This is a genomic window from Halococcus thailandensis JCM 13552 (assembly GCF_000336715.1).
GTDB lineage: Archaea > Halobacteriota > Halobacteria > Halobacteriales > Halococcaceae > Halococcus > Halococcus thailandensis.
In genome coordinates, this window is sequence record NZ_AOMF01000157.1 from 1 (window position 1) to 55566 (window position 55566).

Genomic DNA, 55566 nt, shown 5'->3' on the forward strand with positions numbered 1-55566 from the left:
AGCCCGATCCGACGAGCGACACCGATCGGGTGGTGCTCGAAGGCGACGTGCCGAGCCCGATCGATCCGCCCTCCGGCTGTCGGTTCCACACGCGCTGTCCGGCGGTCATCCCGCCCGACGAGCTCGATGTTCCTCAGGAAGCCTACCGCGAGGTGATGGACTACCGCCAGCGCGTCGAGAGCGAATCGATCTCGGTGGCGGACGTGCGCGCAGACACCGGTGCCGAGCGGGCGGAGACGGTCGCGGCGGACGGTGGGACGGACGTGCCGACGCGGGCGTTCTGGGAGCAGTTCTTCGAGCACGGCGACGAACTCGACGAGCGATCGCGCTCGGTCATCGAGGACTCCTTCGAGCGGGTCGTCGCTGGCGACTGGGAGGGTGCGGCCGACCGGCTCCGCGAGCGCTTCGAGAGCGTCTGCGAGCGCGACCGGCCGGTCCTGCAGGACGAGGCTCACCCCGCCGCGTGCCATCTCTACAGATAAGCAAGGCGAGTGCCTCGGGGCTTGACCCCGAGGGTGAAGCCGACACTTAGACGTGTTCTGTTCGTTCGATATACCGTTCAATCGTCTCGCTGGATACCTGATCTGCCGTTCCGATGTAGTACGACTGTCCCCAGAATCCACCGCCCCACAGATACTCCTCCAAACACGCTTCGTGTTGTTCCCACATCTCCCGTGCCGTGATGCTCTTGACCGTCCGCACGATTTGGCTCGGCGCATATTTCGGTGGGCAGAGAGGAACAGATGTGCGTGATCGGGCGAGATGTGCAATGACAGTATCTCGTAATCGTACTCGGCGCACACGTCGCGGAAACTCGCTTCCAGCGATTCCCCGATTGGTTCGAGTATCGCGTGACGGTATTTCGGACACCACACGAAGTGGTAGTTGACGTTGCACATCGTGTAGTTTGAACGATTCTCGCCCATACAGACAGTACGTGGACAAGAATTAAGCATTTCAGTATCTAAGTAAGGATGTGAGATGACAAAACGACTGTCCGTGGACTTTGAGGACGACGTGTACAAGGAGTTCTCGAAGAAATGCATCGAGGTTGATGAAACCAAGTCCGACGTAGTGAGAAGACTCGTCAACGACTGGCTCAACGAATCTGAAGAATGACCAACGAACAGGCTCTCGTTAAGACGCTGGACTTCCAACTCGACATCCAGAGTAACAATGAGAGTCCGTTGTACGATGCCACGCTTGAAGCCCGTCGGGTGTACAATGAAACCATTCGACTCGCCAAAGACGGCGTGGACTGGGGCGCGATTCCCGACCGCGTGGCCGACGACGCTGACCTCGTGAAAAACACGACACAGCGCATCGTTGCGAAGGCTCTCGGTGCGATGGAGAACTACTACGAGTACGACGACTTCGGCCTTCCGAGTCACACCAAGGACAGGGCGTACCCACTTCGTGCGAACTACGAGGAAGGGTACAACCTGTCGCTCACCGACGACGGCGATGTGACCTTCCGCATCAGCGCGAAGCCGTACAACCACGTCAAGGGCGTCCTCAAAGGGAGTGACGCCCACCTCGACATTCTCAAAACCGCACTCGAAAGCGATGGGTGGAACATTGGGACAGCAGAATCCCTATTCCACAACGAGAACCCCGAGTTGCACGTCAACGTCTCCAACACCGGGCAGATAGTCCGAGACAAGCAGGACTCACGGACGGTCGTCGGTGTGGACGTGAACGAAGATAACGTGGCTCTCACCGCTTTGTCCGAAGATGGCGTCGAAGACACGTTGGTTATCGACTTCCCCGAAATCAAGTTCGAGCGCCACCGCTACTTCACGATGCGGAAGCGCATCCAGAACGCGGGGAAGGACAGCATACACGACACACTCGAAGGACGGGAAGAACGGTTCGTCCGCGACCGACTCCACAAGGTGAGTCGGCACATCGTGGAGTGGAGCCGTCAGTTTGAGAAGCCGTGCATCGTCTTTGAAGACCTCAAAGAGATGCGTGACAGTATCGACTACGGCACACGGATGAACCGACGCTTGCACCACCTCCCGTTCCGTACCCTTCAGTTCTATACGTCGTACAAGGCGTCGTTTGAGGGTATTCCGACCGCGTGGATTAATCCCGAGTACACCAGCCAGCGGTGTCCGATGTGCGGACACACAGAGCGTGCGAACCGCAACAAAAAGCGGTTCAAATGTCGGTCGTGTTCTCATCAAGACCACAGTGACCGTGGTGCAAGCGTCAACATCGCCGTGAAAGGCGTGAAGAAACTCGATTGGAATGTGCCTGCTCTCAACAGTCTTCCTGTTGTTCGGAAGGTGCGACGGCAGGCATCGGGGGCCGTGGACGCCCCGACCGTGACCCATCCGACCGTTCGAGGTTATCAGGCCGATGGTCGAGTGGGAGTGTCCGACTAACCCGCGGGAAGCCTCGGGGCTTGACCCCGAGGCGGTTCACGAGCAGCCAACCGACCGCCCGCACTGACGTCTGACGCAATTTTTTCCGGTACTCTTATTAATCCACTCTCGTCAGTAGCCACCATGTCATTCGATAGCGACACGAGTAGGCGGTCGTTCCTCACGGCGGCCGGCGGTGCGGCGGCCGCGGCGATGGCCGGCTGTCTCGACAGCGGTGGCTCGGGCGGCAACGGATCGGGCGCCAACGGCTCCGGTGGGAACGGCTCCGGCGGGGGCGGCAACGGCGGCGGTGGCGGCCAGAGCGGCGGCACGCTCACCTACGCCCGCGGTGACTACCCCTCCAACTACGACCCCCATCAGTCGACCAGCGGCGAGGTGGCGAAGATCACCGACCAGGTGTATAGCCATCTCATCGCGTTCGTCCCCGGCAGCGGCGGGAAGCTCACGGCCGGACTGGCGAAGGATTACGAGCTGAACGGCACGACGGTGACGCTCAAGCTCCGACAGGGCGTGAAGTTCCACAACGGCGAGGAGTTCACCGCGGACGACTTCAAGGCGACCTACCGCCGGTTCGTCGACGATAGCTACCAGTACTACCTCGGCAATGACGCGGTCTCGGGCGAGCCCTCCGGCTACGCGTCGGTCACGTACAGCGACTGGATCAAGTCGGTCACCGTGAACGGCGATTACGACCTCGAAATCGAGCTCAAACAGAAGTACGCGCCGATCCTGCGCAACCTCGGGATGTTCCCCTCGGCGGTGCTCTCGAAGAAACAGATCGAGGATCTCGGCAAGAAACAGAACCAGCTCGGCAAGAACCCCGTCGGCACCGGGCCGTTCACCTTCGAGGAGCTCGACGACGGCAACCAGCGCGTGCTGCTCGGCAAGAACGGCGACTACTGGAACGACGGGCCGTATCTCGATCGCGTCATCTTCACGACCATCGGCCAGAACTCCACGCGCGCACAGGCCGTGATCAACGGCGACGCCCAGATCATCGACGGCATCGGCGCACAGGCCTCGAAACAGCTCCAGAACTCCGACAGCGCCTCGCTGCTCCAGAAGGACGGCATCAACATCGGCTATATGGCGATGAACATGGAGCGCTACGAGCCGTTCCGGAAGAAGAAGGTGCGCCAGGCGGTGAGCCACGCGGTCAACACGAAGGCCATCGTCGACGACATCTACGAGGGGTTCGCCTCTCAGGCCGATCAGCCGCTCCCGCCGAACGTCACCGGTTACAACGACTCGATCGATCCGTATTCGAACGACAAGGAGAAGGCGAAGAAACTGCTGGAGGAGGCCGGCGAGTCGGAGCTCTCCTTCGAGCTGGCGACGTTCTCGAACCCGCGGGGCTACAACCCCTCACCCGTCCAGACCGCCCAGCAGGTCAAATCCGATCTCTCGGATATCGGTATCTCGGTGAAGATCAACCAGTTCTCCACCTTCTCGTCCTATCTCGAATACACGTACGCGGGCAAACACGACGCCTGTTTCCTGGGCTGGTACACCGACAACGCCGACCCGGACAACTTCGATTACGTGCTGCTCCATCCGGGCGTCGACAAATCCGAGGTCCCCGAGGGCCAGGACTGGGTGAGCTTCGACACCGAGGGCTACAACACGAACAACGCCTCGGCGTGGGCCAACCGGAAGTTCATGGATCTCACCGAGAAGGGACAGAAGACCTACGGCGAGTCCAAGCGCAAATCGATCTATCAGGAGGCCAGTAAGGTCGCCCACGAGGAGGCACCCTGGGTGTTCGTCGACTACGCCAAGACGCTGCGTGGCGTCAATCAGGCCGTCGATCAGTCGACGTTCACCGTCACCTCGATCAACAACCCGTATCTCGAATCGGTAAAGCTCAAACAGTAGTCACCCACAGGAACGATCTATATGGTCTCGAAGCGGTTCATCGCGAAACGTCTCCTCCTGTTGGTGCCGGTGCTGTTCGGCGTGGCGACGGTCGTCTTCGCCATTCTCCATCTCGCACCGGGCGATCCGGCGCGGGTGATCCTCGGCCAGCGCGCGCCGACCCAGCAGGTCGTCCAGCTACGGCGTGAGCTCGGGCTGAACGACCCGATCTGGGTCCAGTACGGCCGCTTTCTCGCCGACACCGCTCAGCTCGACTTTGGACAGTCCTACCAGATCGCCAAGGGCAGCCCCGTCTGGAACGTGCTCGCCGACCGTCTGCCGGTGACGATCGAGCTCGCGATCTACGGCCAGATCACCGCCATCCTGCTGGGGATCCCCCTCGGCGTGCTCTCGGCGGTCAAACAGGACTCGCTGACCGATCACGTCACCCGCATCGGCGCGCTGACCGGCATCTCGGTCCCGATCTTCTGGAGCGGCCCATTGGTCCTGCTCGTCTTCGCGACCTTCCTCGGCTGGCTGCCGACGAGCGGGCGCATCGGTAGCACCTTCTTCCTCGAAGATCACTGGGTGCTGTTCGGCACGCAGCTTCCGCTGACGGGGATGGTGTCGATCGATACGTTCATCCTCGATACGGGCGCGTTCGTCCAGTCGATCCTCTACGGCGAGGGGCTCGGCGCGTTCGCGTCGCTGACCGAATACTACGCTTCGTTCATCTCGGCGGTCCAACACCTGTTCCTGCCGGTGTTGACGCTCGGCATCTACTCGATGGCGCTGCTGTCGCGGATGATGCGCTCGTCGATGCTCGAAGTGATCCGGCAGGACTACATCCGCACTGCGCGCGCGAAAGGGCAGGGTGAGCGGATCACCATACTGAAACACGGGCTGCGGAACGCGCTCATCCCCGTGATCACCGTGATCGGCATCCAGTTCGGCACGCTGCTCGGCGGTGCGGTGCTCACCGAGACGGTCTTCGGCATCGGCGGCATCGGCCAGCTGCTCGTCGCGGCGATCGGCGCGACCGACTACCCGCTCGTCCAGGGTACGGTGCTGGTGTTCGCGCTGCTCTTTACGCTCGTGAATCTCGGCGTCGACGTCACTTACAGCTATCTCGACCCACGGATCCAACAATGAGAGGTATCCATCGATAATGGCGACCGAAACGTCCACTACGACCGACAGCCGGGGCATCGTCGAGCGACTGCGCGCCTCGCCGTTCCTCTCGGAACTGCTCTCGAACCGGCTCGCGATCATCGGGTTGAGCCTCATTCTCGGGATGGTGCTCCTCGGCGTCTACGCCCGGCTGTTCATCGATCTCGGCGCGATCTCACAGTCACAGCTCGCGGCGCATCCGAACAAGGCCCCGCCCGGCTGGCTCGGCTCCGCGGCGCTCGATCAGTTCCTCTTCGGCACCGACGCCGCCGCGCGCGATATCTTCAAGCGCGTGCTGTACGGCGCGTGGCTGGCGCTCAAGTTCGGCGTGCTGGTCGTCGGTGCCTCCACGGTGCTTGGCATCTCGCTAGGCATCATCGCGGCGTACTACGGCGATGTCGTCGACAACGTCGTGATGCGGACGATGGACGTCTTCCTCGCCTTTCCGTCGCTACTGCTGGCGCTCGCGCTGGTCGCCATCTTCGGCGCGGGGCTGTCGAAGGTCGTCATCGCGCTCACGCTCGTCTACACGCCCCGCTTCGCGCGTGTCGTTCGCGGTGCAGCGCTCAAAGTGCTGGAGGACGAGTATATCGACGCCACGGTGGCGCTCGGCGCGCGCGATCCGCGCGTGCTCGTCCGCCACGTGCTGCCGAACTGTCTCGCACCGATCACCGTCCAGAGCACGCTGAACTTCGGGCTCGCCATCATCGATCTCGCGGCGCTGTCCTTCCTCGGCTTCGGCGCGCAGGCCGGCACGCCGTCGTGGGGGCTGATGTTGAAAAACGGCGTCAGCAACGGACTGCTGACGGGCGACTGGTGGTTGTCCTTCTTCCCGGGACTGTTCCTGGCGATCACGGTGCTCGGCTTCAACCTGCTGGGCGACGGGATGCGCGACGCGCTCGACCCGCGGATGCGCGAGACCGTCGAGTGAGTCGATGGCCCGATACGGACCGCTGTTCGCGTGGCTCCGTCGGCGACTCCGTCTCGTCACCACCGCGGGCGCGGTCGGAGTTGTTCTAGGAGGGATCGCCGCCGTCGTGATCGCCGTTCTCGACGATCCGACGACCGCCAGTACGCAGACGTTCGCGGTCGGGACGCTCGCGTTCGGGTTCGGGATCCTCGGCTGGTCGGGCTCGGCGCTCGCCGGCCGCAGCATCGAGGGGCTCCAGCGCCGTCTCGACACGAACACCGACTGGACCGAACGCGACTCACGGCGGGCGATGACCCGTCTCTCGGGGTTCGGTGCGGGCGTGATGGCGGGCGTCGTGATCGTGACGCCGCTACTCCCCTGAGCGGACGTTTTCGCCGCGTGCGTCGCCGAACTCCTCGTTCCCGTCGTTCCGATAGACCGTCTCGCCGCGCACCATCGTCCACTCCGGGAAGATCCCGTCCCAGCCCTCGAACGGCGTCCAGCCGGCCTTCGAGTGGAGCTCTTCGCCCCTGATCTCGTGCGTCGCATCGGGATCGAACAGGGCGAGATCGGCGTCCTTGCCCCCCTCGACCCGTCCCTTTCGCGGGAGATCGAACACGGCTGCGGGGGTCGCCGCCGTGAGATCGCGCACCCGTTCGTAGCTCAGTCGTCCCTCGCGGGCCTCGGCCAGAAGGAGTGGGAGGGCGGTCTCGACACCCGGCACGCCGCTCGGTGCGTCCCAGATCCCGGCGTCCTTCTCCACGCGAGTGTGGGGTGCGTGATCGGTCGCGACGATGTCGACCGTCCCGTCGGTGACGCGCTCGAAGACTTCTTCTCGCCGCTGTTCGCTTCGTAGCGGCGGGTTCATCCGTCCGAACGTCCCCAGTTCGGGGAGGTCGTCGCGCGAGAGCAGGAGGTGGTGGGGCGTCACCTCGCAGGTCATACCCGATTCGGCCGCACGATCGATGCCGCCCGGGGTGCTCGTGTGGGCGATGTGGAGCTGTGAACCCAGTTCCTCGCCGACTTGGCAGGCACGCTCGACGGCGGCGTGTTCGGCTTCGGGCGTTCGGAAGGCGCTCCAGGCGTCGGCGTCCGTGCGCTCGTTCGCTCCCTGGCGCTGCCCGTCCCCGGCATCCTCGCCTGACGGCCGCACGCTCTCGTCGAACTCGTCGGCGTCCTCGGCGTGGACGGTCACGGCGACACCCCGATCGGTGGCCGCCGCGACCGCGTCCGCGAACAGGTCGGCGTCGATGCCCATCTCGCCCGTCGAATCGGCGAGAAAGACCTCGCCGAGCGCGAACAGCGGTTCGGCGAGCAGCTCGTCGGGGTTCCAGTCGGGTGTGACGCCGCCGCTGATGCCGAAGTCGACGAGCGAGTCGGCGGCCAGTGCCGTCTTTTCGACGAAACTCTCCCTGTCGATCGTCGGTGGCTCCGTGTTCGGCTGATCGACGACGGTGGTGACGCCGCCGGCGGCTGCCGCCCGACTGCCGCTCGCCCACGTCTCCTTGGCGGGAAAGCCGGGTTCGCGGAAGTGGACGTGCGCGTCGATCATCCCCGGCAGGAGGAGTTTGCCGTCGGCATCCACGATTCGCTCGTCGTCGCGTGGCGACAGTCGGCGCTCGACGGCGGCGATGCGTTCGCCCTCCACGCGAACGTCGCGCCGACGACCGTCGGCGAGCGTCGCATCCTGGATCAACATGCCTTCGCTGGCGTGCCTGCGCGCCTAATCCTGTCGATTGCCCGCGTCCTCTCGATAGCCCTCGACGAGCGCCCGCTCGATCTCGTCGGCGACGGTCGCGGGCTCGCTCTCGCCGTCGGCCCGCTCGACGCTACCCACGCTCGCGGGATCGAACGGGACGTCGAGCGCGCGATAGACGGGGGCGAGCACGTCGGCGATCGCGTCGGCGTCGCGAGTGAGGACGATGCCGGCGACGAGCGCGCCTTCGTCCGTGACGCGCTGGGCGAGTCCCGCGATCTTGCCGTTCGCCTGGAGCGAGTGCGAGCCGGGACAGAACGAATCGGGCGGTTCGCCGGGGCGCGCCTCGACGCCGAGCCGGTCGAACGCACGCCGCAGATCGGCGCTCGCCCGGTCGTACCGTCGCTGGATCGCTCGTCCGTCGGTCGGCTCTGCGCGCGCGAACGCGACCGTCGAGCCCGTGTAGGCGACCGCCCGGCCGCCGACCGCTCGCTCGACGGCCGGAAATCCCTTATCCTCAGCGGCTCGTGTCGCCTCCTCGTAGCCGTCAGCGCGGGCATCGCGCCGTCCGAACGCGACCTGTCGGTGGGGGCACCACGCGCGAACGGCCGGCTCGTCGGTCTCCTTCGTGAAATCGAACATCGCCCGGGTTCGCTCCCTGTCGGCGTCGATGTCGGCTGCCCGGCCGTCGAAGACGCGCATGGCACGGCTACGAGTGCGGAGGCTAAGGGGCTGTTGTGAGATTCCTCGCACACTACAACGGTCCGCATAAACGCTCACGCGCCCTTCAGTCGGCGATGGCCGTCACCCTCTCGGCGGACGCGCTCTCGCCCTATCGCCGCTTCTCGCTGTACAACTCGCCCTACGTCGCCCACGTGCGGGGCTGCGCCGTCGATCTCTACCCCAATGCGGGGCTCGGTCCGGTGACCGACGGCGACCGCTCGATCGCTCCCTCGCCCGTCGCCGGCGAGGTGATCGACACTCGGACCGTGCGCGCACCGTCGAAACCCTACGCCGCCGCGAACGACCATCTCGTGCTCGTCGATACGGGCGAGTACGTCGCGCGCATCCTCCATGTCGAGCCGTCGGTCGCGGCGGGCGACACGCTCGCGATCGGCGACGGGATGGGACGACTCGTCCGTGCGGGCTTCTTCGCGCCGTGGGTCGACAACCACGTCCATCTCGAATTCCGCGATCCCGATGCGAACCTCTCACGCGCGAGCGGGTCCGAACCGCTCGCCCTCGACGTCGACACGGAAGGACTCGACTGGGACGGGGTCGGGGAAGTCGTCGAGAGCGGCGCGACCTACGCCATCCTCGACGCACCCGCTCATCCCGCGCCGGGCGAGCGGTTCGTCGGCATCGCGAGCGACGGGGGTGCGGTTCTCGACGGTGGGCTCGTTCACTACGCGGGCGGCGGTGCGCACGGGAGCCGCGACGGACCGATCTCGCTGTTCGACCAGGAAGTCGGCCGCGCGACCGGCCGCGACGTGTCCTGGAACGACCTCGAAATCGTCGCGAACGGCGCGCCGATCACCGGGCTCTCGCTGTTCTGCGCCCGCGATACTTTCGGCGCGAAGCTCATCTGTCCAGATCGGGAGTTCGCCGTCGGTGAGACGGTCACAGTGGAACTCCGGCCAAGTGACGATCCGGTACGGCTCGGCTGATCAGCTGTGGCGCTCGCGGTGGCGTTCTCTTAGTTCTTGATAGCGTTCGTCGTCTTCGACCGTCTCCCACCACACTTCGTAGATCAGTGCGGCCTCGCGCTTGTCGTGATCGGCCCAGTGTTCGGGGTCGCGCTCCTCGCCGTCTTCGTATTTCTGTCCGCCGGGATAGCGTGCGTACCGCATCGCGCGCGTATAGCCCATCTGGAGATATTTCCGCGCCATGTCCATCCCGGGGAAATCGTCGTTTTCGCGGTACTCCCGGTATTTTCGATGGAGCCTCTCGCCCGCCTCGTCGGCGGTCTCGCGGTCGGCGTAGCCCCATAGATCCAGTAGCTCGCTCTTGTACGGCTCGACTTTGAACACCCCCTCCTCGCCGCGACCGATCTCGTAGCGCTCGGGCTGGTCGCGGAAGTCGATGTCGTACTCGGGGCCATCGCTCATGCGAATCGAACGATCCGCGTTCGCCTGAGGCTATCGGTCGGTTGACGCTATCGACGGGTACAAACCGATCGCCGGTTACGAACCGCCATGAGCGATGCCGACGTTCCCGACCAGACGGCCGATCTCCTCCAGCGCTACGTCGACGCCCACGGCTATCTGTCCTGGCTCGGCGCACGTGTCGAGTCGATCGAGTATGGCGAACTCGTGATGACGATCCCGTTCGACACGAAACTGACTAACTCCGGGCCGGGCGAGAGCAGCGAGATGCCCGCGCGCATCCACGGCGGCATCGCCGCGACGCTCATCGACACCACCGGCGGCATCGCGCTCCGGCCGGCGCTCGACGATCCGATCAACGGCGGCGTCTCGACGATCAATCTGAACGTCAACTACCTCCGACCGGCCGCCGGCGATCTGACGGCGACTGCCGAGGTGATCCGGGCGGGTACGAGCGTCGGCGTCTCCGCAGTGACGGTCGAGAGCGAGACGCCCGACGGCGAGACCAAACCCGTCGCCACCGGCCAGGGGGCCTACCGACTGTTCCGTCCCTGATCAGACGAATTCGACGTTCTCGCGGTCGGTCACCTCACCGAACAGCCAGTCGGCGTGATCGAGCGCGTACTCGTGATGGTCCTCCTCGATGTAGCCGATCGCGTCCTCGACGAGCACCGGCCTGAAGTCGCGCAAACCGGCGCTGCCGGCCGTGTGGAGCACGCAGACGTTCGCGAGCGTGCCACAGAACAGGAGATCGTCGATGCCGCGGGCGTCGAGCCATCCTTCCAGTTCGGTGTTGTAGAAGGCGTCGTAGGTGTGTTTCTCGATTATGTGGTCGTCCTCCCGGACGTCGAGCCCGTCGGCGATCTCGGTCTCCCACGTCCCCTCGACGACGTGCTCGCCCCAGCGCTCGAACTCGTCGTAGTAGTGGCTGTCCGCGAACTGGTCGTCGGGATGGACGTCGCGAGTGTAGAGCACGGCCGCACCCGCTTCTCTGGCTCCCTCGACCAACTCCGCGATCGGTTCGACGACGTGTTCGCTCGCCGGGGCGTAGAGGCTGCCGTCGGGATGGCAGAACCCGTTTTGCATGTCCACCACGACGACCGCGGTTCGGTCTGGATCGAACTGCATACACGCCCTATCGCCGGATTCGACAAGTGTCTTTGCTCGCCAGCCGGGGCCTTTTTGGCCATAGCGCCCCCGTCTCGGACAATGCGACCCCGAGCCGCCGCCCTCTGTGTGATTCTCGTCGTTCTCGCCGGCTGCAGTGTCCCTTTCTCCATCGGTGGTGAGGGAACGACCGGTGGTCCGAACGGCTCCGGGACGAACGGCGCTGGCGATGCCGGAGCTACCGCGACCCCCGATGCTCCGGCACAGAACCTCGCCGACCCTGCCGACGACGTGCTCGGCTGGGAGGGTGGCTACTGGTACAACGAGTCGATCCCTGTCACGGGGACGGATGGCCTCAACGCGAGCGAGCAGTCCGCGCTCGTCAACCGGACGATGGCCCGCATCGAGCGCGTTCGAGGGTTGGAGTTCGAGAGTACCGTGCCGGTCGAGGTCATCTCGCGCGAGGAGTTCCAGGGGTCACCGAACGCGACCGGCGGTGGGGCGCGCTCGCCGGCGTTCCGGACCTTCGACAACGCGAAATTCGAGGCGCTGTTCCTCATCGGTGAGAACAACGACTCACTCGCCGTCCAGCAATCGAACAGTAACCAGAACGTGCTCGGCTACTACAGCCCCCGCAACGACTCCATCGTGGTGGTCTCCGATAGTGAGACCCCGAAACTCGGGCGTTCGACGCTTGCCCACGAACTCGTCCACGCGCTCCAGGACCAGCAGTTCAACCTCTCACAGGGCGCGCCCCCAACCCGTGACGGCTACAACGCCCGCAACGGGCTCGTTGAGGGCGAGGCAAGATACGTCGAGCGCCGCTACGAGAGCAACTGTGGCGGCCAGTGGCGCTGTCTCGACGTCGGCGGTGCGGGCGGGAGCGGTGGTGGTGGCGACCTCCATCTCGGCGTCTACGCGCTCGAATACTTCCCGTACGCCGACGGACCGGCGTTCGTCGATGCGGTCTACGACCGCGCGGGCTGGCAGGGTGTGAACGATCTCTACGAGGATATCCCCGCAAGCTCCGAACAGATCATCCATCCCGAAAAGTACGGCAACGACACGCCGACGAACCTCACCGTTCGGGATCGCACCGCGAGCGGCTGGGAGCGGGTGCGACCGAACGGCCGGCCGGACTACGCCACGCTCGGCCAGTCGGGGCTGTCGGCGATGTTCGGCTACACCATCTACGACGACTACAACCGCTCGTCGGTCGTCCGGCCCGACGAGTTCATCAACTCCGAGGGGCGGAGTGTTAACCAGACTGATCCCTTCGACTACGCACTCGCGTACACCGACGGCTGGGACGGCGATCGGATGGCGGTCTACGAGAACGACGGGAAAACGGGCTACGTCTGGAAGCTCGCGTGGGACTCGCCCGAAGAGGCCCGCGAGTTCGTCCGCGGCTACCGCCAACTGCTGAGCCATTGGGGTGGCGAACGTGTTCTCGGCCGACAGGGCGTCTGGGAGATCGAACGGTCGAGCCCCTTCACCGACGCCTTCCGCGTCTCCCGATCGGGCGATACCGTGACGGTCGTCAATGCCCCGCAGCCGTCGGCGCTCGATGCGGTCCACGCGCGCGGGTGACGAATGGTTTTTGTCGATCGACCGAGCACTCTCCCCATGCCGGAGCCGTTCGACATCGTCACCCCCGAGACCATTCGCGAGGGTCGTGCGACCGACGCCTACTTCGAGCGTACCGTCGAAACGCTCGATCACGCTGGGAAGAACCCGCACGTCGTCGCCGAGGTCACTGCCGACCAGTTTCCCACGGCTTCGTTCGAGGTGTTTGCGGGGATCGCCGACGCCGCCCGCCTGCTCGCCGGTCGGTCGATCGACGTCGACGCACTCGCCGAGGGCCGACTGTTCGACGGCGGCCCGGTCATGTCGATCGAGGGGCCGTATCTCGATTTCGCCCGGCTGGAGACCGCTCTCCTCGGCTTTCTCTCACAGGCATCTGGGATGGCGACGAACGCGCTACGCGCGCGCCGCGTGGCTCCCGATGCGTCGCTGCTGAGCTTCGGTGCACGCCACGTCCATCCGTCGATCGCGGCCGTCGTCGAGCGGAGCGCGCTGCTCGGCGGCTTCGACGGCTTCTCGCACGTGGCTGCAGGCGAGCTGCTCGATCGCGAGGCGAGCGGGACGATGCCCCACGCGCTCGTCATCGCCTTCGGCAAGGGCAATCAGGAGGAAGCGTGGACGGCCTTCGACGAGGCCGTCGCCGACTCGGTGCCACGGATCACGCTCTGTGACACCTACTCCGACGAGGTCGACGAGGTGCTGCGCGCGGCCGACGCGCTCGGCGAGAACCTCGACAGCGTGCGTATCGACACGACGGGCTCCCGGCGGGGCGACATCCGTCATATCATCCGCGAGGTGCGCTGGGAGCTCGACGCGCGCGGCCGCGAGGACGTCGAGGTGTTCGTCAGCGGCGGTCTCGATCCCGATGCGCTCCGCGAGCTCCGCGACGTTGCCGCGGGCTTCGGCGTCGGCGGCTACGTCTCGAACGCGGACCCGGTTGATTTCGCGCTCGATATCGTCGCGATCGACGGCGAGCCCGCCGCCAAACGTGGCAAACTCTCCGGCAAGAAGCAGGTCTATCGCACGGACGACGGCGGTCATCACGTCGCACTCGCCGACACCGACAGCGAGGGCGAACCGCTGCTCGAACCCCTGCTCCGCGACGGCGAGCTCGTCCGGGAGTTCGATCTCGACGCGGCGACCGACCGCGCCCGTGCGGACGCCGCGGCGGTCGATTTCGCGTAACGAGCGAACCGCTTTTGACGACCGCCGGCCTATCGTGAATCGGCAGAGAGAGCCCGGCCACCGCGGCGTGCCAGCAGGCACGCACGTGCCAGCGGGCACGCACGCGAGGAAAGTCCCCCCACCGCCGGGCAGGTGACCGGGGAAACCCCGGGACGGGAGACCGTCGGCGCTGGAACAGCAACGAGACCGCTCCCCGCGAGTGATGACGTGCGCGAACCGACCCGCGAGGGAAGGGAGCTAACCCACAGAATGCAGACCGGGGAGAACGGATGGAACGGCGAACCCTCACCGGTGCAAGTCCACGCCACGCGGATCGGCCGCACGGTAGTCCGGCAGGGACGTGGACGCTCAGCCGAATGCCGGGACGAACAGAAGGGGGCTTACTCCTCTCAGCCATGTTCTCGACACGACCGATCGGTGTCGCCATTCCTCATAGAACTCACAAATATTGCCGACTTCCGTGACAGTCATGAACAGACTGTATCGTCCATAGCGTCCCGTAAAGCCGCGTTGGCAACGGATCGGACGGAAACGACTCGACCCGTATACGTGCAGTTCTCTCCGCAGACCGCGCCCCCATAGGTGTGCCACTCCTGTTTCTCTTCAAGCGCGGTCGGCACGCTACCGGCCATCTTCGGAGTATTCATCGAATGGGAACACGCGAATCCAGCATCGACGTCGCACAGTTCATCGACAATCTCACCCACTTCCACTACCGCGAAGTGCTGATGACGGGCGCGACCTTCGTCGCCATCGCGGCGGCGATCGTGCTCTTCCCAGGGGTGGAGAACGTCACGCAGGGAATTCAATCGAACGTCTCGGGGGGGCTGTTCGCCCTGCTCATTGGCGTTGCAATCCTCGGCGGAACGGTCATGGGGATGCTCGGGTTCGGCTTCTCGCTCATCGTCACACCCGTCCTCGTGAGCGTCATCGACCCGACGCTCGCGGTGGTGGTCCTCGCCGTCCCGCCGCTGATCATCAACGTGTTTCAGATGGGCGATACCGGAACTGGCATCGGGTTCGTCCGCGAGCAGTGGCCGCTGATGATCCTCGCCATCATCGGTACGATCATCGGCGTGGTCTTTCTCACCGAGTTCAGCACCGGCCCGCTCGTGCCGTTCCTGATCGGTCTCATCATCCTCGGCTACGTCGTCTTCCAGATCGTCGAGAACTTCGTCGTCATCGAGGAGGCCCACCATCCCATCGCGCTGGGTGCCATCGGACTCGTCGAGGGGTTCCTCCTCGCCGCCGCGAACCTCGGGCCCGTGCTGCCGGCGTACTTCCATACTTTCGAGCGCGATGCCGAGAAATACATCGGCGGATTGTCGATGGCGCTCGGGACGATCTTCGCCACCCGCATCGTTCTCATGACGTTCTTCACCGATCTGATGACTCCCTATCGCCTCTGGCTCGGCTCCGTCATCGCCGTCGTCGCCATCCTCGGCCTCCTCCTAGGGACCTATCTCCGACGCATCGAGATCGACGAGCAGAAATTCACGTGGTTCGTCATCGGATTACTCTTTATCATCTCGCTCAACATCTTCCGGAACACGATCCCGGCGCTGTTCCTCTAGGGCGTGATGTAGACGTAGCCCGCCGCTTCGAGCCGGGCGACTTCGCCCACGCCCGACGAGACGAGTTCGACGCCGTCGATCAAATCGTCTTCGTCGGTGTCGATACCCGTGAGCGTATTGCTGCATTGTTTGAACACGACGCCTCGTTCTTGGAGGTCTTCGATCGCTTCGCGCTCCGGCGAGTCCTCGGTGAGCAAGGTGATGCCGCCACCGTTCGAGACGAGCGCCACGTCGTCGGTTTCGACCGTCTCGTCGTCGAGCAGGTTCTCGATGTTGCCGGTGACACGCGCGTGGAGCTCCGGGTCGTCGTCAGTGTGGTGGAAAACGACGTTCACGGGAACGAAACGAGCGCCAACATCTCAAATCGTTGGATTCCGGCATTCCCTGTGCCCTTGCGGCGAAAGACCGCGTGGCCTCAGTCGCCGCTGTAGGTCGTGGTGCGCCCCCAGCTGGTGGTCTTGCCCCAGAGCCCCGAGCGCATGCATTCGAGTTCGACGATCTGTGAGTTGTCGACGAACAGGTTGACGTTGGGACCGAAGTTCTTGATGTACCACTCGAACATCTCGGGGCCCGGCGCTTCGAAAACGCAGTTCTCCGCGCCGAGTTCGTTGGCGATCCGATAGGCGACGTCCGTGCGCCACTCGACGACCTCCTCGGTGATTCCCTCGGCCTCGACCATCAGGAGATCCGCACCGGCGTCGAGATGGCGCTCGCCCTCGCGGATGGCCATATCGGGATCCTGTTGGCCTTCCTCCAGATCCTCTGGATCGGAGGCACCGCCCGCGCCGAACTGGACGTTGATCTCGGGTTTCGGCTCGACACCGTCGACCTCCGAGACCATCTCCGTCATCGCCACCATGTCGTCGGCATCGATCGCGAGAAAACCGGAGGAGATCTCCACGATGTCGAAGCCCATCTCGGCGCACTCCTCGACGTATCGGTCCACTTTGTCGTTGTCACGGATCAGGACGTTCTCGATGAACCCACCGGTGGAGACCTTGACGTCGAACTCGTGGCAGATGTCGATGAGTTCCCGCACCGCGTCCTCGGGCATCAGCGAGAACGACCCGCCCGAGAACTTGTAGATATCGACGTACCAGCCCATCGTTTCGAGGATGTCCCGTAGCTCGCGGGGGCCCATCGGATCGTAGTACGGCCCGCGCATCTCGGTGATTCCCTTCTCGCGGGGTTTTTCCGGTCGTTCGTTGACGTGCAGGAAGTCGAACGCTCTGTCGAACGGTCTATCGCTCATACCCGTTCGTGTTCGCATGCCGATCACTTAGTAGTTGGCGAGGAATCAACAAGGACGGTTACAGCCGCGAGAGCAGCACGTCGGGATCCTCGATCGCCTCGATGACGTGCTCCATGAAGCGATTAGCCGTCACGCCATCGATGAGCCGGTGATCGAAAGACAGCGAGAGCGGAACCTGCTCACGGACTTCGAGGTCGCCGTCCACTGCGATCGGTTTCTCGCCGATGGGGCCGATCCCCATGATGGCCGCCTCGGGATGGTTGATGACCGGCGTGCCGAACGTGCGATGCTCGCCATCGAGCGCGAGATTCGTCACCGTGAACGTCCCATCCTGCATGTCCGCAACGTCGATCGAACGCTCGCGGGCTTGTTCGGCCAGCTCCGTCATCTCCTCTGCGACCTCGACGATCGATTTCCCGTCGATGTCCTTGATGACGGGCACCATGAGCCCATCCTCGGTGTGGGTCGCAAAGCCGACGTTGTAGTAGTGCTTCTCGACGATCTCTCCCGTGCTGTCGTCGATACTCGCGTTCACCAGTGGGAACTCCTTCAGGGCTGGCACGACTGCCTTCAAGAGGATCGGCGTGTAGGTGATGTGGACGTCGTGTTTTTCGTTCAACCGCTCTTTGAGCGCGACGAGCTCCGTCGCATCGGCCTCGAACCCGGACGTGAGCTGGGCGGTGACGGTCAGCGAACGGGTCATGTTGTCGGCGATCTGCCCGCGAAGCCCCGAGAGGTCGCGCCGTTCCGACCGCGACTCGTCTTCGTCTATCGCCGTCGGTTCGATATCGACGCTTGGATGGAGTTCTTCGATCGTGCCCGTTTCCGCTTCTCCATTGCCCGCCTGCTCGTCGATGTCGTCGCGCAACACTCGGCCGTCCGGACCGGAGCCATCGACCGCGGCGAGGTCGACGCCCTCCTCGCGCGCGTAGCGTCGGGTGCTCGGTGCGGCGAACACCCGTTCGTCGCCGGTCGCTGGTTCCTCCGACTCATCGATTTCTTCGTCTTCGTCCTCGGTTCCGGCTTCCGTGACGGCTTCTTCCGGCTCTTCCTCTTCGGGTTCTTCTTCCTCAGTCGCTTCTTCGCCGGTTTCGGTGTCTTCCGTTTCGTCACCTGATTGTTCGGCCTCAGCTTCTTCGTCCTCGGATTCCTCGGTCGATTCGTCCGTCTCTTCAGCCTCTTCCGTGTCTTCGTCCTCGGCCTCATCGCCGGTGTCGAAGACGACGATAACCGTCCCGACGTCGACCGTCTCGCCCTCTTCGGCGGTGATCTCCTGTATCGTGCCTGAGATTGGGGCTGGGATTTCGGTGACGGCCTTGTCGGTTTCGACCTCGCCGAGTACGTCGTCCTCCGCGACTTCGTCGCCCTCTTCGACGTGCCATTGTTCGATCTCGGCCTCGGTCAATCCCTCACCGGGATCGGGAAGCTCGAACTCGTAGCTCATCGTTCACCCCACCGGTGGCTGTCCACTGTACGATGCTCGCTCGTCGGCGTCGGATGCTCAGAACTCATAGTTCATCACCGCCTCGATGGCATACTGGGCGCGCTCCTCGTCGGGAAGGTAGTCGTCCTCGATGTCGTGGCTCGGGAAATGGACGTCGTAGCCCGTTGCTCGCTTTACGGGTGCTTTCAGTCTGTCGAGGGCGTACTCGTTGACGAGTGCCGATAGCTCCGCGCCCAGTCCCAGCGTTCGCCGTGCCTCGTGAACCACGACGCAGCGGCCCGTCTTCTTCACCGATTCGAGTATCGTCTCGACGTCGAGCGGCGACAGCGAGCGGATATCGACGACTTCGACGTCGGCATCAACGGTTTCGCTCGCCGCGACCGCGTGGCGCACCATCGCTCCCCACGTCAGCACAGTGACGTCCTCACCCTCGCGGACCAGCCGGGCTGCATCGAGCGGAAGGGTGTACTCTTCGGTCGGTACTGGCTGACTGCCGCCGCGATAGATCTTCTTCGGTTCCATGAACAACACGGGATCGTCGTGGCGGATGCTCGCCGTGAGCAGCCCCTTCGCCTGGTAGGGTGTGCTCGGACAGACGACCCGGATGCCCGGCGTGTGGAGGTAGTAGGCCTCGGTCGATTCCTGATGGTATTCGAGCGCTTTCACGCCGCCACCGTAGGCCATTCTGACCGTGAGTGGCACCTCGATATCTCCGCCCGTGCGATCGTACATCTTCACGAGCGCGTACATGATCTGGCCGAATGCGGGGTAGGAGAACCCCATGAACTGGATCTCCGGCACCACGCGTTCGCCGGCCATCGCCATTCCCACTGCGGTGCCGATGATGCCGTTCTCCGAGAGCGGCGTGTCGATGACGCGCTCGTTGCCGTACTCTTCGAGCAGTCCTTCGGTCGCCCGATAGACCCCGCCGATCGGGCCGATGTCGTAGCCCATGAGGCGAACGCTATCGTTCCGTGCCATCTCCTGGTCAAGGGTCTGATTGACGGCAGTCACGAGATCGATCTCGTCGGTCTCGTCGGCGTCGTGATCCGATGCGGGGGCCGGATAGGTCTCACTCATCGAACCCCTCGCCCGTGAAGTCGGTGAACGGGTTCTCGCCGTTCTGTTCGCGTTCCAGCTCGGCGCGCTGGTGGGCGTGGTTCCACGGCGTGTCGTGGATCTGGTAGTCGAACATCCGCTCCGGCTCGGAATCGGGTACCTCCCGTGCTGCAGCCACGGCCTCGGAGACCTGTTCGTCGACATCCGCCTGAACGTCGTCCGCGAGATCGTCGTCGAGTACGTCTTCCTCGCGGAGATACGTCTCGTAGCGCGCGAGTGGATCCTTCTCTTCCCACTCGTCGCGCTGTTCGCTATCGTCCCGGTAGACGTCGGGGTTGTCGGAGGTGTTGTGCTCTTCCATCCGGTAGGTCACACACTCGATGAACGTCGGCCCGTCCCCGTTGCGGGCGCGTTCGACGGCCTCTTCGGCTGTCTCGCGAACGGCGAAGACGTCGTTACCGTCGACGCGTTCGTGGGGAACACCGTAGGCTTCGGCTTTCTTGGCGAACGTCTCCGCACCGGTCTGGCGGTGTGACGGCTCGGAGATCGCCCACTGGTTGTTCTGACAGACGATGACGACTGGGGGTTCGAACACGCCGGCGAAGTTCATCGCGTCGTGGAACGAGCCTTCGCTGGTCGATCCATCCCCGACGAACACCATCGTCACCGTCTCGTTGTCGTTGAACTTGTCGGCCATCGCCATTCCGACGGCGTTGGTCGTGTTCACTCCCACCGGCGTGTAATCCGGCGAGAAGTTCACGTCGGGTTCGTCGGTGTCGAGATGCTCGGCGACGGTCTGGGGTTCGGCACCCATGTCGCCGGCGACGATCTCTGCCATCGGGTATTCCCAGTACAGCAGCGCCGGGTTCTGCCGGTAGGTGTAGAAGATCCAGTCGTCGGGCGCGAGCGCGGCGGCACACCCAAGCGGTGTGGCTTCCTCGCCGCGCGAGCGCGCAACGAGGCTCGCCTCGCCGCTTCGCTGCATGTTCAACATCTTGTCCTCCAACGTGCGAGTGGCGACCATCGTCCGATACATCGCCAGCAGCTCGTCGTCGTCGAGTTCCGGCGGGTCGCCGTCGAGCTGACCATCTGCATCGAGCATGCGATACTCCCCCTCCGGTGGTCGGCGTTCGGTCCATTCTACCATGGTTGTGAGTCGTTGGGATTCGCGTGCGACCGATTACTCCGCATCCAACTCTCTACCGACTCACGGATCGAACAAAAACACTCTCCCGGCCAATTCAGGCCAGTGACATCCTTTCCAACGCTATGGCTCGCTCACGCGATCCGTCCTCTCAATCGAGCAACGCGGTGAGGTCGGCCACGTCGTGTGCTTCCAGATTCTCGACGGTGTCGACGATCTCTTCGCGGTGGTCCTCGTCGTACCGGTCCTCGGTCATCGTGGTGAACTTCTCCTCGACCTGCTCCCACGTCATCGGGTTCGTCGGATGGCCGTTGAACGCGTCTTTCTCGATGTGGCGCATCGAGTCGTCGGCGAGCGCGATATCGACGACGGCGGGCATTTCGCCGTTCTCGAACCGTTCGGTGAGCTCCTCGTCCTCCTCGACCTCGACCTTCCGGAGCAGTTCCTGTACGTCGTCTTGCTGGATACGCTCCTCGTCGTAGGCGTCGTTGGTCATCTCGCGGTCGATGAGCGCGGCCGCGAGCATGTACGGGAGCGAGTGATCGGCCTGGGCCTTCGTTTCGACCTCGTATCTGCTCCCCTCGCCGCCGCCGATGATGAGCTTCGCGCCGTGGAAGGTGTCGAGATGGATCGAGTTCACCTGCTCGGGATCGATATCGGCCTCCTCGGCGAGTTCGATGACGCCCTCGACCGCCGACTGGGCGTAGGTCTCGGCGACGTAGCGTTTGGTCATCGTATCGAACACGCGCTCGCAGGACGGATCGAGATCGACCGAGAAGTCGCCCGAGACGATCTGTTTCCAGCCCTTCTGCCCCTCGAAGAGGTTGACGGGCCCTTCCATCCCGTTTCGTGCGAGCAGCGCCGAATACACCGCATTGCGGGCGGCGTTCGCACTCGCGATCCCCTTCCACTCGTTGATCCCGCCCGTGCGGGTGACGCGCAGCGCGTTGTGCCCGGTGCCGGCGATGCCGATCGCGTTGCGGAGCTGCTCGTGGTCCAATCCGAGGATCTTTCCGGAGCCGGCGGCCGCCGAGATCACGGTATGAGTCACGTGATCGTAGCCACGATCGCGCACGGGTGCGTTCCAGGCGAGTTCGCCCTGTATCTCGTAGCTCGTCCCCACGGCTTCGATGAGCTGAGTACCAGAGGCGTCGACGTGTTCGCCACAGGCGATCAGGCTCCCGATGTTGTCGCTCGGATGTGGCGTCTCGCCCGGTGCGAGAAACGAGTCCATGAAGTCGAGATAGCGCGTGAGGCTCGTGTTGTACGTCGCCGCACCGGTCGGACTGGCGCGCCCGTCCGTCCCCCAGAGACGGGCCGCATCGCCGCCGCCGGTCTCTTCGACCGTTTCGCGGACGCTTTCGGTCGCGTCGGCCCCGAGCGCACCGACCGCGATGCCCACGGAGTCGAGCACGCGCTTTTTCAGCTCCTCGCGCACGTCCTCGGAGAGGTCGTCGTAGGCGACGTCCGTGACGAAGTCGGCCAGTTCCTCGGTGGTCGTCATACCTGCTCTACCACCGATGGCCGCAAAAGCTTTCCCCGACCACCGACCCACGTGAGCGCCGGTGGAGTCATGTGCGGCGGGTGCGTCCCGCCGGCATGAACGCTGCCGATCTGCTCGTCGAGAGTCTCGAAGTCGAGGGCGTCGAGTACGTCTTCGGGCTGCCGGGCGAGGAGCTGGAGGACATCCTCTTCTCGCTGCGCGATTCGACGATCGAGTTCGTCCCCGTCCGTCACGAACAGGGCGCGGCCTTCATGGCCGACGTCCACGGCCGGCTCACGGGCGATGCCGGCGTCTGTCTCAGCACGCTGGGCCCGGGCGCGACGAACCTTCTGACCGGTGTTGCCGACGCCCACCTCGACAAGAGTCCGGTCGTCGCCATCTCCGGTCAGGGTGGCCTCGAACGTCTCCACAAGGAGAGCCACCAGAACATCGACGTCGTCAACCTGTTCGCGCCGATCACGAAGTGGAACACGCGGATCTCCGATCCGGAGATCGTCAACGAATCGGTGCGCAAGGCGTTCAAACTCGCCGAACACGAGAAACCCGGCGCGACCCACCTCGAGTTCCCCGAGGACGTCGCGGCCACCGACACGGATCACCGACCGCTGCCGCCGCGCAATCGCGTGCGCCGGCCGAGCCCCGACGGAAAGGCGATCGAGCGCGCCGCGGCGCTGCTCGCCGACGCCGACCACCCGATCGTGCTGGCGGGCAACGGCGGCATCCGCACCCGATCGGCCGAGCGCTTGCGCTCGTTCGTCGCCGAGACCGATATCCCCATCGTGGCGACCTACATGGGCAAGGGCGCGGTCTCCGACGCCGACGACCACTCGCTGTTGACGCTCGATTCCGGCGCGGACGGTCAGGCAGCGAGCGCCATCGACCGGGCGGACGTCGTCCTCGCCGTCGGCTACGATATCGCCGAGCACGACCCCGAGAACTGGAACCCACATCAGGAAAAGCGCATCATTCATCTCGATTTCGAGCCGGCGGAAGTCTACGCCCACTACAACCCGCAGGTCGAGATCGTCGCCGACGTCTCGGCCGGATTGCGCGCGATCCAGCGAACCGACACGACGATCGAGACCGACACCGACTGGTACGCCGACCTCCGCGAGTCGATCGTCGCGGACGTGACGCGCCGTCCCGATCCCGACGAGGGGTTCTCCATCCGCCGCACGCTTCCCTTCCTCCGGGACGCGATGGCCGACGAGGACGTCCTCGTCTCGGATACGGGCAACCACAAGATGGCGATCGCTCAGAATTTCCTGACAAACGACCCGAACACCTGCATCATCTCCAACGGCTTGGCGACGATGGGGATCGCCGTCCCGGGTGCGGTGGCCGCCGACCTCTCTGTCGATTCCAACGTGGTGGCCGCCACCGGCGACGGCGGCTTCCTGATGAACGCCGCCGAGATCGAGACCGCCACTCGACTGGGCTGTGGGTTCACGATCCTGCTGTTCACCGACGACGATTACGGCCTCATCTCGGCGAAGCAGGTGGATCACCGGGGCGAGCACACCGGGACCGGTCTCACGAATCCCGATTTCGTCACCTTCGCCGAGAGCTTCGGCATCGACGCGTATCGCCCGGAGAGTTGGGACGAGTTGAGTGAGACGCTCGAAACCGTCGTGCCGAGCGACGAGATGTCGCTCGTCGAAGTCCCGGTGGAATGACGAATCGGTCGTCGCGCCGGTGCGTCGACTTTTGGTGTTGCTCCCGGCGGATGTCCCGATAGCTGTTGCTGGCTCTCGAACCGCCTCGATCCTGCCGCAAACGAGGACCGCAAGCCACACGCCTCCCCAACCGACTCCCTCGCTCACTCCGTTCGCTCAGTCGCCCCTCGCGCGAGTCGCGCCCTCCGGGCGCTCCCGCGCGCCAACCGCAACGGCTAGCGGTGAGGGAAGCGACAAACTGGCGAATTTCGGTGCTGGCTTCAGGCCCGTGCGGTCGCCCAGATCGCGGCGATCCCGAGCGCGACCGCGGGTGCGAGCGGGAGCACGAGGAAGGTGTCGCGCCAGGTCAGCCCGACCGCGGCGAGCAGCCCGCTGGCGTGCGGGAGTGCGAGAATCAGCCCGGGGACGACCAGAAAGGCGACGACGATGATGCCGACGAGCACCCAGCCGCGCCAGTCGAACTCCTGGTCGGCGGCGCGGGCGCGCGCCTCGTCGTACTCGCTGCGCGGGCGATCGTCGTCGAACGACTCCGGGTCGTGGACGTAGCCGTCGTCGCTCATCGCGGCCCGCCCCGTCGGCTCGGCGTGCCGTGGTACATATCCGATTCGAGGGTCGGCACGACCAAAAGCATGGGGAGTTTTGTCCCGGGCGCTCCGGCCTCCAGCATGGCCGATTCACACGACGCGGACGGTTCTGACGGGCACGATCACCACGACCACCACGAGGACGAGGCGATCCACGCCCACGAGCACGACTTCGGGCCGGTCGGGATCGCCGTCGTCACGGTCTCGACCTCCCGGACGCTCGACGACGATCCGGCCGGCGATGCCATCGCCGCGGCCGTCGAGGAGGACGACAAGCTGCCGACGCGCGAGCTCGTCCCCGACGAGTACGACACGGTCCAGGGGACGGTCGACGCGCTCGCGGGTCGCGATGACGTCGACTGCATCGTCACCACCGGCGGCACGGGCGTGACACCGGACGACGTGACGATCGAGGCGATCCGGCCGCTGTTCGGGAAGGAGCTGCCGGGCTTCGGCGAACTGTTCCGTGCGCGCTCGCGCGACGAGATCGGGACGCGCGTCGTCGCCACTCGTGCCACCGGCGGGATCGTCGACGGCGTCCCCGTGTTCTGCCTCCCCGGCAGCGAGGACGCCGCCCGCCTCGGCGCGGGGATTATCACCGAGGAGGCGGCCCATCTCGCCGGGCTCGCCGGACGGACGACGAACGACGGGGCCGACGGTGCGGTCGACGAGGAGGACGTGGACGAAGAAGCGGACGCCGACGACGGGAACACGAGCGAGACGAAATCGGACGAAGCTGAGACCGACGAGTAGCTACGACGGTAGCGGACAGAGGCTGGCGGTGAGCACCGCCCGCTCCTCGCCCTCGTTGCGCGCGCCGTGGACCGCGCCGCGCTCGTTCGCGACGATTCCCGGCGCTGAGACGGATTCTTCCTCGTCGTCGCGAGTCACGACGACGCTGCCCTCCAGAACGTGGAAGACGTTGGTCGCGCCCTCGTGTTCGTGCGGTTCGATCTCCGCGTCGGGACCGAGCGCGAACGCCTTCACGAGCACGTCGTCGTTCACGTGGAGCTCTTCGGTCAGCACCTCGCCCGCGTTGGGGTCGAGATCGGGATAGCTGTCGAGCACGGTCGTTCGGCGGGCGCGAGCGCCCTATCCCTTTCGGCGCTGCCGGAGGCCGGGAGGTTAACCGCCTGCCGATGCACTGCTCCACATGGAGTACGTTACCGTTCAGGACACGGAGATCCCGGCGCTCGGGATCGGCACGTGGCGGATGGAGGGGCCGACCTGCCGGCGTGCCGTGGCGACGGCACTCGAACTGGGCTATCGCCACGTCGACACCGCCCAGGCCTACGGCAACGAGCGCCAGGTCGGCGCGGCCATCGCCGAATCGGACGTCGCTCGCGACGAACTGTTCCTGACGACGAAGCTCGGCTCGTCGAACCGCGATCACGACTCCGTGCTGGCGTCGACCCGTGCGAGCCTCCGGAAGCTCGAAACCGACTACGTGGATCTACTGTTGATCCACCAGCCGAACACTGGTACACCGCTCGAAGAGACGATCGGCGCGATGGACGACCTCGTCGACGACGGGCTCGTCGAGCACATCGGTGTCTCGAACTTCGGCCTCTCGCGTCTCCACGCCGCCCGCGAGCACGCTGACGCGCCGATCCTCACCGACCAGGTACAGTATCATCCCTTCTGGGATCAGTCGACGCTGCTCGATTACTGCCAGATCAACGACCTCATGCTGACGGCCTACAGCCCGCTGGCCCACGGCGGCGCGGTGAACGACGACCTCCTTGCCGAGATCGGCGAGCGCTACGACAAGACGCCTGCACAGGTCGCGCTCCGCTGGCTGGTCCAACAGGACAACGTCTCGACGATCCCGAAATCGACGAGCCCCGCGCATCTCGAAGCCAACCTCCAGGTGTTCGACTTCGAACTCACCGACGAGGAGTTGCGCGCCATCCGGCGACCATCGCTCTCGCGCACCGCGTCGAGTTTCCTCCGGGCACGACTGCCGTTCTGAGTCTCATTCTCCTCCCGTCTTTTTCCCTCTCCCTCTCTGTTGACCTCCTCCACGCCGTAAACGACGTGGAATCCGACCATCGGATTTCAGTAGCCGTCGCGGCTACTGTCGGTTTCAAGACGCATACGTTCCAAGCGTCTGCTGGTGGGCTTCACCATCGGCTTGGCTGTCTTGTGGCGCGGTCAAACGCGCCCCATCTCCAGCCGAGTCATTGCCGTCCGTGTGTTCTCTTGAACGGCTCTCTCCGCTGGAGTAGCGGTCTGCGATGTTTAGCGCGGCGTTCACGTCCGCTTGGTAGGACGTGACCCAACACTCCTCGTTCGTACAGCGGAACTCCGCCTGTTCGGGGCGGTATCCCGCCTCGCCACAGACGTGGCACGTTTTGGACGTGTGCGCGGGGTTCACCGTCTCAACGGGGATACCGCGTTCGGCGGCCTTGTAGCACAGTTGGGCGTGCATCTTGGCGAAGCCCCACCCGTGAAGGCGACGGTTCATGTACGAACCGTAGTCCATGCTCTCACGGATGTACGTGAGGTTTTCGAGCATGAGGACAGGATTCTCGACCGACGCGGCGTGCTCGACCACAGCATCCGTTACGGCGTGGAGGATGTGATCTATTTGCCGCCAAAGTTGGTCGCCGAACGACTCGGTGATACAGTTGCTCCCGCGTTCCTGAAGCCGCCGCGTGGCGGTGAAATACGTCTTCCGAAGGCGTCGAACGTCTTTGCCTTCGTCGTTCCAGAGTGTTGGTGCAGTCGGGGCGCCGCGCTCGTCACGGTGACACACCGTGAGCAATGCAGAGTCCCCGATGTCCACACCAATCGGCGTCTTGTCGGACACCGAATCGGGTGATCGTTGTTCGACCTCCCGTGTAGCCACCATATGCAGATACCACTCGCCGTTGCGGTCGAACAGCCGACACTCGCCCATGTCGGCGTCTTCCGCGAAGACGGCTTCAACCCACGGACGCTGTTCGGGGTTCGGTTGCGTGGGAACCCAGAGATGGTAGTCGTCGTGGTGCGGGACTTTCACGTACCACTCGACGGCGTTCTGTGGCTTGTGGTCGAGTTGAACACCCTCGTTCGTGAACCGAACCGGGTGCTCGTCGTGAAGCTCGTCGGCGTCGTAGCTTCCACCGCACAGTTGTGGGACGTACTGCTTGAGCGCGTTCTTCGCGTAGCCAGACAAGTCGTACTCGACTACCACGTCGTTCGCCGCCGACTGTGTGGAACAGCCAGCGTCGAACGCGGCGTGGAGCGCCGCACGGTAGGCGTCGGTCGTCTCGCGGAGTTTTCGCCGCTTGTGGGCGTTCGGTGAGACGAGTTTCAGCTCCAGCGTTTTCGTGACCTCGTTCATGCTTCGGCCTCTTGGCGCTGGATATAGTCTTGAACTGTCTCGCTGGAGACCTTGCCTGCCGTACCCGCGTAGTACCCGCGCGCCCACTTGATTTTCTGCTCATCGGAACTCGCGTAGCGGTGGTTGTACTTCCGCGACGAGATTCCTTTGAACCAGTTGGCGAGCAACGAGGGTGCGTGCTTCGGTGGGCTACTCACGAATAGGTGAACGTGGTCGGGCTGAACGGTGAGGTCGATAATCTCCAAGCCCTTGTCATCTGCTATCTCGTGGATGATGTCTTCGACGTGGCGCGCGACGGTCCCCGTCAGTACCGAACGACGGTACTTCGGCAACCACACTATGTGATAGTTGAGGTTGTAAGTCGCGTGCCGTGTGGTCTTCATCCGTATGCACACTATACACCCGAACACTACTAAGCGTTATGGTAGGAAACCCAGTTCACCGATACGCCGACGAAAAGCGGTTGCACAGACACAGAAACGGCCTACCGCTCAACCCCCGCCTAATGGTTCCGACCGACCCTCTGGGAAGGCCGAAGGGAATTAAATTCCGGTGCGGGAGGCGAGTCATTTTGACTCGCCGACCAAGACCCGGAAGCCCCGCGTCACCCGACGCGGGGTACTTCACAGGCGGAGGTATGCGCTAACAATTTCTATCACCCCGATGCTTTCCCTTGTCGCGCTCCTCGTCCCCACATGGCAACCGAGCTCGCCGAGGGCATCCACTGGTTCGAACTGACCGGCGTGAACGCCTATCTCGTCGAGGATGACGTACTCACGCTCGTCGATGCCGGCACGCCGTTCGACGCGCATGCTATCGAAACTGGCATCCAGGACGCCGGCCACACCGTGGGGGATATCGAGCGCGTGCTGCTCACCCACTACGATTTCGACCACGTCGGCGCACTCGCCCGTCTTTCGGATCTCGATGCGACGATCCGTGTCGGCGCGGCCGACGCCGCCGTGCTCACTGGCGAGCGAAAACCGCCCTGGAACAACCACAAGGGGCTGCTCCAGCGCGTCTCGGGACCGTTCGTTCGCATGCTGGACTGCCCGATCGAACCGATCGCCGACGGCGAGCAGGTCGGCTCGTTCACGGCCTACCACACGCCGGGACACACGCCCGGTCACACCTCGTTCGTGAACGAGGAGCGCTCGGCGGGCTTTCTCGGCGATCTCGTCTTCGAGGACCGCGGTGCGCTCACCGCCTCGCCGTGGCTCGTGAGCTACGACACCGCGACCGTCGAGCGGAGCGTGCGGTCGCTCGCCGAGCGCGCACCGTCGTTCGACGCCCTCGGCATGGGCCACGGCGTGCCCTTCTGCCGAGGTGGCGACGAGCGACTCGCCGAGCTCGCCGCTAACTGAGGGATTTTACCGATTCAGGCGCTAATAGGTCGCATGACCAATGGCGACGAACTCCCCAATGGCTGGGAACAGCCCGACTCCGACGCACAGGCCGGCCAGTACAACCCACAGCAGCCGATCCGCTACGAGCGCGACGGGATCGAGGTTCACATCCAGCCGGCGACGAACACCGCCGACACGGATCAGGACGTCTGGCGGCTCAACGTCGTCGACGCGGACCGCGGGACGACCGAGCCGGTTCGCGAGGGGATCGAGGGTCGCGACGGCGCGATCGACGTCGCCCGCGAGTTCATGGAGACCTACAACGAACGCTGTGTCGACGGAAACGAGAGCACCGCGGACGTCATCGCGTCGTTCCAGTAAGCTCCTCGGCGACCGTTTCGGGCTCGAAGAGCGCGGGATCGAGCAGCAGGTCGGCCTGCCCTTTGGCGAACTCCGGCAGTGACTCACGCGCGTAGACCACGACGCGGAGCTCGCCGGCGCGGTCGACGGCAACCGGGATCGAGGTCGCCTGACCGACGTCGGTGAGCACGTACAGCTCGGCCGCGTCGATGCCGGCGTCTTCGAGCGCCGCGCCGTCGGCGATACCGTCGATGCGCGTCACGTCGAACCCTTCCGCTTCGAGCGCGTCGCCGAGTCCTTCGGGGTCGGGACCGACGAAAACGGCCGTGCTCATTCGTACTCGATCGTCGCGGGCGGTTTGTGTGTGACGTCGTAGACGACGCGGGAGACGTTCTCCAGAGAGCCGGTGATCCGGCTCTGGAGGCGCTGGAGCGTCGCCCAGTCGAGTTCCTGGGCGCGGGCGGTCATCCCGTCTCGCGACTCGACCGCCCGGACCGAGACGACCCAGCCGTGGACGCGGTTGTCGCCCTTCACGCCCGTGGCCTTGCCGATGACCGCGGCGAGCGCCTGCCACGGATCGTACTCCTCCAGCTCCTCCTCGACGATGTGTGTCGCCTCCCGTGCCACGTGGAGTTTCTCCTCGGTGACTTCGCCGAGCACCCTGACCGCGAGCCCCGGACCGGGGAACGGCATCCGCTCGGCGACCAGCGCGTCGAGATCGAGCGCGCGGGCGACCTCGCGGACTTCGTCCTTGTAGAGCTCGCGGACGGGCTCGACGATACCCGAGAAATCGACGACCTCGGGCAGTCCGCCGACGTTGTGGTGGGATTTGATCCCGCCCTCGCTCTCGATGCGGTCGGGATAGATCGTGCCTTGGACGAGATACTCCGCGTCGGCCTCGCGGGCCTCGCGCTCGAACTCGCGGATGAACCGCTCGCCGACGATCGCGCGCTTTTCCTCGGGGTCCGTCACCCCCGAGAGCTCGTCGAGAAACCGCTCGTGGGCGTCGATGATTTTGAGCCCCTCCATGTACGAGAAGGTCTCCTCGACCTGTTCGGTCTCGCCCTTGCGCATCAGTCCGGTGTCGACGTAGACCGGGATCAGCTGATCGCCGAGTGCCTCGTAGGCGAGCGCGGCCGCTACCGAGGAGTCGACGCCGCCCGAGAGGGCGATGACGGCGTCCGCGTCGCCGACCTGTTCGTCGATCTCGTTGACGGCGTCGTCGATGAACTGCTCTACTTCGACCATCAGGCTTCCACCTCGCTGACTGGCCGCTCGCGTTCGTCGATCGCGGCGTCGAGAAAGCCCACGAAGGGTGGGCTCGCTCGCTGGGGTCGCGAGCGGAACTCGGGATGGAACTGCGTGCCGAAGAAGAACGGATGGTCCGGCAGTTCGAGGATCTCCATCCGGTTGTTCGCCCGGCCCGAAAACCGGAGGCCGGCGGATTCTAACTCCTCGATGTATTCGGGGTTGACCTCGTAGCGGTGGCGATGGCGTTCGGTACAGTGCTCGCCGTAGAGCTCCGCCGCGAGCGTCCCGCTCTCGATGTCGGTCTCGTGGGCACCGAGGCGCATCGTCCCGCCGAGATCCTCGACGTCGTACTGTTCGGGTAATAGGCCGATAACCGGGTGGGGCGTCTCGGTTTCCATCTCGGTCGAGTGTGCGTCGTCGAGCCCGCAGACGTTTCTGGCGTACTCGATGACGGCCATCTGGAAGCCGAGACAGAGCCCGAGGAAGGGGACGTCGTTCTCGCGGGCGTAGCGTGCGGCGGCGATCTTCTCGGTCGTGCCGCGCGTGCCGAACCCGCCCGGCACGACGATGCCGTCGGCCTCGCGGAGGCGCTGTTCGTGGGTGTTCGCCATCTCCTCGGCGTCGACCCAGAGCACCTCGACGTCGGTACTGTGTTCGAGCCCTGCATGTTTGAGCGCCTCGTGGATCGAGAGGTAGGCGTCTTCGAGCGCGTATTTGCCGACGAGTGCGACGGTGACGGTCCCGGACTGCTCGCGGGTCACGATGTCGCGCCACTGGCTCGCGCGCTCGGCTTTCGGCCGGGCGTCGTCGGCGAGTTCTAACTCTTCCATCACGTATTCGTCGAGCCCCTCCTCCTCGACCACCAGCGGCACGTGGTAGATGTCCTCGACGTCGGGGTTCGAGAAGACCGCGTCGGTGGGCACGTCGCAGAACAGCGCGATCTTCTCCTTCGTGTCGGCGTCGAGTTCGTCCTCACAGCGCCCGACCAGGACGTCCGGCTGGAGTCCGATCGAGCGGAGCTCCTTCACGCTGTGCTGGGTCGGTTTGGTCTTCTGTTCGCCGTTTTTCGAGTACGGGACGAGGGTGACGTGGGTGAGCAGGACGTCCTCCTCGCGCTCCTCGTGGGCGAACTGCCGGATGGCCTCGTAGTACGGGCCGCCCTCGATGTCGCCGACCGTGCCGCCGACCTCGATGAGACAGACGTCGTGGCCCGCCGCGGCGTCCCGGATCCGGCGCTTGATGTCGTCGGTGATGTGGGGGATGATCTGGACCGTCTTCCCCAGATAGTCGCCGGCGCGCTCCTTCTCGATGACGTTCTTGTAGAGCTTGCCGGTGGTTATGTTCTGATCGAACGTCATGTCGGCGTCGAGGAACCGCTCGTAGTTGCCGAGATCGAGGTCGACCTCGCCGCCGTCCTTGAGCACGTAGACCTCGCCGTGCTGGTAGGGGTTCATCGTCCCGGCATCGACGTTGAGATAGGGATCGATCTTGACCGCCGTCACGTCGAACCCGGCGTTTTCGAGCAATCGACCCGTACTCGCTGCCGTGATCCCCTTTCCGAGGCCGCTCATTACACCACCTGTGACGAAAACGAACTTCGGTCCCGAGGCGGGACCCGAATCGGTCGGCATAGCAACGGTGAGCAACCGGTAGGGAAAGACGTTTCGGAGCGCCCGATGGCCACCGTCCACTACCGGGATTCATCGAAGAACGTCGCGACCCGCTCGGCCACTTTTCTCGATTGGCCGACGAAGAAGTGATCGGCCGCCAGTTCGTCCACCTCGATTCCACATCCTCGGGCCCGCTCGACGACCGGTTCCCAGTCGGCGGTCGAATCGCGCTCGGCGGCGAGGATCCTCACAGGATTTCCGATCTCGTCGAGCGCGGCCACCGCGTCTGCATCCGCGGCCATCGCCTCGCCGCTGTCGGGTGCGAGCGCACACACCGCCCACAGCTCGCTGTCGGCGGCCGCACACAGCGCCATCGTCGCGCCGAAACTGAAGCCGAACAGCCCCACCCGGGCGAACCGCTCGCGCGCCCAGCGGATGGCGTTTCTCACGTCGTCCTGTTCGGCCCGGCCTTCGTCCCACGCCCCGTAGTCGAAGCGAAGGCAGGCGATTCCCCTTTCGCCAAGTGCGTCGCTCACGGCCGTGAGTCGCTGGTCCGAGCGCGTCCCACCCTGCTGGGGATGTGGCGGGCAGGCGACGATGACTGTTCCGGGGTTGCGTGACTCGTCCGGCTCGTCGAGCGTGCCACGGACGTCCCGTCCGCCGGGGAGTACGACGTCCATCGCCCGTCGTTTGTGTGGTAGGTGTTTTAAGATAGCGGCCCACTAGGGCTCGACATGGGGATCCTCTCGCGCGCGTCGTACGTCATCCGGTCGCGGTTGAACGCCATCCTCGGGAGCGCCGAGGACCCGAGCGAACAGCTCGACTACTCCTACGAGCAGCTCCGTGACCAGCTCCAGGACGTCAAGAGCGGTATCGCCGATCTCACCACACAGAAGAAGCGCCTCGAAATCCAGAAGCGCCGACTCGAAGAGAACGTCGAGAAACACAACGAACAGGCCCGCGAGGCGGTCCGACAGGACCGCGATGACCTCGCCCGCCAGGCTCTGGAGAAGAAAAAGCAGAAGATGAACCAGATGGAGGACCTGGAGGGCCAGATCGCCGATCTTCAGGACACGCAGGACCAGCTCGTCGAGAAGAAGAACACCCTGCAGAGCCGGATCGAGGAGTTCCGCACGCAGAAGGAGACGATGAAGGCGCGCTACGAGGCCGCCGAAGCGAGCACCCGTGTCTCGGAGGCGATGACCGGTGCCGGCGACGAGATGGAGGACGTGAGCCGGTCGATCGAGCGCGCCAACGAGCGCACCGAGGACATGGAGGCGCGCGCCGAGGCGATGGACGAACTCGAACAGTCGGGGGCCTTCGAGGACGCGCTCTCGGACAAGGACAGCATCGATCGCGAGCTCGACTCGCTCAGCACCGACAGCGAGGTCGACGCCGAGCTCGAAACCCTCCAAGCGGAGATGGGTGAGGGTTCGACCGACGAATCGACGAGCGATGCCGCGAGCGAACCGGCCGACGAGAGCGTCGACGCCGAGACGAGCGAAGCGAGCGCCGCCGACGGCGGGGCCGACGCCGACGAGAACGGGACGGATCCGGCAGTCGAGGCCGAGCTCGAAGAGCTACAGAACGAGTCCGACAGCTGAGCTACGCGACGTTCTCTCCCTGATAGTCGCCGTCGTAGGTACCGTCGTGATCGGCGTCAGCGAGGACGAACTGCGCGATCCGTGCGCCGCGCTCGATCTCGATCTCGTGGTGGACTTCGAGGAGTCCCTCGCCGCGACCCTCGTAGCCCGCGTCCCAGACGGCTGTATGGAGCATACACGAGTTACGCATCAGCGACGAGCGCGGGTAGATAAATCCGATGTGGTCGTCGGGCACCCGGATCGTCTCGGCGTAGCGGGCGACGTAGCCGCCCGGTGTGAGCGTGTAGCTTCCCGAGTCGTCCGTGTCGAGTTCCCGGCGCTCGCCGACCGTCTTGCCATCGACCCCGATATGGCCGGCATTCCGCTGTTCGAATACGGCGTCGAGGGTGAGATCGACGCCGTTGGGCTGGATCTGCTCGTCCGTGACGGTCGCGAGCTGTGCGGCGACGAACGCCCCGCTCTCGTACATACCTGCGCTTTTCGGTCGTGAGTAAAGGCGTATCGAAGCGATACGTATCGATCTTACTAAGTGAACGAGTGAACCTGATCGTGGTGCCGATCTCCGGAGTCACATCTACCGCCGCGAATCCCGATGCAGATGAGAACCCGCCACCGCACCGCCAACGCCCACGTACCTCCCCAACCGATTCGCTCCGTTCGCTTCGCTCACGTCGCTCATCCCTCGCACGAGTCGTGCCTTCGGCACTCCCGCGCGCCACTGCTCTCGCCACCCCCTCCCCTCCTTTCTCTCGACGAATTTCCCATTCGCCGTTCTCGTCCGTCCGAAATGGCAACATTTGCACCAAGTATGGTGGTCTTTCGTGCCAAACGCGCGGGGTTTATACCGATGGGTAGCCGAGTGTCCGACGCTATGGGAACAACGCTGACGGAGAAGATCCTCGACGATCATCTGGTCGAGGGGGAGCTCGAAACCGGTGAGGAGATCGGGATCGACATCGACCAGGTGCTCACGCAGGACACCACTGGCACGCTCGTCTGGCTCCAGTTCGAGGCGCTCGGCCTCGACGAGGTCCAGACCGAACTCGCCGCCCAGTACTGCGACCACCAGACCTATCAGTTCGACTTCAAGAACAGCGACGACCACCGCTTCCTTCGCTCGGCCGCCGGCACCTACGGTGCACACTTCTCGCGCCCCGGCAACGGCATCTGCCACCAGGTCCACAAGGAGCGGTTCGCCGCGCCCGGCAAGACGATGCTCGGCAGCGACTCGCACACCCCGACCCCCGGTGGGATGGGCGAACTCGCCATCGGTTCGGGCGGACTGGACGTCGCCGTCGCGATGGGCGGCGGCCCCTACTACATCGAGATGCCCGAGGTCGTCAACGTCCACCTCGAGGGCGAGCTCCCCGAGTGGGCGACGGCCAAGGACGTCATCCTCCACCTGCTCGGCGAACTCTCCGTGAAGGGCGGCGTCGGCAAGGTGCTCGAATACACCGGTCCCGGTGTCGAGAACCTCTCGGTGCCCGAGCGGACGACGATCACCAACATGGGCACCGAGCTCGGAGCCACGACTTCGATCTTCCCAACCGACGACCGTACTGAAGAATTCCTCTCGCGACTCGGCCGCGAGGACGAACACGTCGAGATCGGCCCGGACGACGACGCCGAGTACGACGATCGGATCGAGGTCGATCTGAGCGAGATCGAGCCGCTCATCGCCACGCCGTCGATGCCTGACAACGTCGTCCCCGTCGACGAGGTCGCCGGCGAGGACGTCGATCAGGTTATCATCGGCTCCTGTACCAACGGTGCCTACGAGGACATCCTGCCCGGCGCGAAGATGCTCGAAGGCCGCGAAGTGAACAAGACGACCGAGATGATCGTCGCACCCGGCTCGAAACAGGCCTCCGAACTGCTCGCGCGCGAGGGCTGGACCGCCGAGATGATGGCCGCCGGCGTCAACTTCTCCGAGGCCACCTGTGGTGCCTGCATCGGTATCGGCCACGTGCCCGCCTCCGACTCGGTGAGTCTCCGGACGTTCAACCGCAACTTCGAGGGCCGCTCGGGCATCGAGGACGACTCGGTCTACCTCTGCTCGCCGGAGGTCGCCACGGCGTCGGCGCTCGCCGGCGAGATCGTCGACCCGCGCGACCTCGCCGAGGAGCTCGGCGACCTCGAGGACCCCGGCTTCGAGATGGCCGACACCTACGACGGCTCGGACGCCGACCTCATCGCCCCCGACGAGTCCGTCGACGACGGGCTCGTGAAAGGGCCGAACATCAGCGACGTGCCCCTGAAGGACCCGCTCGACGCGCACCTCGAGGGCTCGGCGCTGCTCAAGATGGGCGACAACATCACGACCGACCACATCATCCCTGCCACGCAGGACATCCTGATGTACCGGTCGAACATCCCGAAACTCTCCGAGTTCACCCTCTCGCGCGTCGACGACGAGTTCGCACAACGCGCGCTCGACGCCGACGGCGGCTTCCTCGTCGCCGGCGAGAACTACGGTCAGGGCTCTTCGAGAGAGCACGCCGCCCTCTGCCCGATGTATCTCGGCGTCGAGGGCGTCCTCGCACAGAGCTTCGCCCGCATCCACAAGGCGAACCTCTTCAACTTCGGCCTCCTGCCGCTGGAGATCGACGCCGACGCACAGGAGAACATCGCGGAAGGCGACGACATCGAGATCGTCGACGACGTCGAAGAGGCCGTCCGCTCCGGCCAGGAAGAGTTCACCATCCGCGTGAACGACGACTGGGAAACCACCGGCCTGCTCGACGCCTCCGAACGCGAGCGCGAGATCCTCGCCGACGGCGGCAAGCTGCCCCACACCAAAGCGCAGCAGAGCGGCTCCGGTGCTGCGGCCCCGGCTGACGACTAGAAACCCACTTTTTTACTCCTCGGGTCGGCTCACTTCATTCGCCGACCACTCGTCGCAAAAACCTGGACTAAAAACTCCCGCTCGTTCGCACTTCGTGCTCACTCGCGGTGAACCGCGCTCACTATGTTCGCGCGGATACTGATCCTCTCCGCACAGCAACCGCACAGCACCACAGAAGCCCTCAGTCGCTTCGCTCCCTCGCCCTTCATCCACCAGGGCCGCGACCGCAGACCGCCGCCGCAACCGCCGGCCGTACCCGCTGCCGGGCAGGCTTTTCACGCCGGATCGCCTGCGACAGGCATGGACTGTCCCGACTGCGGGGCCGCCACGGTGGCATTCGCGGTTCCCGATGGACTCGACGGATTCGACGAACCCGCGGCCGCGCTCTGTACGCACTGCCTCGCGCTCCACACTGCCGAGAGCGCCAACTCGAACCCCGATTTCACGGCCGTGAGTGATGACTTTCCGACCGGCGCGGCGGCAGTGCCGATGGCGCTCGCGATCGGACTGCTCGATTCACTCGTACTCCATCGCGAGACCGTCGAGATACTGCTCGAACGCGTCGAGCGGGCCGGCACGGACCCGCTGCTCGTCATTGATAGACTGGCGAGCGATCCGACGCTCGATCCGAACACCGATCTCGCGACGCGTCGCCGACAGGTGGCGCAGTTGCGCGATTAGGGCTGTCTGACCGCCGAGGCGATGCGCTGGACCAGCGACGGCGAGGTGCGCTTCCCCTCGGTGATCTGGTAGTCGTTGCTGAGGCTCCCCTCGGTGTCGGCGCTGAGAATCCGCATGTCGGCCCCTTCGGCGATCGAGACGACGTCCTTCTCGACGGAGCCGAGCGTCGTCACGAGATACGGTCGTGCGTCGACGGCGGCCGCGATGTCGCGCAGCTGGGTCGCGGCCTCCCGCCCGGGGCGTTCGTGGATCGCCGCCACGACGCGGCTGTCGAGCAGTTCGTCCTCGCCGTAGACGTGGACGGGCCGGTCGCCCCGATCGGTGGTCACGGTCGTGTTCGCGCGCGCGTCGAACCCGCGCTCCTCGAGCGTCTCGACCATCGATTCGCGGGCGGCGAGCTGTGCTTCCACCCAGCGGGTCCCCTCGTCGGTCAGCGCGTACCGACAGAGCACGCGCTCGGTCGCGTCGCCGGGTGTGTAGATATCGCCGCAGTCACGACAGCGCAGCCCGTGTTCGGGCTGTTCTGCGTACGAGCCACAGTCCTGACAGACGTGGCGATGGCCGCTCTCGATCTCGTCGAGCGAGTCGAGATGGGCCTCGCAGTCGGGACAGACGTACTCGTCGGGGCCGGCTTCGAACGCCTCCCGGGCGGCGATATGGCCACACGAGAGATGCTCGAACAGTTCGGTCTCGACGGTGTGGGCCGAGCCACAGCTCGGACAGGCGGTGGTGTAGGCCATCCCTTCGGCCCCGCACCCGGGGCAGAGATACACTTTCTCCTCGAACGTCTTGCCCAGGATCTCGCGTTTGGCCAGCGATTCGAGCAGTTCGAAGGCGTCCGGATCGCCCGCATCGAGGCGCATCTCGGCGTCGGGATAGCTCACCGCACCCGTCTCCGTGTCGATCGTCGGTTCGTACTCGGCCTGCGAGCCATCCGCGAGCGCCGTGAGTGCCGTGAGTGTACCGGGCGAGACCATTGTCGCTACCAATCACTGCGTCGCCGACGGTATATAGTTCCTTCCACGCCGGACGCTGCCGTTCATATTGTTCGATCGGAATGATCAATAATTTTGTGTACGCGATCCGCCCGTCGTCGTGGGGCGTTCCGGCGTTCGCTTTTGCTTTCCTTGACATCCTCCACACGACTAAAGTCGTGGGATTCCCCCGGTGGGGTCTCGTCGGGCATTAGCACCCTCCCCCACGGAGGCAACTTGCGGGTTTGTGCGCACTACTTTGGAACTTTCGTGAGGGTGTGATATCCCCGACCATTCGTGGTCGTTCCACTCGTATCGCACGGGCCGTGCCATCGGCCTTGCTACCGTCGTCTGTCGCTGTAAGAACGTTTTTGACGCAATCAGATCCACATGACCCTCGAAGCCACACAGACAGGTGAGCGTGTCCCGTTCGCGGGTGGTCCGGTCGGTCGAACCGCACCGTGGACACTCTTGGGAAGTCCATGCTTCGGAACGTTCGGCCACTTCGATACCGAACTCCTCGGCAGTGGTTTCGAGGCGGTCGATGAACGCTCGAAACGCCCAGAAGTTGTGCGTTTTCGCGTTCACTTCGACCGACCAATGCGTATCGAGGATCCCCTTGAGAGCGCCCACATACACTTTCGACACGCCCTCATCGTGTAGCCGTTCCATGAGGTCGCGGACGAGCGCATCCTGCATATGATCCCGTCTCTCGGTTCGCTGTCGGTACAGTCGTCGGATACGCTTCGACGTGTACCGACCTTCTGGGAGTTTTGATTGCAGTCGCGCTATCTCTTGTGTGGTTGCACGGAACCGCTCGAACTGGTCGCGTCCGGCGTACAAGTATTGCTTGCCCGTCGTCGTCGTACAGGCGACGAGGTTGTTCGCGCCGATGTCCAGAGCAGCCGATTCGTCGGCTAGTGGTGTTCCGAGTCGAGGGTGAGAATCGTCCACCTCGACCGGCTGATAGGCCCTGAACTGGTCGCGTTGCTCGTCGTACTGTATCTCTAACTGCCCCTGTTCGCCGTCCCACCGTGGGTCGCCGCGCACTTCCAAACGAAGTCGCCCGGTCAGATCGTACTCGTCCTTGAGGTCTTTGCCGATGGGTATTTCGAGACGCGAACGTTCACCCCACCGGATTGTGTACGAATCATTGCGACCATACCAGCGGAGTTCGCGCCCCTCGTCCTCGTTGCCCCAGTAGCCGGGTAGACCTTTGTCGGATTCGTCCGAATCGAAGAACCCGTTCCATGCTTGATCGTTCTTGCGGATGGCTTGTTGAGCCGATGCAGAACCGAGAACACCGATATACCGCTTGCGGTAGTCCTNTTGCGGATGGCTTGTTGAGCCGATGCAGAACCGAGAACACCGATATACCGCTTGCGGTAGTCCTCGGTCTCCCACACGGTTTCGCCATCGAAGAACTGTTGACGGCGCTCGTAAGTGAGTTCGTTCCACAGCGAAGCGGTCGCATCCATCACGCGGCGAAGTAGCTCCTCGTCCCCGTCGGACATCGGAACTACCTCGAACGTGTTGGTCCGCCTCACTACTACAATGTCCGCCCATAACGGACATAAGTGTTCGGATTGTATCCGGTTGTATGGCGAAGGATGTCCGCGTCGAAGTGACCGACGAACAGTACGAGCGGTTGAATGACGTGAAAGAAGCTCACGGACTAACGTGGCGCGGAATGCTTATTCTCGCCGCAAATGAGCTTAGTGGCGATTAAGACCCGGTATAGCAATAGCCGGTTGTTTTCTTCCGATTCGTCCGCTTGAACCCACGGCTGAAGCCGTGGGCTTCCGCTCGATTACGTGTCAGAACGCGTTAGACGCCGGTCGAGTACCGCAGGATGCCCGCGATACCGCCGAAGGCGTCGAGCAGCTGCTCGCCCTTCTCGAAATCCGAGGAGATGAACCGTGGCTCCGTACCGCGCTGTTCGGCGATCGAGATGAGATGGTCGATGACGTCCTCGCGCTCGACCTCGACGGGCTCGCTCCCACACTGTTCGCAGGTGTGTTCGGGCGTCTCGGCCCGTTGACCGACCAGTTCGTGATCGGTGTGGCCCTCCGGACAGTCGTAGCTCACCACGTCCTCGCGGAGGTCCTCGGAGATGAGCAGGCGATCGACCGAGCCGAGCACGAGGTTCTCGCGGGTGGGGCCGAACCCGTAGGTGGCGAGGTCGCCGCCGTGGAGTTCGGAAAAGAACTCCTCCATCTCCGCTTTGTCCTGCATCACCTCCTGGTCGGCGAGCGCGTCACTCGCGGCGTCGACGAGGTCCGAGAGCCCGGATTCGTCCGTGTAGGCGACGTCGAACTTCCCGATCACCTTGTCCTGGAGTTCGTGGTGGAGATAGTCGCCATCGAGGAACTCGTCCTTGGTCGGCGAGGGGCCGCCCACCAGAACGCCGTCGATCTCGTGGCGCTCGGGCACCATCAGGTCGTCCGCCATCCCCGCGACCTCCTGATAGAAGTTGTCGATGGCTTCCAGCCGGAGACGGGCGAACCGCTGTGCGGACTGGCCACCCTTTCGCTGCTTGCCGGGCACCAGCGAACTCGCGGATTTGACGGGTTCGATGCGCTTGCCCCGGAGCCAGCCCACGTTCGCTTCCCGTCGATCGAGCACGACGAGGCCGAACAACCCCTGATCGGCGAGCATCTCTTCGAGGGGTTCGGTGACGAACTCCGAGGAGCAGCGGTACATCGACGCGTGGATCGGCTGTGGCGGATCCTCCAACACTCTTGTGACCATCTCGGTGCGACCGCCACCGGTGTCGATGGCACCGCTGAACACCGCCATACCGTTGTCGGGTGGGAACGTGTCGTAGTAGCGGAGTCGGTCCTTGATCGACTTCAGCGCGTCCTGCACGTTCGTGCGAGTCTGTTTGGATTTGATGTTCGAGGCCTCGGAATACTCCTCGTTGATGTGAGCGACGTTGTCCGAGATTTTTTCGTCGGGAGTGATGTAGAGACTGACGAGCTGCGTTCCTGATCCTTCGTACTCCTTGAGATCCTCGATGACCCGCCGGAACTCGTATTTCTTCCTGTCGGACTGTTCGGTTTGCGAGGTACTCATTGAGGTATACTACCGCCTTCGGTGGTAAGTACCCTTTGACAACCCCGATCGCGCGGGCAGTTTTATGTGGATGCTCGTGGATAGAACGGCCATGAGCGGCCACATCTACGCGGTGGCGGGCGGCAAGGGCGGCGTCGGCAAGACCACCTCCGCGATCAACCTCGGCGCGGCGCTGCGCGCGGCAGGCCACGACACGATCGTCGTCGACGCCGACCTCGCGATGGCGAACCTCGGTGCGATGGTCGACGTTCGCTCCGGGCCGACGCTCCACGACGTGCTCGCGAGCGAGGCCGCCCTCCACGAGGCGCTCGTCTGGCTGCCCGAGGACGGATCGCCGACGCGCTCGCCGCCCGACGAGGGACCGCATCTCGTCGCCGTTCCCGGATCGCGCTCGCTCGATGCGTTCGCCGACGCCGATCCCGACGAATTGGGTGGCGTGCTGCGCTCGCTCGCCGACGCGGCCGATTTCGTGCTCTGTGACACCGGTGCAGGGCTGAGCCACGAGAACGCCGTCCCGCTCGGCGTCGCCGACGGCGTGGTCGTCGTGACGACGCCCGATCCCGTGGCCGTCGCCGACGCGAGCAAAACGATCGACTTCACCGCCCGTGCCGGCGGAACGATCGTCGGCGCGGTCGTGACCCACGCCGGCGAGGAGACCGACATCTCGGCGCTCGCCGACGAACTCGGCATCGAGATACTGGCAGTCGTCCCCGAAACCGACGCCGCTGGTGACGAACCGCTCGTCGAGATTGCCTCTGAGAGCTACGCTGCCGACGCCTACGAGCGCCTCGCGGCGACGCTCGCCGATCGCGGCGATCCCGGTACAGGAGCGTTCGCCGATAGTGATCTCGTGGGTCGATCGACGGAATCCGAAACGAACGATGCGACCGTGGTCGAGCGGCTCTCGGGCGTGTTCGATCGGAGCGAGAACGACTGAAGTCGGTGGACAACGATCGCTCGAATCGGCACGAGAATCATATACCACGGGATTGTATCCCATCCATGAGCGAGCACCCGACGACGATCCGCGAGTACGCCGACTACGCCTGCCCGTTCTGTTATCTCAGCCATCGTTCTCTCGAAGAATATCGTCGAACGAGAGACGAACCGCTGGTCGTCGACTGGCGACCCTACGATCTCCGGAGCGACAGCCGCGACGCGAACGGCGATATCGAGGGCGAGATGGGCTATCCGGAGGAGGTCGAACAGCGCATCGAGCAGTTGCGAGCGGAGCACGACGCAGACGAGATGCTCACTCCCGATACGGTCCCGAAGGTCGATACGCGCGACGCACAGCTGGTGTCGCTATACGTCAAAAACGAGCATCCCGATCGGTGGATGGCCCTCGATAGTGCGCTGTTCGCAGCACTGTGGGAGGATGGCCGCGACATCAACGACGAGGACGTGCTGGCCGACGTGGCGACAAGCGTCGGCGTGGATGACGACGCCGTTCGCGACGTCCTCGCCGACGACGAGTATCGGGAGCGACTCGCCGAGCAGTTCGCCGACGCGCGTCACAACGGTGTCACGGACGTCCCCACGTTCGTCGCGGACGGCCGCACCGAGACAGGGTTCCTTTCAGCTGACGACCTCGATGCGTTCGTTCGCGACGAATAATCGGCGATTCTCACCGACAGCGGCGGCCTACATCGATTCGGGTGCGGCGACGCCGAGCAGGCCGAGCGCGTTCGCGACCGTTCGCCGGGCGGCGGCCACGAGCGCGAGGCGCTGTCTGCGCACCTCGCCGTCGGCCGAGAGCACGGGACACTCGCGATAGAAGGCGTTGAACGCCTCGGCGAACGTGCGCGTATAGGTGGCGACGACGTGTGGGGCGAGCTCGTCGGCAGCGCGCTCGACGATCGCCGGGAACCGACCGATCACTTCCAGCAGTTCGCGTTCCTCGGCGGTCGTGAGCTCGCTTGCATCGACGATTTCGGGCGCGTCGTCGATTCCCTCGGCCTCGCTGAGAATCCCGCAGGTCCGCGCGTGGACGTACTGGACGTACGGCGCGCTCTGGGCCTCGAAATCGAGCGCACGTTCCCACTCGAAAGTAATCGATTTCGCGGGCTGTTTCGCCACGATGTCGTAGCGTACCGCACCGATCCCCACCTGGCGAGCGATGCGCGCCACGTCCTCCTCGTCGAGTTCGTCGTCGCGGATCCGCGAGTCGAGCCGGGATTCGACCTCCTCGCGGGCGCGCTCGATCGACTCGTCGAGCAGATCGTCGAGATCGACGCCGGTGCCCTCGCGGGTGCTCATCCCACCTTCGGGGAGGTTGATCCACGAGTAGTAGACCGAATCCAGCTTGTCCGTATCGTTGCCGAGAATCGAGAGCGTCTCGCGGAGCTGTTCGGCCTGGAGTTTGTGGTCCTCGCCGAGCACTGTGACGGCGCGATCGAAGTTGTCGAACTTCCATTCGTGGTGGGCCAGATCGCGCGTCGTGTAGAGGCTGGTCCCGTCCGAGCGGAGGAAGACGAGGTTCTTCTCGAAGCTCGGCAGTTCGAGCTGCCAGGCTTCCTCCTCGTAAATTGCATAGTCGGTATCCTTGAGCCGCGCGACGAGATCGTCGGTGCTCCCGTCGCGGATGAACCGGGTCTCCTTCACGAACTCGTCGAAGTCAACGGGCAGGCGCGCGAGCGACTCGCGCATTCCCGAGAGCACGCCGTCGACGACCGCTTCGACGCGCTCGTAGGTCGCTTCGTCGCCCGCTTCGAGCCCTTCGAGGATCGCACTGATCTCGTCCTCGGCGTTCGCGCGCTCGTCCTCGCTGGCGTTTTCCAGGAACTCGTTGCCCTTGCGGTAGTAGCGCACGAGGTCGTAGTCGCCGCGCTCTCGTTCGGGTTCGGGGAGGTCGCTCTCGTCGAAAGTCTCGTAGGCCCACGTGAACACGGCCATCTGCCGGCCGGCGTCGTTGACGTAGTAGTGACGCGAGACGTCGTAGCCGGCGAAATCGAGCACGTTCGCGATCGCGTCGCCGACGATGGGGTTGCGAGCCCGGCCGACGTGGACGGGACCAGTGGGGTTCGCACTCGTGTGTTCGACGACGACCGTCTCGTCTTTCGCGTCGAGCCGACCGAACCCCTCGTCGCCGGCCGCCTGCAGGGTGTCGTCGTAGTAGGCCTGCGAGGGGTGGAAGTTGACGTACGGCCCGGACTGCGAGACCGATTCGATGTAGTCGTACTCGGTGGGATCGATCTCGGCGGCGAGATCGCCGGCGATCTGTGGCGGCGGTGCACCCACTTCTGCGGCCAGTCGGAAGGCGACGCTGGAGGCGAGTACGGCATCGACGGATTCGGGTGGGTCCTCGATCCCGGGGTCGTTCGGTTCGACGTCGAGCGCCGAGAAGGCGTCCGACAGCGCCGCCGCGACGTCGGCGCGAAACGAGAGGAACATACCCCCGCTTCCGTGGCTCCCGCTAAATGCGTGTTGGGTTCAAGCGAGCCGAATTCGGGAGCGATCGATCGCTCCCGAAAGCCGAGGGGTTTACCGTCGTCAACCCGTCCGGTCGATGATTACTGTCCGAACGTCATCGCACCATCACGTTTTTGGTATGCATACCATATCCGGCACGCTTATGCGGGACGACGCCTTTTATTCAGTCATGCCGATGGCAACCGAGGGCGCGATCGGAAACGACGAACTCGCCACCCTCAAGCTGCTGGCGCTCGACGGAGCGCTCGACAGCGACGTCAAGATTTCCTGTGCGAACCTCGCGGCCGACCTCGATGCCTCGACCCAGACCGCCTCCAGACGCCTCCAGCACCTCGACGACGCGGACTTTCTCACCCGTGAGACCGTCGCCGACGGCCAGTGGGTCGCCGTGACCGAGGCCGGCGAGCGCGCGCTACGGGCCGAACACGCCGACTACCGACGCCTGTTCGAGGAGCACTCGACGATTTCGCTCGATGGGACGGTCACGAGCGGGATGGGCGAGGGTCGCCACTACATCTCGCTGTCGGGCTACATGGCGCAGTTCGAGGATCGACTGGGCTACGAGCCGTTCCCCGGCACACTCAACGTCTCGCTCGCCGCCGAGAGCACCAGGACGCGGACGGCGCTCGATGCGGCCGAACCGGTCGAGATCGACGGCTGGGAAGACGACGAGCGCACTTACGGCCCGGCGTTCTGTTATCCCGCGACGGTCGTCGTCGACGCGGCGGAGTACGATCGTGCTCACGTCATCGCGCCCGAACGGACCCATCACGACGAGGATAAACTCGAAGTCATCGCGCCGGTGAAACTCCGCGAGGAACTCGGGCTCGACGACGAGGATTCGATCACCGTGCGCATCGAGGTGGCACCGTGACATCGCGAACGAGCGATCACGCGGTCGATCACGGGAGCGCGGAGCCAGTCGAGCGCGCGATCGACGCGATGGCCGCGGGCGAACCTGTTTTGATTCACGACGCCGCCGACCGCGAGGGCGAGACCGATCTCGTCTATCCCGCCGATGCCGTCACGCCCGACGCGGTCGCACGCTTGCGCAACGACGCCGGTGGGCTGATCTGTGTCGCGCTCTCCGATCCCGTGGCTCGCGCGTTCGATCTCCCGTTCGCCCGCGAAGCGATCGACCATCCCGCGGCCGACGGGGGGAAACTGAGCTACGGCGATCGTTCCTCCTTTTCGCTGACGGTGAACCACCGCGACACCTACACCGGCATCACCGACGACGACAGATCGAAAACCATCACCGCGCTCGGTCGTGCGGCCGCCGCACCCGAGACGTTCGATTTCGCCGACGAGTTCCGCGCGCCGGGCCACGTCCATCTGCTTCGCGGGGCCGCCGAGGGGGTAGACGACCGCCGCGGCCACACCGAACTCGCGCTCGCGCTGGCCGATACGGCCGACCGACCGCCGGCGGTCGTCGTCTGTGAGATGCTCGATGATTCGGGCGGGGCGCTCTCGCCGGCGGGTGCGCAGGCCTACGCCGAGCGCCATGGTTTGGTATACGTCGAGGGACGCGATCTCCTCGACGCTTTCCGTTAATCGTCGGCGGCCGTCGCCGTGTCCGTCGGTGTGCGCTGGGCGGTGCCGCGGCCCGTGTAGGCCATCACGAACAGCACTACCGGCGAGAGGAAGCCGAAGAAGTAGTAGGGAACGAACGCCCACGAGGTAGCGAACCCGAGCACGCCGGCCATGTAGACCGCGCCGGCGTGCCACGGGAAGAGCGGGCCGGAGGGCGTGCCCGCGGCCTCGACCGCCCGTGAGAGGTCGGTCGTCTCCAGATTGTAATCGTCGTAGAGGCTGCGCAGGCTGAGCCCCGGAACGACGATACTCATGTACTGCTGGGCGGTGACGGCGTTGGTCACCATCGCGGCGACGCCCGTACCGGCCACGAGCGAGGTCGACGAGTCGATCGCCGCCGTGAGATGGTGGGCGAGTGTCGCCAATATCCCCGTGCGTTCGAGCAGCCCGCCCAGCGAGAGCGCGGCGACGACGACCGCGATCGTCCACGCCGAGCCGGTGACGCCGCCCGCGGCGAGCAGTTCGTTGACGACCTCGCTCCCCGTTTCCGGGGCAGTACCGTTCAGAAAGACGTCCCAGGCGTGGGTGAACGAGACGCCCTGGGCGACGATCGTGGTCAGCACGCCTGAGAAGACGCCCGCGAGCAGCGACGGCAGCGCCGGTACGCCGTAGAGCGCGAAGCCGAACGTCACGAGCAGCGGGGCGAAAACGAGCGGGCCGAGCGCGTACGACGACGCGAGCGGATCGCTGATGACGGCGACGTTCGCGCCGCTCGGGTCGATGACGACCGCGCCGAGCGCCGCGTAGGCAAGCACCGAGAGGCCGAACGCGACGAACGTGCCCACGCGCATCGCGTTGATGTGATCGTAGAGATCGCTGTCGGTGACGGCGGCCGCGAGATTCGTCGTGTCAGAGAGGGGGCTCTGCTTGTCGCCGGCGTAGGCACCCGAAACGATCGCGCCAGCCGTCATCGGCGCGGGGATGCCGAGCCCTTCGCCGATGCCAAGGAAGGCGACGCCGAGCGTTCCCACCGTCGTCCACGAGGAGCCGACCGCGACCGCGACGACTGCTGCGAGCAGCGCCGCCACGGGGAGGAAAACCGCCGGCGAGAGCAGCCCGAGGCCGTAGTACATCAGCCCCGGGATCGTGCCCGCGCTCGTCCACGTCGCGATCAGCCCGTAGATGACGAACAGGATGAGGATCGCCTGAAGTCCCATCCGTAGCCCGCTCGCGGTGGCCTCGTAGATCCCCTCCCAGTCGTACCCGAGTCGATAGTGGACGAACAGCCCGGTGAAGACGATCGCCCACAGCAGCGGCCCGTGCGGCGCGAGGCCGAGATAGCCCGAGCCGACACCCAGGGCGACCACGACCGCGCCGACCGGCACGAGCGCCTCCGCGAGGCTCGGCCGTTGCGACGGCGCGAGATCCTGGTAGGACAGCGGTTCGAACTCGCTCATCGACAGCGACTAATTCACGAAGGTAATTAAGCGCCGCGAAATAATAACCAGAGCGTATCCGATCTCTCTCCCGGCAACGATTGCACGAACCGACACTCGTGGATTTAAGACGTGGCCCGCCGTCCGTCCGGTATGAGCGGTTTCGATGACATGGACGTCGACACGATCTGGATGGACGGCGAGTTCGTCGACTGGGACGAGGCACAGGTCCACGTCCTCACCCACGGACTGCACTACGGCTCGGGCATCTTCGAGGGCGTCCGCTGTTACGACACCGAGGAGGGCCCGGCGATCTTCCGCTGGGACGAACATCTCGACCGGTTCTACAACTCCGCGAAACCCTACGACATGGATATCGACCACTCGCGCGAGGAGCTCACCGAGGCGACGCTCGAACTCATCGAGCGTCAGGATCTCCAGTCGTGTTACATCCGCCCGCTGGCTTACTACGGCTACAACAGCCTGGGCGTGAGCCCGCAGGATTGCCCCACCAAGACCGCCATCGCCTGCTGGCCGTGGGGCACCTATCTCGGCGAGGAGGCGCTCGAAAACGGCGTCGACGTGATGGTCTCGTCGTGGCGCAAACACGCCTCCAGCCAGGTCCCGACGAACGCGAAGACCACAGGACTATACGTCAACTCGATGCTCGCCGGCGAGGAGGCCCGCCGTAACGACTACGTCGAGGCGATCGTCCTCAACAAGGAGGGGAACGTCGCCGAGGGTCCCGGCGAGAACATCTTCCTCGTCAACGACGGCGAGATCTACACGCCCGGCCTCGCCGAGAGCATCCTCGACGGTATCACTCGCCGGACGGCTATCACGCTCGCACGCGATCTCGGCTACACGGTCCACGACGAGGCGGCCATCAGCCGCGGCGAGCTCTACACTGCCGACGAACTGTTCTTCACGGGCAGCGCCGCCGAGATCACGCCCATCCGCTCGGTCGACGACGTCACGATCGGCCCGGGCGAGCGCGGCCCCGTCACCGAGGAGATCCAATCGAAGTTCTTCGAGGTCGTCGAGCGCCGGACCGACGACTACGACGAGTGGTTCACCTACCCCTGAAGCCACCACTTTTTTACAGAGGGTCCTCCCTCGCGCCTGCGGCGCTCGGTCAAACCCCCTGCAAAAAACCTGGACTAAAAACGCCCGCTCGCTCACTCCGTTCGCTCACGGTGAACCGCGCTCGTTCCACTCGCGCGGATGCTACACTTTCCGCACCGACCGCAGAAGTCCTCGCTCCCTCACATCCGTTCGGTCGTCTGCTCGCGGGCCGGAGGCCCGCTCGCACGGTACGAGGGATCTTCGGTCCCTCGCTACTCACCCTTCATCCGCCGAGGCCCCGAGCCGCAGCGCAACCGCCACCGCCGCCCGGCACTTCAGGGGCCGTAGCCGGGCAGTTCGTCGAGCAGATCGTCGATCGTGTCGAGTTCACGGTCGAGTTCTTCGACACCGGCTTTGTCCATTCGTTCGGGGTTCGCGAGCACGCGCACTCGCTCGGTGCCGATCGGAACGAATCCACAGCCGAGGTTCGCAGCCGTCGCGCGCAGGCCGAGTCCGACGTCGGCATCGCCCGCGAGCACCCGGCGCGCGGGACTTTCGTGGGCCTGGACGGTGAACTCGAACCCCTCGATCGCTTCGACGAGCTCGTGGCGCTCGACCTCGCGCTCGTCGGCGAGCTCCGCGAGCGCGTTCCCGAGACTCGTCCGGAGCCCCGACTCTGTCGGTCGGTTGACGAAGCGCAGTTCCTCGTCCACGAGCTCGCCGAGCCCCGTCACACCCTCCGGATTCCCGTCGGGCACGACGAGCCCCCACTCGCGCGTCCAGCCGCCGATCTCGGTGCCGACCTCGGTGTTGATCGAACTCACGCCGACGTCGGTCACGCCGTCGCGCAGGTAGCGCTGTCCGCCACGACTACCCTGGCGCAGATAGCGCGGGCGATCCAGCCGATCGAGCAGCCGCGAGAAGAGCGGATCGTCCTCGCCGACGCCGAACAGCGTCGGCGGGCGGACATCCGGCGAGAACAGCTCGACCGTCACCCGCTCGCCCTCGTCGAGATAGTTGACGTTGGCCGGCATCGGGACGATCCCGTCCGCCTCGACGAGGCTCGTAGTCGCGCCGCTGCCCTTGTCGACGGGCGTGGCTAGTAGTTTTCCGTCACCGTTCGTCACCAGCCCGACCGGCGCGAGCCGGCGGCGGCCACCCTCGTAGCGCTCCCGACCACTCATTCGCGCCTCGACGGTCGCCGTCTCGGGCTCGGGCAGTCCCGCAGCCCGACGGATGGCCGGTGCGACGAACGTCCGGAAGATCGACAGTGCCGAGACCGGATAGCCCGGCAGACCGACGTACGCCGCCTCGTCCAGCCGGCCGACGAGCATCGGTTTGCCCGGTTTGATCGCCACCCCGTGCAGGAGTAGCTCGCCCTGTTCGTCGATGACGCGATAGACGACGTCGACGGCGCTCGCGGAGGTCGACCCAGAGGAGAGCACGAGATCGCACTCGTCGGCGGCCTCCCGGAGCACTCGCTCCATCGCGTCCATGTCGTCGCCCGCGTGCGGGTAGAGAACGGGTTCGCCGCCGGCCTCCCTGACGCCCGCGGCCGTCGTGTAGCTGTTCACGTCGTAGATCTGCCCGCGCCCGCTGTCGAGCTCCTCACCCGGTCGGACGAGTTCGTCGCCCGTCGAGACGATGCCGACCCGTGGTTTCGCATGCACGGGCACCTCGTCGATCCCGAGCGCCGACAACAGCCCGATCTCGCGGGCGGTGAGGCGTGTTCCGGGACCGAGCGCGCGCTCGCCGGCCGCAATGTCCGCACCGGCGGCCATCACGTTCTCGCCCGGCGTCACCGACGTGCGGACGAGCAGTTCGCCGTCCTCTTCGTCAGTTTGTTCGACGGGTACCATCGCGTCGGCCCCATCGGGCATCACGGCCCCGGTGGCGATCTCGACGGCCTCTCCACTTTCCGGATCGGCGGCCGGGCGCTGGCCCGCTTCGACGGTTCCGACGAGGCTGAGCGCGACGGGATCGCCCTCGCTCGCGCCGAAGGTATCCCGTGCGCGGAGCGCGTAGCCGTCGAGCCCCGAGCGATCGAATCCCGGTACGTCCAGGCCGGCATCGACCCGCTCGGCGAGCACTCGTCCGTTCGCCTCGGCGAGCGGCACGCTCTCGCTCCCACCGCCGATGTCGAGCCCGGCGATCGTCTCGTGGGCTTCCTCGGGGGAAGCGAGATCGCGGAACTCCTTTCGTCCGCTCATGGCAGTTGCTCCCAGTGTTCGACGGCGACGGTCTCGCCGGCCGGCAGCCCCTCGCTCGATTCGGGAATGATAACCCAGCCGTCGGCGAGCGCGACGCTCGACAGCACGCCCGCGCCGCCCGTTCGTACCGGCACGGCTATCGAATCGTCACCCTCCTCGTTCAGTTCGACGCGCGCAAATGTCCGCGTCCCAGGCTCGCTCGGCAGTTTCGCGTCGAGTCGCGCCTCGGTCGTCGGCTGCGGGTGGCGAGAGAGACGTCCGATCCGCTTGAGTGCCGGTCGGAGCAGCTGCACGGCGGTGACGATGGCCGCGACCGGATAGCCCGGCAGCGCGAGTACGGGTGTCTCCTCGACGATCCCGATCCCGACCGGATGGCCGGGTTCGAGCGCGACGCCGTGGATCAAGAGTTCGCCCAGCTCGTCGACGATGGATGGGACGAGATCACGCTCGCCGACCGACGAGCCGCCCGTGGCCACCACGATCTCCTTGGTGAGATCGCGCTCGATGGCCGCCCGCAGCGCCGCCCGGTCGTCGGTGACGACATCCCGGTAGGTCGCCTCGCCGCCCCAGCGCTCGACGTATCGCGAGACGGTGAGCCCGTTGGTCTCGATCGTCTCGCCGGCTTCCGGCCCGTGCTGGACGAGCTCCTCGCCGGTCGGGATCACGCCGACGGTCGGCGGGTCGTACGTCTCGATCTCTCCGATGCCGACCGATTTCACCAGCCCGAGATCCGATGGCCGAAGGCGATGGCCGGGCTCGTAGAGGCGCGTTCCCGCTTCGACGTCCTCGCCGACGGGTGCGACGTTCGCCCCTTCGGCGACCGGCTCGTGGACTTCGATCTCCCCATCCACCTCTTCCGTTTGTTCGACCATCACGACCGCGTCCGCCCCTGCAGGAAGTTCGCTGCCGGTGTGGACCCACGTTCCGGCTCTCGGGTTCGTCGTCTCGTCGCGATCGAGGACGGCCGGCGAGCGCTCGCTCGCGCCGAAGGTATCGCGTGCGCGCACCGCGAACCCGTCCATCGCCGCGCGCTCGTAATGGGGTACGTCCCGCCGGGCGTCGATCGCCGTCGCGAGAACGCGCCCGTCGGCCGCTTCGAGCCGGCGTGTCGTCGTGCGGTCGGTCGGCACGAGACGCTCTTCGAGGCGCTCGCGCGCCCGATCGAGGCGCGTCAATCGCTTGAACCCCGCGGTGGCGTCGCTCATGGACGCTCTACGGACGGCAGTACAAAAACGTCTGGCGGGTCAGTGCAGGCCGGCGACGAGGATCGTCTCTTGGCGGACGACGAACTCCGGCGCGGACGACTCCCGTGTGTCGACGGTGAGGCTCGCGGCCCCGCCGTTGTCGGCGTGGAGCTCGACCCGGAGCGTCCCGCTGTCGATCCCGGCCGATTCGATGGCGTACTGGCTCTCGCCGGCGACGGTGTGACTGGCCGTGTTGACCACGCCGTCACCACTGGTGATGCGCACGTCGAGCGCGTGGGCGGCATCGTCCTCGTTGCGAAGCACGACCGCAGGTGGGGTCCGTCCGTCGTTCACCTCGATACCGTTGCGCGGGGCCTGCGTCATTACTGTTCAGGATGACCGTGTCAGACAAGAAGGGTACTGATGGTTGTGGACGGTTTCTCACTGTTTCGGACCGTTTCGGATCGTTCGCGGGCGTGATCGTCCGTTTCGACGGCCGCTATCGCGGGGTTTTTCGCCGTGGCGCTGTTTCGCTTACCCATGTCCGCGCTGTCGAACGCGCTGGGTGATCTCCCGGACCCGGTGTTCGCCGACCTGTACGAATCCGAGACGGCGTATCTCATCGTCATCGACCTGCCCGGCGTGAGCAGCGAGACGCTCGACGTCCGGACGGAGGGAACGCACCTCCACATCGAAGCGCGTCGAGAGAAGAACCTTCCGATGGCGTTTCGCTACCTGCGCGAGGATCGCCCGCTCTTTCTCGACACCGACCTCCCGCTGCCGCCGACCGTCGTCGCGAGCGAGGCCGACGGCTCGCTCGATCGCGGCACGCTCACGCTACGCCTGCCAAAGCGCGAGGGTACCGACGAGACGACAATTCCGATAACGACCGGCGAGGGGCCGGGGTCGGCCGCCGAGACGTGAGGGTGCCGCAGTGAACGTCCGTGCGTACGGACGATTCTTCGTCGTCGTCCGCCAGTTCTTCCCGCTGATCGTCGCCTATCTCCGCGATCGACGGCGCTACATTCTCTTCGGCGGGCGACGGGAGGTCACGAGCGCCATGCGTCGCGAGCGCGCGCGAACGCTGCTCGATACGCTCCTCACCCTCGGGCCGACGTTCATCAAACTCGGGCAGATCCTCTCGACGCGGCCTGACGTCCTCCCGCCCGAATACGTCGCCGAGTTCTCGAAGCTCCAGGACGAGGTGCCGCCGGCTGACTGGCGCGAGGCCGAGGTGGTCATTCGTGAGGAGCTCGGCCCCGCCGAGGAAGCCTTCGACAGCTTCGACACCGACGCCATCTCCGGGGCGAGCCTCGGACAGGTCTATCGGGCCGAACTCGACGGCGAGCAGGTCGCCGTGAAGGTCCGCCGGCCGGGCATCGAGGAGCTCGTCGAGGCCGACCTCAAGGTGATCAAGTGGAGCCTGCCGATCATCATTCGGTTCATCGGCGAGGCACGCTCGTTCTCGCTCGAAACGCTCGCCGACGAGTTCGACACCACGATCCACCAGGAGATCGACTACGGGCGCGAGGCACGAATGTTGGAGGAGATCAAGGCGAACTTCGTGGGCAACGACGACATCCGCATCCCGAGCGTCGTCGAGAGCCACTCGACGCCGCGCGTGCTCACGATGGAATACGTGAGCGGGACGAAGGTGACCGATACCGACGAACTCGACGCGATGGGGATCGATCGAACGGGACTCGCCGAACGCCTCGAACGCATCTATCTCCAGATGATCGTCGACGACGGTGTCTTCCACGCCGACCCTCATCCGGGCAATCTCGCGGTCAAGCCCGACGGAACCCTCGTCTTCTACGACTTCGGGATGAGCGGCCGCGTCGAGGGCTACGTTCAGGAGAAGATCGTCGAGTTCTACATCGGCATCGCCAACCAGGACATCGACGCCATCCTCGACGCGCTCGTCGAGATGGGCACGCTGAGCCCCGAGGCCGACCGCGAGACGATGGGCAACGTGATGGAGCTCGCCATTCAGGACGTGCGTGGCGAGGAGGTCGAACAGTACCGCATCCAGGAGGTCGTCGGCCAGGTCGAGGACACGATCTACGAGTTCCCGCTGCGCTTGCCCGCCAATCTCGCGCTGGTGCTCCGCGTCGCGACGGTCGTCGAGGGGGTCTGTGTCACGCTCGAACCGAACTTCGATTTCATCTCGGTCGCCACCGACTACCTCGTCGAGGAGGGCTACCGCGAGGAGGGGATCAAACAGTTCTTCGAAAGCCGCGGCGAGGAGGTCCAGGAGCTCGCGGAAGCGGCGGTACGAACCCCGCCCAAACTGGAGCAGGCGATCGATTCACTGAATCAGGGCGAACTCTCGGTCCACGCCGACCTCGACGACACCGATGGCCTGTTCGAGTCGCTCGCCAACCGTCTCATCTTCGGCGCGCTGCTGACCGCGGGCGTCATCTCGACGGCGATGCTCTACTCCTTTGCGACCACGGGCGCGACCGTCGTCGCCGCCGCCTTCTCGATCGGCGTCGCGCTCTTTCTCGTGCGCTCGTTTCGCAGCGGTCGCTCCGGAACGCGGGCGACCCCCGAGTTCACCCGACAGGGACTCAGCCAGCAGCGACCGACCGAAGCGGAGGGCACCGGCGGTATCGAGGCGATGGCCGAGGCGGGTGAGGACACGGAATCAGAATCGGAGTCGGTGGGAGCACCGACGGGCGACCCCGAGGGTGACATCACGAACGAATAGGACTGCGTCAGCCGCGATTTGAACGCGGGTCATCAGCATGGGAAGCTGAGGTGATACCAGGCTACACCACTGACGCGCGTTCCACGCTTGTGCGACCGGCATCATAACGATAACGGTCACGGTCCACCGGGACGATCGACGTGTCATCGTCGAGCCGGACACCCACGACCGTTCTCACTACGTCGATTACAACTGATTGCAACGCAGTTCGTGTTGTCGGTAGTCCGAAACAGAACGTTTTTGACCCACCGCAACCGGTAGTCGATAGGCTGGCAGCGGACCAGTCTGGAAAACCCCGAAGACAGGGTGATGCCACGCAACGGGGTCTTTTTTGCCGGTTGCGAACCTGCCTCCGAGCGGGAGCACCGTCGTCCCAGCTATCGCTTTCGGACCATCTGTAATGAGCTTTGTGGTGGTTCTGGCCGCCGATCACGTTCCATCGCCGGCAGCAGCGTTTTCCGCCGGTCGGTGTTTGCGAGCATATGGATAGCGTTTCGTTCGGCGATCGCTCACAGATCGCCTGGTGGCTGCTCGGAGTCGTGGTCGCGGCGACGGTGCTGTTCGTCGGCTACTCGTTCGTCGGGACGTTCGTGCTCGGGCTGTTCGTCTACTACGCCGTCCGACCGGTGAACCGCCGACTCGAAGACCATCTGTCGAGCGGCCTCTCGGCCGCGCTGACGA

General features: G+C 65.0%; 54 protein-coding genes, 1 tRNA gene, 1 other RNA gene and 3 pseudogenes (1 of these 59 only partly in view). 30 read left to right on the forward strand and 29 right to left on the reverse strand.

The annotated features are described in order from the left end of the window. Positions 1-482 (forward strand): annotated as a pseudogene (locus C451_RS11240) (peptide ABC transporter ATP-binding protein); the annotation flags it as partial. 46 nt (positions 483-528) lie between these two features. Here C451_RS11240 and tnpA (C451_RS11245) read toward each other — a convergent pair. Continuing rightward, a pseudogene (gene tnpA / locus C451_RS11245) lies at positions 529-926 on the reverse strand (IS200/IS605 family transposase). A 55-nt stretch (positions 927-981) separates the two neighbouring features. Between tnpA (C451_RS11245) and C451_RS21095 the strand changes: the two are divergent. The 6 genes from C451_RS21095 (at position 982) to C451_RS11270 (ending at position 6706) form a co-directional block, all read left to right on the forward strand. Continuing rightward, a complete protein-coding gene (locus C451_RS21095; RefSeq protein ID WP_007740625.1) occupies positions 982-1119 on the forward strand; it encodes a plasmid partition protein ParG in 138 nt (45 codons plus the stop codon). Then, positions 1116-2390 carry an RNA-guided endonuclease InsQ/TnpB family protein gene (locus tag C451_RS11250; RefSeq protein WP_007740626.1) on the forward strand — a complete coding sequence of 425 codons (1275 nt, stop codon included), beginning with the start codon at positions 1116-1118 and terminating at the stop codon, positions 2388-2390. The genes C451_RS21095 and C451_RS11250 overlap by 4 nt, the downstream gene beginning before the upstream one ends. A 123-nt stretch (positions 2391-2513) precedes the next feature. Then, positions 2514-4265, forward strand: coding sequence for an ABC transporter substrate-binding protein (locus C451_RS11255; RefSeq protein ID WP_007740627.1), 1752 nt, complete (start codon positions 2514-2516; stop codon positions 4263-4265). Positions 4266-4286: 21 nt separating this feature from the next. Continuing rightward, positions 4287-5396: an ABC transporter permease gene (locus C451_RS11260; protein WP_007740628.1), complete on the forward strand. Its 1110-nt coding sequence runs from the start codon at positions 4287-4289 to the stop codon at positions 5394-5396. A gap of 16 nt (positions 5397-5412) precedes the next feature. Continuing rightward, the gene (locus tag C451_RS11265; protein ID WP_007740631.1) at positions 5413-6345 is read left to right on the forward strand and encodes an ABC transporter permease; all 933 of its coding nucleotides are present in this window, start codon (positions 5413-5415) and stop codon (positions 6343-6345) included. A 4-nt stretch (positions 6346-6349) separates the two neighbouring features. Then, positions 6350-6706, forward strand: coding sequence for a DUF7268 family protein (locus C451_RS11270; RefSeq protein WP_007740633.1), 357 nt, complete (start codon positions 6350-6352; stop codon positions 6704-6706). Here the strand turns inward: C451_RS11270 and C451_RS11275 are convergent. Further along, positions 6695-8023: a dihydroorotase gene (locus C451_RS11275; RefSeq protein WP_007740635.1), complete on the reverse strand. Its 1329-nt coding sequence runs from the start codon at positions 8021-8023 to the stop codon at positions 6695-6697. The genes C451_RS11270 and C451_RS11275 overlap by 12 nt on opposite strands. A gap of 24 nt (positions 8024-8047) precedes the next feature. Then, positions 8048-8722, reverse strand: coding sequence for a lipoyl protein ligase domain-containing protein (locus C451_RS11280; RefSeq protein ID WP_007740636.1), 675 nt, complete (start codon positions 8720-8722; stop codon positions 8048-8050). A 95-nt stretch (positions 8723-8817) separates the two neighbouring features. On the opposite strand from C451_RS11280, the gene C451_RS11285 reads away from it, so the two are divergent. Continuing rightward, on the forward strand, positions 8818-9687 hold the full coding sequence (locus C451_RS11285; protein ID WP_007740638.1) for a hypothetical protein: 870 nt from the start codon (positions 8818-8820) through the stop codon (positions 9685-9687). On the opposite strand, the gene C451_RS11290 is transcribed toward C451_RS11285, so the two are convergent. Then, the gene (locus C451_RS11290) at positions 9688-10128 is read right to left on the reverse strand and encodes a DUF4385 family protein (protein WP_007740639.1); all 441 of its coding nucleotides are present in this window, start codon (positions 10126-10128) and stop codon (positions 9688-9690) included. 87 nt (positions 10129-10215) lie between these two features. Here C451_RS11290 and C451_RS11295 point away from each other — a divergent pair, with 87 nt between their 5' ends. Further along, on the forward strand, positions 10216-10680 hold the full coding sequence (locus C451_RS11295) for a PaaI family thioesterase (protein ID WP_007740640.1): 465 nt from the start codon (positions 10216-10218) through the stop codon (positions 10678-10680). Here C451_RS11295 and C451_RS11300 read toward each other — a convergent pair whose 3' ends face one another. Beyond that, positions 10681-11253, reverse strand: a complete 573-nt coding sequence (locus C451_RS11300) for a cysteine hydrolase family protein (RefSeq protein WP_007740641.1) — start codon at positions 11251-11253, stop codon at positions 10681-10683. It abuts the gene before it with no gap. Between the two features lie 81 nt (positions 11254-11334). On the opposite strand from C451_RS11300, the gene C451_RS11305 reads away from it, so the two are divergent. The 4 genes from C451_RS11305 to C451_RS11315 all read left to right on the forward strand — a co-directional run bounded on the left by C451_RS11305 (position 11335) and on the right by C451_RS11315 (position 15575). Continuing rightward, the gene (locus C451_RS11305) at positions 11335-12822 is read left to right on the forward strand and encodes an Hvo_1808 family surface protein (RefSeq protein WP_007740642.1); all 1488 of its coding nucleotides are present in this window, start codon (positions 11335-11337) and stop codon (positions 12820-12822) included. Between the two features lie 36 nt (positions 12823-12858). Continuing rightward, positions 12859-14001: a nicotinate phosphoribosyltransferase gene (locus tag C451_RS11310; protein ID WP_007740644.1), complete on the forward strand. Its 1143-nt coding sequence runs from the start codon at positions 12859-12861 to the stop codon at positions 13999-14001. Between the two features lie 41 nt (positions 14002-14042). Beyond that, positions 14043-14396: RNase P RNA component (gene rnpB, locus C451_RS11560), an RNA gene on the forward strand. Between the two features lie 255 nt (positions 14397-14651). Beyond that, a complete protein-coding gene (locus tag C451_RS11315; RefSeq protein ID WP_007740645.1) occupies positions 14652-15575 on the forward strand; it encodes a sulfite exporter TauE/SafE family protein in 924 nt (307 codons plus the stop codon). On the opposite strand, the gene C451_RS11320 is transcribed toward C451_RS11315, so the two are convergent. The 6 genes from C451_RS11320 to C451_RS11345 form a co-directional block, all read right to left on the reverse strand. Continuing rightward, positions 15572-15910, reverse strand: a complete 339-nt coding sequence (locus C451_RS11320; RefSeq protein WP_007740647.1) for a DsrE family protein — start codon at positions 15908-15910, stop codon at positions 15572-15574. The genes C451_RS11315 and C451_RS11320 overlap by 4 nt on opposite strands. A gap of 80 nt (positions 15911-15990) precedes the next feature. Next, a complete protein-coding gene (locus tag C451_RS11325; protein WP_007740649.1) occupies positions 15991-16827 on the reverse strand; it encodes a phosphosulfolactate synthase in 837 nt (278 codons plus the stop codon). Positions 16828-16885: 58 nt separating this feature from the next. Then, positions 16886-18271, reverse strand: a complete 1386-nt coding sequence (locus C451_RS11330) for a dihydrolipoamide acetyltransferase family protein (protein ID WP_007740651.1) — start codon at positions 18269-18271, stop codon at positions 16886-16888. A 57-nt stretch (positions 18272-18328) separates the two neighbouring features. Further along, the gene (locus tag C451_RS11335) at positions 18329-19351 is read right to left on the reverse strand and encodes an alpha-ketoacid dehydrogenase subunit beta (RefSeq protein WP_007740653.1); all 1023 of its coding nucleotides are present in this window, start codon (positions 19349-19351) and stop codon (positions 18329-18331) included. Next, the gene (locus tag C451_RS11340; RefSeq protein WP_007740655.1) at positions 19344-20477 is read right to left on the reverse strand and encodes a thiamine pyrophosphate-dependent dehydrogenase E1 component subunit alpha; all 1134 of its coding nucleotides are present in this window, start codon (positions 20475-20477) and stop codon (positions 19344-19346) included. Before C451_RS11340 ends, C451_RS11335 begins: the two co-directional genes overlap by 8 nt. 148 nt (positions 20478-20625) lie before the next feature. Further along, the gene (locus tag C451_RS11345) at positions 20626-21978 is read right to left on the reverse strand and encodes an MmgE/PrpD family protein (protein WP_007740656.1); all 1353 of its coding nucleotides are present in this window, start codon (positions 21976-21978) and stop codon (positions 20626-20628) included. Between the two features lie 95 nt (positions 21979-22073). On the opposite strand from C451_RS11345, the gene C451_RS11350 reads away from it, so the two are divergent. Then, on the forward strand, positions 22074-23654 hold the full coding sequence (locus tag C451_RS11350; protein WP_007740657.1) for an acetolactate synthase large subunit: 1581 nt from the start codon (positions 22074-22076) through the stop codon (positions 23652-23654). Positions 23655-23914: 260 nt separating this feature from the next. Here C451_RS11350 and C451_RS11355 read toward each other — a convergent pair whose 3' ends face one another. Next, a complete protein-coding gene (locus C451_RS11355) occupies positions 23915-24214 on the reverse strand; it encodes a hypothetical protein (protein ID WP_007740658.1) in 300 nt (99 codons plus the stop codon). A gap of 105 nt (positions 24215-24319) precedes the next feature. Between C451_RS11355 and C451_RS11360 the strand changes: the two genes are divergently transcribed. Continuing rightward, a complete protein-coding gene (locus tag C451_RS11360) occupies positions 24320-24991 on the forward strand; it encodes a MogA/MoaB family molybdenum cofactor biosynthesis protein (protein ID WP_007740659.1) in 672 nt (223 codons plus the stop codon). On the opposite strand, the gene C451_RS11365 is transcribed toward C451_RS11360, so the two are convergent. Continuing rightward, positions 24992-25306, reverse strand: a complete 315-nt coding sequence (locus C451_RS11365) for a cupin domain-containing protein (RefSeq protein WP_007740660.1) — start codon at positions 25304-25306, stop codon at positions 24992-24994. Between the two features lie 85 nt (positions 25307-25391). On the opposite strand from C451_RS11365, the gene C451_RS11370 reads away from it, so the two are divergent. Next, entirely contained in the window at positions 25392-26210 is an 819-nt protein-coding gene (locus tag C451_RS11370; protein WP_007740661.1) for an aldo/keto reductase, read from the forward strand. A 114-nt stretch (positions 26211-26324) separates the two neighbouring features. Here C451_RS11370 and C451_RS11375 read toward each other — a convergent pair whose 3' ends face one another. Both C451_RS11375 and tnpA (C451_RS11380) read right to left on the reverse strand, forming a co-directional pair. Next, positions 26325-27566 carry an RNA-guided endonuclease TnpB family protein gene (locus tag C451_RS11375; protein WP_007740663.1) on the reverse strand — a complete coding sequence of 414 codons (1242 nt, stop codon included), beginning with the start codon at positions 27564-27566 and terminating at the stop codon, positions 26325-26327. After that, a complete protein-coding gene (tnpA, locus tag C451_RS11380) occupies positions 27563-27949 on the reverse strand; it encodes an IS200/IS605 family transposase (RefSeq protein ID WP_007740666.1) in 387 nt (128 codons plus the stop codon). The genes C451_RS11375 and tnpA (C451_RS11380) overlap by 4 nt, the downstream gene beginning before the upstream one ends. Before the next feature lie 312 nt (positions 27950-28261). Between tnpA (C451_RS11380) and C451_RS11385 the strand changes: the two genes are divergently transcribed. Together C451_RS11385 and C451_RS11390 are read left to right on the forward strand one after the other, a co-directional pair. After that, complete coding sequence (locus tag C451_RS11385; RefSeq protein ID WP_007740671.1) at positions 28262-28930, forward strand: MBL fold metallo-hydrolase; 669 nt, start codon at positions 28262-28264, stop codon at positions 28928-28930. A gap of 33 nt (positions 28931-28963) precedes the next feature. Then, the gene (locus C451_RS11390) at positions 28964-29293 is read left to right on the forward strand and encodes a hypothetical protein (RefSeq protein ID WP_007740672.1); all 330 of its coding nucleotides are present in this window, start codon (positions 28964-28966) and stop codon (positions 29291-29293) included. Here C451_RS11390 and C451_RS11395 read toward each other — a convergent pair. From C451_RS11395 to C451_RS11410, 4 genes are read right to left on the reverse strand one after another with little or no spacing between them, the layout of a single operon-like run. After that, positions 29274-29606: a DUF7126 family protein gene (locus C451_RS11395; protein ID WP_007740673.1), complete on the reverse strand. Its 333-nt coding sequence runs from the start codon at positions 29604-29606 to the stop codon at positions 29274-29276. The genes C451_RS11390 and C451_RS11395 overlap by 20 nt on opposite strands. Continuing rightward, complete coding sequence (gene guaA / locus C451_RS11400; RefSeq protein WP_007740674.1) at positions 29603-30520, reverse strand: glutamine-hydrolyzing GMP synthase; 918 nt, start codon at positions 30518-30520, stop codon at positions 29603-29605. Before guaA ends, C451_RS11395 begins: the two co-directional genes overlap by 4 nt. Then, entirely contained in the window at positions 30520-32154 is a 1635-nt protein-coding gene (locus C451_RS11405) for a CTP synthase (protein WP_049913091.1), read from the reverse strand. Before C451_RS11405 ends, guaA begins: the two co-directional genes overlap by 1 nt. 59 nt (positions 32155-32213) lie before the next feature. Then, the gene (locus tag C451_RS11410) at positions 32214-32813 is read right to left on the reverse strand and encodes an alpha/beta hydrolase (RefSeq protein ID WP_007740676.1); all 600 of its coding nucleotides are present in this window, start codon (positions 32811-32813) and stop codon (positions 32214-32216) included. Positions 32814-32867: 54 nt separating this feature from the next. Between C451_RS11410 and C451_RS11415 the strand changes: the two genes are divergently transcribed. Beyond that, the gene (locus C451_RS11415; RefSeq protein WP_007740677.1) at positions 32868-33737 is read left to right on the forward strand and encodes a PspA/IM30 family protein; all 870 of its coding nucleotides are present in this window, start codon (positions 32868-32870) and stop codon (positions 33735-33737) included. Position 33738: 1 nt separating this feature from the next. On the opposite strand, the gene C451_RS11420 is transcribed toward C451_RS11415, so the two are convergent. Further along, positions 33739-34206: a deoxyuridine 5'-triphosphate nucleotidohydrolase gene (locus C451_RS11420; protein WP_007740678.1), complete on the reverse strand. Its 468-nt coding sequence runs from the start codon at positions 34204-34206 to the stop codon at positions 33739-33741. A 402-nt stretch (positions 34207-34608) separates the two neighbouring features. On the opposite strand from C451_RS11420, the gene C451_RS11425 reads away from it, so the two are divergent. Next, entirely contained in the window at positions 34609-36582 is a 1974-nt protein-coding gene (locus tag C451_RS11425; RefSeq protein ID WP_007740679.1) for an aconitate hydratase, read from the forward strand. Positions 36583-36882: 300 nt separating this feature from the next. After that, the gene (locus C451_RS11430; RefSeq protein WP_007740680.1) at positions 36883-37263 is read left to right on the forward strand and encodes a DUF6276 family protein; all 381 of its coding nucleotides are present in this window, start codon (positions 36883-36885) and stop codon (positions 37261-37263) included. On the opposite strand, the gene C451_RS11435 is transcribed toward C451_RS11430, so the two are convergent. Together C451_RS11435 and C451_RS11440 are read right to left on the reverse strand one after the other, a co-directional pair. Next, positions 37260-38240 carry a TackOD1 domain-containing metal-binding protein gene (locus C451_RS11435; RefSeq protein WP_007740681.1) on the reverse strand — a complete coding sequence of 327 codons (981 nt, stop codon included), beginning with the start codon at positions 38238-38240 and terminating at the stop codon, positions 37260-37262. The two genes, C451_RS11430 and C451_RS11435, sit on opposite strands and share 4 nt — an antisense overlap. A 168-nt stretch (positions 38241-38408) precedes the next feature. Further along, positions 38409-39751, reverse strand: a pseudogene (locus C451_RS11440) (RNA-guided endonuclease InsQ/TnpB family protein). A gap of 86 nt (positions 39752-39837) precedes the next feature. Between C451_RS11440 and C451_RS24085 the strand changes: the two are divergent. Beyond that, on the forward strand, positions 39838-39966 hold the full coding sequence (locus C451_RS24085) for a hypothetical protein (RefSeq protein ID WP_007740685.1): 129 nt from the start codon (positions 39838-39840) through the stop codon (positions 39964-39966). 98 nt (positions 39967-40064) lie between these two features. Here the strand turns inward: C451_RS24085 and prf1 are convergent, their stop codons facing one another. Further along, on the reverse strand, positions 40065-41312 hold the full coding sequence (gene prf1, locus C451_RS11445; protein ID WP_007740686.1) for a peptide chain release factor aRF-1: 1248 nt from the start codon (positions 41310-41312) through the stop codon (positions 40065-40067). Between the two features lie 91 nt (positions 41313-41403). Here prf1 and C451_RS11450 point away from each other — a divergent pair, with 91 nt between their 5' ends. Both C451_RS11450 and C451_RS11455 read left to right on the forward strand, forming a co-directional pair. Continuing rightward, positions 41404-42249: a MinD/ParA family ATP-binding protein gene (locus C451_RS11450; RefSeq protein ID WP_241431230.1), complete on the forward strand. Its 846-nt coding sequence runs from the start codon at positions 41404-41406 to the stop codon at positions 42247-42249. Positions 42250-42314: 65 nt separating this feature from the next. Further along, complete coding sequence (locus tag C451_RS11455; RefSeq protein ID WP_007740691.1) at positions 42315-42929, forward strand: DsbA family oxidoreductase; 615 nt, start codon at positions 42315-42317, stop codon at positions 42927-42929. 27 nt (positions 42930-42956) lie between these two features. On the opposite strand, the gene argS is transcribed toward C451_RS11455, so the two are convergent. Further along, on the reverse strand, positions 42957-44705 hold the full coding sequence (gene argS / locus C451_RS11460; protein ID WP_007740694.1) for an arginine--tRNA ligase: 1749 nt from the start codon (positions 44703-44705) through the stop codon (positions 42957-42959). Between the two features lie 208 nt (positions 44706-44913). On the opposite strand from argS, the gene C451_RS11465 reads away from it, so the two are divergent. Beyond that, positions 44914-45618 (forward strand): DUF120 domain-containing protein, encoded by a 705-nt coding sequence (locus tag C451_RS11465; RefSeq protein WP_007740695.1) that lies wholly within the window; start codon positions 44914-44916, stop codon positions 45616-45618. Further along, positions 45615-46298 (forward strand): 3,4-dihydroxy-2-butanone-4-phosphate synthase, encoded by a 684-nt coding sequence (gene ribB, locus C451_RS11470; protein WP_007740696.1) that lies wholly within the window; start codon positions 45615-45617, stop codon positions 46296-46298. Before C451_RS11465 ends, ribB begins: the two co-directional genes overlap by 4 nt. Here the strand turns inward: ribB and arcD are convergent. Continuing rightward, a complete protein-coding gene (gene arcD / locus C451_RS11475; RefSeq protein ID WP_007740697.1) occupies positions 46295-47734 on the reverse strand; it encodes an arginine/ornithine antiporter ArcD in 1440 nt (479 codons plus the stop codon). The two genes, ribB and arcD, sit on opposite strands and share 4 nt — an antisense overlap. 132 nt (positions 47735-47866) lie before the next feature. Between arcD and C451_RS11480 the strand changes: the two genes are divergently transcribed. Continuing rightward, on the forward strand, positions 47867-48799 hold the full coding sequence (locus C451_RS11480; RefSeq protein ID WP_049913090.1) for a branched-chain amino acid transaminase: 933 nt from the start codon (positions 47867-47869) through the stop codon (positions 48797-48799). Positions 48800-49113: 314 nt separating this feature from the next. On the opposite strand, the gene C451_RS11485 is transcribed toward C451_RS11480, so the two are convergent. The 3 genes from C451_RS11485 to C451_RS11495 are packed head-to-tail and all read right to left on the reverse strand — an operon-like array spanning position 49114 to position 52556. Continuing rightward, a complete protein-coding gene (locus tag C451_RS11485; protein WP_007740699.1) occupies positions 49114-50988 on the reverse strand; it encodes a molybdopterin biosynthesis protein in 1875 nt (624 codons plus the stop codon). Then, a complete protein-coding gene (locus tag C451_RS11490) occupies positions 50985-52193 on the reverse strand; it encodes a molybdopterin molybdotransferase MoeA (RefSeq protein ID WP_007740700.1) in 1209 nt (402 codons plus the stop codon). The genes C451_RS11485 and C451_RS11490 overlap by 4 nt, the downstream gene beginning before the upstream one ends. A 39-nt stretch (positions 52194-52232) precedes the next feature. Then, entirely contained in the window at positions 52233-52556 is a 324-nt protein-coding gene (locus C451_RS11495) for a hypothetical protein (protein ID WP_007740705.1), read from the reverse strand. Positions 52557-52712: 156 nt separating this feature from the next. On the opposite strand from C451_RS11495, the gene C451_RS11500 reads away from it, so the two are divergent. Together C451_RS11500 and C451_RS11505 are read left to right on the forward strand one after the other, a co-directional pair. Next, positions 52713-53096 (forward strand): Hsp20/alpha crystallin family protein, encoded by a 384-nt coding sequence (locus C451_RS11500; protein ID WP_007740707.1) that lies wholly within the window; start codon positions 52713-52715, stop codon positions 53094-53096. Between the two features lie 10 nt (positions 53097-53106). After that, a complete protein-coding gene (locus tag C451_RS11505) occupies positions 53107-54885 on the forward strand; it encodes an ABC1 kinase family protein (RefSeq protein WP_007740708.1) in 1779 nt (592 codons plus the stop codon). Between the two features lie 3 nt (positions 54886-54888). On the opposite strand, the gene C451_RS11510 is transcribed toward C451_RS11505, so the two are convergent. After that, a tRNA-Gly gene (locus C451_RS11510) sits at positions 54889-54961 on the reverse strand. A 406-nt stretch (positions 54962-55367) separates the two neighbouring features. On the opposite strand from C451_RS11510, the gene C451_RS11515 reads away from it, so the two are divergent. Next, a protein-coding gene (locus C451_RS11515; protein ID WP_007740714.1) for an AI-2E family transporter crosses the window boundary here: on the forward strand, positions 55368-55566 show its 5' end (the start). Its footprint extends 1004 nt past the window's final position; only the first 199 of its 1203 coding nucleotides appear in the window; the start codon lies at positions 55368-55370; the stop codon falls past the right edge of the window.

Excerpts from the sequence above, each read along its gene's own strand:
- C451_RS11340 (WP_007740655.1), bottom strand. The coding sequence starts at position 20,477 with ATGGTAGAATGGACCGAACGCCGACCACCGGAGGGGGAGTATCGCATG.
- C451_RS11295 (WP_007740640.1), top strand. The coding sequence starts at position 10,216 with ATGAGCGATGCCGACGTTCCCGACCAGACGGCCGATCTCCTCCAGCGC.
- C451_RS11405 (WP_049913091.1), bottom strand. The coding sequence starts at position 32,154 with ATGCCGACCGATTCGGGTCCCGCCTCGGGACCGAAGTTCGTTTTCGTC.
- C451_RS11455 (WP_007740691.1), top strand. The coding sequence starts at position 42,315 with ATGAGCGAGCACCCGACGACGATCCGCGAGTACGCCGACTACGCCTGC.
- C451_RS11420 (WP_007740678.1), bottom strand. The coding sequence starts at position 34,206 with ATGTACGAGAGCGGGGCGTTCGTCGCCGCACAGCTCGCGACCGTCACG.
- C451_RS11350 (WP_007740657.1), top strand. The coding sequence starts at position 22,074 with ATGAACGCTGCCGATCTGCTCGTCGAGAGTCTCGAAGTCGAGGGCGTC.
- C451_RS11250 (WP_007740626.1), top strand. The coding sequence starts at position 1,116 with ATGACCAACGAACAGGCTCTCGTTAAGACGCTGGACTTCCAACTCGAC.
- C451_RS11330 (WP_007740651.1), bottom strand. The coding sequence starts at position 18,271 with ATGAGCTACGAGTTCGAGCTTCCCGATCCCGGTGAGGGATTGACCGAG.
- C451_RS11370 (WP_007740661.1), top strand. The coding sequence starts at position 25,392 with ATGGAGTACGTTACCGTTCAGGACACGGAGATCCCGGCGCTCGGGATC.
- C451_RS11450 (WP_241431230.1), top strand. The coding sequence starts at position 41,404 with ATGAGCGGCCACATCTACGCGGTGGCGGGCGGCAAGGGCGGCGTCGGC.
- C451_RS11485 (WP_007740699.1), bottom strand. The coding sequence starts at position 50,988 with ATGAGCGGACGAAAGGAGTTCCGCGATCTCGCTTCCCCCGAGGAAGCC.
- C451_RS24085 (WP_007740685.1), top strand. The coding sequence starts at position 39,838 with ATGGCGAAGGATGTCCGCGTCGAAGTGACCGACGAACAGTACGAGCGG.
- C451_RS11325 (WP_007740649.1), bottom strand. The coding sequence starts at position 16,827 with ATGAGCGATAGACCGTTCGACAGAGCGTTCGACTTCCTGCACGTCAAC.
- C451_RS11390 (WP_007740672.1), top strand. The coding sequence starts at position 28,964 with ATGACCAATGGCGACGAACTCCCCAATGGCTGGGAACAGCCCGACTCC.
- C451_RS11435 (WP_007740681.1), bottom strand. The coding sequence starts at position 38,240 with ATGGTCTCGCCCGGTACACTCACGGCACTCACGGCGCTCGCGGATGGC.
- C451_RS11255 (WP_007740627.1), top strand. The coding sequence starts at position 2,514 with ATGTCATTCGATAGCGACACGAGTAGGCGGTCGTTCCTCACGGCGGCC.
- C451_RS11285 (WP_007740638.1), top strand. The coding sequence starts at position 8,818 with ATGGCCGTCACCCTCTCGGCGGACGCGCTCTCGCCCTATCGCCGCTTC.
- C451_RS11500 (WP_007740707.1), top strand. The coding sequence starts at position 52,713 with ATGTCCGCGCTGTCGAACGCGCTGGGTGATCTCCCGGACCCGGTGTTC.
- C451_RS11335 (WP_007740653.1), bottom strand. The coding sequence starts at position 19,351 with ATGAGTGAGACCTATCCGGCCCCCGCATCGGATCACGACGCCGACGAG.
- C451_RS11480 (WP_049913090.1), top strand. The coding sequence starts at position 47,867 with ATGAGCGGTTTCGATGACATGGACGTCGACACGATCTGGATGGACGGC.
- C451_RS11415 (WP_007740677.1), top strand. The coding sequence starts at position 32,868 with ATGGGGATCCTCTCGCGCGCGTCGTACGTCATCCGGTCGCGGTTGAAC.
- C451_RS11495 (WP_007740705.1), bottom strand. The coding sequence starts at position 52,556 with ATGACGCAGGCCCCGCGCAACGGTATCGAGGTGAACGACGGACGGACC.
- C451_RS11490 (WP_007740700.1), bottom strand. The coding sequence starts at position 52,193 with ATGAGCGACGCCACCGCGGGGTTCAAGCGATTGACGCGCCTCGATCGG.
- C451_RS11305 (WP_007740642.1), top strand. The coding sequence starts at position 11,335 with ATGCGACCCCGAGCCGCCGCCCTCTGTGTGATTCTCGTCGTTCTCGCC.
- C451_RS11280 (WP_007740636.1), bottom strand. The coding sequence starts at position 8,722 with ATGCGCGTCTTCGACGGCCGGGCAGCCGACATCGACGCCGACAGGGAG.
- C451_RS11300 (WP_007740641.1), bottom strand. The coding sequence starts at position 11,253 with ATGCAGTTCGATCCAGACCGAACCGCGGTCGTCGTGGTGGACATGCAA.
- C451_RS11410 (WP_007740676.1), bottom strand. The coding sequence starts at position 32,813 with ATGGACGTCGTACTCCCCGGCGGACGGGACGTCCGTGGCACGCTCGAC.
- C451_RS11385 (WP_007740671.1), top strand. The coding sequence starts at position 28,262 with ATGGCAACCGAGCTCGCCGAGGGCATCCACTGGTTCGAACTGACCGGC.
- C451_RS11465 (WP_007740695.1), top strand. The coding sequence starts at position 44,914 with ATGCCGATGGCAACCGAGGGCGCGATCGGAAACGACGAACTCGCCACC.
- C451_RS11275 (WP_007740635.1), bottom strand. The coding sequence starts at position 8,023 with ATGTTGATCCAGGATGCGACGCTCGCCGACGGTCGTCGGCGCGACGTT.
- C451_RS11290 (WP_007740639.1), bottom strand. The coding sequence starts at position 10,128 with ATGAGCGATGGCCCCGAGTACGACATCGACTTCCGCGACCAGCCCGAG.
- C451_RS11425 (WP_007740679.1), top strand. The coding sequence starts at position 34,609 with ATGGGAACAACGCTGACGGAGAAGATCCTCGACGATCATCTGGTCGAG.
- arcD (WP_007740697.1), bottom strand. The coding sequence starts at position 47,734 with ATGAGCGAGTTCGAACCGCTGTCCTACCAGGATCTCGCGCCGTCGCAA.
- C451_RS11270 (WP_007740633.1), top strand. The coding sequence starts at position 6,350 with ATGGCCCGATACGGACCGCTGTTCGCGTGGCTCCGTCGGCGACTCCGT.
- C451_RS11360 (WP_007740659.1), top strand. The coding sequence starts at position 24,320 with ATGGCCGATTCACACGACGCGGACGGTTCTGACGGGCACGATCACCAC.
- C451_RS21095 (WP_007740625.1), top strand. The coding sequence starts at position 982 with ATGACAAAACGACTGTCCGTGGACTTTGAGGACGACGTGTACAAGGAG.
- guaA (WP_007740674.1), bottom strand. The coding sequence starts at position 30,520 with ATGGTCGAAGTAGAGCAGTTCATCGACGACGCCGTCAACGAGATCGAC.
- C451_RS11375 (WP_007740663.1), bottom strand. The coding sequence starts at position 27,566 with ATGAACGAGGTCACGAAAACGCTGGAGCTGAAACTCGTCTCACCGAAC.
- prf1 (WP_007740686.1), bottom strand. The coding sequence starts at position 41,312 with ATGAGTACCTCGCAAACCGAACAGTCCGACAGGAAGAAATACGAGTTC.
- C451_RS11265 (WP_007740631.1), top strand. The coding sequence starts at position 5,413 with ATGGCGACCGAAACGTCCACTACGACCGACAGCCGGGGCATCGTCGAG.
- argS (WP_007740694.1), bottom strand. The coding sequence starts at position 44,705 with ATGTTCCTCTCGTTTCGCGCCGACGTCGCGGCGGCGCTGTCGGACGCC.
- C451_RS11345 (WP_007740656.1), bottom strand. The coding sequence starts at position 21,978 with ATGACGACCACCGAGGAACTGGCCGACTTCGTCACGGACGTCGCCTAC.
- C451_RS11355 (WP_007740658.1), bottom strand. The coding sequence starts at position 24,214 with ATGAGCGACGACGGCTACGTCCACGACCCGGAGTCGTTCGACGACGAT.
- tnpA (WP_007740666.1), bottom strand. The coding sequence starts at position 27,949 with ATGAAGACCACACGGCACGCGACTTACAACCTCAACTATCACATAGTG.
- C451_RS11395 (WP_007740673.1), bottom strand. The coding sequence starts at position 29,606 with ATGAGCACGGCCGTTTTCGTCGGTCCCGACCCCGAAGGACTCGGCGAC.
- C451_RS11260 (WP_007740628.1), top strand. The coding sequence starts at position 4,287 with ATGGTCTCGAAGCGGTTCATCGCGAAACGTCTCCTCCTGTTGGTGCCG.
- C451_RS11315 (WP_007740645.1), top strand. The coding sequence starts at position 14,652 with ATGGGAACACGCGAATCCAGCATCGACGTCGCACAGTTCATCGACAAT.
- C451_RS11310 (WP_007740644.1), top strand. The coding sequence starts at position 12,859 with ATGCCGGAGCCGTTCGACATCGTCACCCCCGAGACCATTCGCGAGGGT.
- C451_RS11430 (WP_007740680.1), top strand. The coding sequence starts at position 36,883 with ATGGACTGTCCCGACTGCGGGGCCGCCACGGTGGCATTCGCGGTTCCC.